General features: G+C 36.2%; 31 protein-coding genes (2 of these 31 running past the window's edge). 30 read left to right on the top strand and 1 reads right to left on the bottom strand.

Annotated elements, in window-relative coordinates; translation table 11 throughout:
* The 23 genes from E1J38_RS01575 to E1J38_RS01465 all read left to right on the top strand — a co-directional run.
* A protein-coding gene (locus E1J38_RS01575) for an L-fucose/L-arabinose isomerase family protein (RefSeq protein ID WP_133354558.1) crosses the window boundary here: on the top strand, positions 1 to 890 show its 3' portion. It extends 520 nt beyond the left edge of the window; only the last 890 of its 1,410 coding nucleotides appear in the window; its start codon lies off the left edge, out of view; the stop codon is at positions 888 to 890.
* A 136-nt stretch (positions 891 to 1,026) separates the two neighbouring features.
* Complete coding sequence (locus tag E1J38_RS01570) at positions 1,027 to 4,395, top strand: glycosyl hydrolase (protein ID WP_133354560.1); 3,369 nt, start codon at positions 1,027 to 1,029, stop codon at positions 4,393 to 4,395.
* 348 nt (positions 4,396 to 4,743) lie between these two features.
* Entirely contained in the window at positions 4,744 to 6,117 is a 1,374-nt protein-coding gene (locus E1J38_RS01565; protein ID WP_255449752.1) for a sulfatase, read from the top strand.
* 248 nt (positions 6,118 to 6,365) lie between these two features.
* Positions 6,366 to 8,267, top strand: a complete 1,902-nt coding sequence (locus E1J38_RS01560; protein WP_133354562.1) for a glycoside hydrolase family protein — start codon at positions 6,366 to 6,368, stop codon at positions 8,265 to 8,267.
* A 396-nt stretch (positions 8,268 to 8,663) separates the two neighbouring features.
* Entirely contained in the window at positions 8,664 to 11,045 is a 2,382-nt protein-coding gene (locus E1J38_RS01555; RefSeq protein WP_133354564.1) for an alpha-L-rhamnosidase-related protein, read from the top strand.
* Positions 11,046 to 11,061: 16 nt separating this feature from the next.
* Positions 11,062 to 13,422 carry an alpha-L-rhamnosidase-related protein gene (locus E1J38_RS01550; RefSeq protein WP_133354566.1) on the top strand — a complete coding sequence of 787 codons (2,361 nt, stop codon included), beginning with the start codon at positions 11,062 to 11,064 and terminating at the stop codon, positions 13,420 to 13,422.
* A gap of 12 nt (positions 13,423 to 13,434) precedes the next feature.
* Positions 13,435 to 14,139 (top strand): 3-keto-disaccharide hydrolase, encoded by a 705-nt coding sequence (locus E1J38_RS01545; RefSeq protein ID WP_133354568.1) that lies wholly within the window; start codon positions 13,435 to 13,437, stop codon positions 14,137 to 14,139.
* Positions 14,140 to 14,206: 67 nt separating this feature from the next.
* Positions 14,207 to 16,135: a heparinase II/III domain-containing protein gene (locus E1J38_RS01540; RefSeq protein WP_133354570.1), complete on the top strand. Its 1,929-nt coding sequence runs from the start codon at positions 14,207 to 14,209 to the stop codon at positions 16,133 to 16,135.
* Positions 16,132 to 17,676, top strand: coding sequence for a sulfatase (locus E1J38_RS01535; protein WP_133354573.1), 1,545 nt, complete (start codon positions 16,132 to 16,134; stop codon positions 17,674 to 17,676). The genes E1J38_RS01540 and E1J38_RS01535 overlap by 4 nt, the downstream gene beginning before the upstream one ends.
* Positions 17,677 to 17,685: 9 nt before the next feature.
* Positions 17,686 to 18,774, top strand: coding sequence for a PKD domain-containing protein (locus E1J38_RS01530; protein WP_133354575.1), 1,089 nt, complete (start codon positions 17,686 to 17,688; stop codon positions 18,772 to 18,774).
* Positions 18,775 to 18,788: 14 nt separating this feature from the next.
* Complete coding sequence (locus tag E1J38_RS01525; RefSeq protein ID WP_133354577.1) at positions 18,789 to 20,576, top strand: amidohydrolase family protein; 1,788 nt, start codon at positions 18,789 to 18,791, stop codon at positions 20,574 to 20,576.
* Between the two features lie 37 nt (positions 20,577 to 20,613).
* Positions 20,614 to 21,777 (top strand): glycoside hydrolase family 88 protein, encoded by a 1,164-nt coding sequence (locus E1J38_RS01520; protein WP_133354579.1) that lies wholly within the window; start codon positions 20,614 to 20,616, stop codon positions 21,775 to 21,777.
* Between the two features lie 63 nt (positions 21,778 to 21,840).
* The gene (locus tag E1J38_RS01515; RefSeq protein ID WP_133354581.1) at positions 21,841 to 24,591 is read left to right on the top strand and encodes an alpha-L-rhamnosidase; all 2,751 of its coding nucleotides are present in this window, start codon (positions 21,841 to 21,843) and stop codon (positions 24,589 to 24,591) included.
* Entirely contained in the window at positions 24,581 to 26,017 is a 1,437-nt protein-coding gene (locus E1J38_RS01510) for a sulfatase (protein WP_133354583.1), read from the top strand. Before E1J38_RS01515 ends, E1J38_RS01510 begins: the two co-directional genes overlap by 11 nt.
* Before the next feature lie 11 nt (positions 26,018 to 26,028).
* Positions 26,029 to 29,304, top strand: coding sequence for a glycosyl hydrolase (locus tag E1J38_RS01505; RefSeq protein ID WP_133354585.1), 3,276 nt, complete (start codon positions 26,029 to 26,031; stop codon positions 29,302 to 29,304).
* Positions 29,305 to 29,350: 46 nt separating this feature from the next.
* Complete coding sequence (locus tag E1J38_RS01500) at positions 29,351 to 32,614, top strand: glycosyl hydrolase (RefSeq protein WP_133354587.1); 3,264 nt, start codon at positions 29,351 to 29,353, stop codon at positions 32,612 to 32,614.
* Positions 32,615 to 32,631: 17 nt separating this feature from the next.
* A complete protein-coding gene (locus E1J38_RS01495) occupies positions 32,632 to 35,568 on the top strand; it encodes a DUF8487 domain-containing protein (protein ID WP_133354589.1) in 2,937 nt (978 codons plus the stop codon).
* Positions 35,569 to 35,887: 319 nt separating this feature from the next.
* The gene (locus E1J38_RS01490; protein ID WP_133354591.1) at positions 35,888 to 37,327 is read left to right on the top strand and encodes an arylsulfatase; all 1,440 of its coding nucleotides are present in this window, start codon (positions 35,888 to 35,890) and stop codon (positions 37,325 to 37,327) included.
* A gap of 33 nt (positions 37,328 to 37,360) precedes the next feature.
* Positions 37,361 to 38,773, top strand: coding sequence for a sulfatase (locus E1J38_RS01485; protein WP_133354593.1), 1,413 nt, complete (start codon positions 37,361 to 37,363; stop codon positions 38,771 to 38,773).
* 259 nt (positions 38,774 to 39,032) lie between these two features.
* Positions 39,033 to 40,085, top strand: a complete 1,053-nt coding sequence (gene rhaT / locus E1J38_RS01480) for an L-rhamnose/proton symporter RhaT (RefSeq protein WP_133354595.1) — start codon at positions 39,033 to 39,035, stop codon at positions 40,083 to 40,085.
* 280 nt (positions 40,086 to 40,365) lie between these two features.
* A complete protein-coding gene (locus tag E1J38_RS01475) occupies positions 40,366 to 41,850 on the top strand; it encodes a sulfatase family protein (RefSeq protein ID WP_133354597.1) in 1,485 nt (494 codons plus the stop codon).
* A gap of 15 nt (positions 41,851 to 41,865) precedes the next feature.
* Positions 41,866 to 43,089, top strand: coding sequence for a mandelate racemase/muconate lactonizing enzyme family protein (locus E1J38_RS01470; protein ID WP_133354599.1), 1,224 nt, complete (start codon positions 41,866 to 41,868; stop codon positions 43,087 to 43,089).
* Between the two features lie 141 nt (positions 43,090 to 43,230).
* A complete protein-coding gene (locus E1J38_RS01465; protein WP_133354601.1) occupies positions 43,231 to 44,907 on the top strand; it encodes a GH39 family glycosyl hydrolase in 1,677 nt (558 codons plus the stop codon).
* On the opposite strand, the gene E1J38_RS01460 is transcribed toward E1J38_RS01465, so the two are convergent.
* On the bottom strand, positions 44,879 to 45,763 hold the full coding sequence (locus E1J38_RS01460; RefSeq protein ID WP_145774259.1) for a hypothetical protein: 885 nt from the start codon (positions 45,761 to 45,763) through the stop codon (positions 44,879 to 44,881). The two genes, E1J38_RS01465 and E1J38_RS01460, sit on opposite strands and share 29 nt — an antisense overlap.
* A gap of 154 nt (positions 45,764 to 45,917) precedes the next feature.
* On the opposite strand from E1J38_RS01460, the gene E1J38_RS01455 reads away from it, so the two are divergent.
* From E1J38_RS01455 to E1J38_RS01425, 7 genes are all read left to right on the top strand, one after another.
* Positions 45,918 to 48,770, top strand: coding sequence for an alpha-L-rhamnosidase (locus tag E1J38_RS01455; RefSeq protein WP_133354605.1), 2,853 nt, complete (start codon positions 45,918 to 45,920; stop codon positions 48,768 to 48,770).
* A 54-nt stretch (positions 48,771 to 48,824) separates the two neighbouring features.
* A complete protein-coding gene (locus tag E1J38_RS01450; protein ID WP_133354607.1) occupies positions 48,825 to 50,336 on the top strand; it encodes a nucleoside hydrolase-like domain-containing protein in 1,512 nt (503 codons plus the stop codon).
* 11 nt (positions 50,337 to 50,347) lie between these two features.
* Positions 50,348 to 51,748, top strand: coding sequence for a BNR repeat-containing protein (locus E1J38_RS01445; RefSeq protein ID WP_133354608.1), 1,401 nt, complete (start codon positions 50,348 to 50,350; stop codon positions 51,746 to 51,748).
* 146 nt (positions 51,749 to 51,894) lie between these two features.
* A complete protein-coding gene (locus E1J38_RS01440) occupies positions 51,895 to 53,277 on the top strand; it encodes a 3-keto-disaccharide hydrolase (RefSeq protein ID WP_133354610.1) in 1,383 nt (460 codons plus the stop codon).
* Between the two features lies 1 nt (position 53,278).
* A complete protein-coding gene (locus E1J38_RS01435) occupies positions 53,279 to 54,616 on the top strand; it encodes a Gfo/Idh/MocA family oxidoreductase (protein WP_133354612.1) in 1,338 nt (445 codons plus the stop codon).
* A gap of 10 nt (positions 54,617 to 54,626) precedes the next feature.
* The gene (locus tag E1J38_RS01430; protein WP_133354614.1) at positions 54,627 to 55,883 is read left to right on the top strand and encodes a Gfo/Idh/MocA family protein; all 1,257 of its coding nucleotides are present in this window, start codon (positions 54,627 to 54,629) and stop codon (positions 55,881 to 55,883) included.
* 24 nt (positions 55,884 to 55,907) lie between these two features.
* Positions 55,908 to 57,671: the 5' portion of a glycoside hydrolase family 43 protein gene (locus E1J38_RS01425; protein WP_133354616.1), read on the top strand. The gene runs 33 nt beyond the window's last position; 1,764 of the gene's 1,797 nt are visible here — the first part of the coding sequence; its start codon is at positions 55,908 to 55,910; its stop codon lies off the right edge, out of view.

The following is a 57,671-nucleotide window of genomic DNA, read 5'->3' as shown; positions in this document are numbered from 1 at the left end:
TGCGTAGTAACAGACTTGGCGTTTTAGGTCATTATTATTGCGGTATGTTGGATGTATATTCAGATTTAACCAAACAAGCCTCGGCATTTGGCACACACATCGAAATTGTTGAAATGTGTGAAGTTAAAAAATACCGTGATGCAGTCACAGAGCAAGAAATAGAATCGAAAATCACTGAATTTAGAAACGCCTTCGACGTAATTGATGCCTGCGAACAACCCGAGTTGGTAAGAGCCGCAAAAACTTCCATAGCTTTAGATAAATTGGTTGAAAACCACAATTTAGGGTCTATGGCGTATTATTATGAAGGCGAAACAGCTAACGAATATGAAAATATTGTGACCTCTGTTATTGCAGGAAATACCTTATTAACGGGTAAAAATATACCAGTAGCAGGCGAGTACGAAGTGAAAAATGCCCAAGCTATGAAGATTATGGATGCTTTTGGTGTTGGTGGGTCGTTCTCTGAGTTTTACGCTATGGATTTCAATGATGATATCGTGATGCTTGGTCATGACGGTCCAGCGCATTTTGCCATTGCAGAAGGTAGAGTGCAGCTAGTGCCGCTACCTGTGTATCATGGTAAACCAGGAAAAGGGTTGTCTATTCAAATGACGGTGCAACATGGTCCAGTTACCTTGCTTTCTGTGGTTGAAGGTAAAGACGATGTGTTTTTATTAGTTGCAGAAGGCGAATCGGTTGAAGGACCAGTGCTTCATATTGGTAATACTAACAGCCGTTATCGTTTTTCTATTGGTGCACGTGCTTTTATGAACGAATGGTCTAAGCAAGGACCATCACATCATTGTGCAATTGGAGTAGGGCATATTGCTAATAAAATTGAGAAATTAGGGAGTTTATTGAACTTAAGAGTAGTTAGGATTTGTTAGAATTTTAAAAATAGTCTCGGTTTTAGGTTAAAAATCATCAAAACTGAGACTTCAACTTTGACATGTTACATATTGAACATAATTAGGCCTGAGCAACAAGTCAACAAACTCATATTTAAACTTGTCTAAAAACATAATGAAAATAAACAATAAAATAATATTCTTTTTATTCTTTACGCTTTTGATGTATGGGTTAAATTCTTGTAAAGAAGAAGTAAAGGCTTATCACTTATCTGAAGAAATTTTTAAAAATCCTACAGATGAATACAAGCCCAAGACTTGGTATTTTATTATGAATCAAAACATGACTAAGGAGGGGTTTACCAAGGACCTTGAAGCAATTGCAGAGGTTGGCATAGGCGGTATCCTTGTTTTTAATGTCACCTATGGGCTACCAAAAGGTGATGTTGAGTTTAACTCTGAAAAACATAGAGAAATACTTGCTCACGCTGCGAAAGAATGTGAACGATTAGGCCTGAGTTTTGGAATTCATAATTCTGATGGATGGACTGCAAGTGGTGGGCCATGGGTTAAACCAGAACAAGCAATGAAAATTGTTGTTCATAGTGAAAAAATTATTGAAGGCGGGAACAACATAAACATACAATTACCAAAACCACCTTCACGCCATGGTTATTACGAGGAAATTGCTGTATTAGCTTATCCAACTATGGCATCTGAGTACGAAGATGCTACCGTTTTACCATCCATAACTGCATCAGACCCCAATTTTAATATCGAAATTGCTACGGATAAACACATTGACAAGTTTAGCAATCTTAACCCTACAAATAGTGAAAAAGCCTGGATACAATATGATTTTAAAAAGCCTTTTACTATTAGAACCTTAGAGTTATTAGCAAATCAATACAAGGTAAATATTCGACTTTTAAAATCAGATGATGGTGAACATTTTACTGCAGTTTATACATCAAAATTAGCAAGAATAGGGAAACACGAAGGACATATACACAGTCGAATAAAACCTATAACTTCAAGATTTTTTAGAATTGAAGTAGATAAGCCATTAGGTATTTATAATATAAATCTCCTCTCAACAGATTGTCCAGATAATATGATTGGTTTAAAATCGTACAGAAGATTACATGGTAACTCAGGTAAGGCAGACCCCTCTATGGTTATTGATAAACAAAAAATGATTAACCTCACTAAAAAAGTAGATAAAAACGGACGTCTTACCACCAATTTACCAAACGGGAAGTGGACTATCTTAAGATTCGGTTTTACCGCTTCGGGAGCAACAAATGTACCAGCATCAAAAAAAGGTACTGGTCTTGAAGTTGATAAACTTAGTAAAGCCGCTTTGAAAGTGCATTACGATGCTTACGTAGGTAAGGTAACGGAACAAGCAAAGGCAGTTGCTCCAAATGCCACACAATATGCAGAAATAGATAGTTATGAGGTAGGACCGCAAAACTGGACAAATAATCTCGATAGTATTTTTAGACAAACTTATGAGTATGATATAATACCCTTTCTCCCAGTATATGCAGGTAAGTTTGTTGAAAGCGGGGTTGACATAGATGCTGTATTTTGGGATATGCGCAAGCTATTAAATGAAACGATGGTAAAAAATTACTACGACTATTTTACGGAACTTTGTCATAAAGATGGCCTCATTTCATACATAGAACCTTATGGCCCAAACGGTTTTACCAATGATATGGATGTAGCAAGAAATGCCGATGTTGCAATGGGCGAATTTTGGGTTGGAAGACCCTGGGATTTTACACAAGCCGCAATTTCAACAGCTCATATTTACGGAAAAAATATAATTGCTTCTGAGTCGTTTACGAGTACAGATTATAATTGGAGTGTTCATCCAGCCCTAATAAAAACAATTGGTGATTATAATTGGTCTAAAGGTTTTAACCAGTTTATTTTCCATCGATTTACACATCAGTCCAATACGCACGTAAAACCGGGAATGTCAATGCATCTTATTGGCACACATATAGACCGTACACAAACCTGGTGGAATAATGCAGGTAAAGCATGGTTCAAATATTTATCACGTGGACAGTATATGTTAAGACAGGGTATCCCAGTTAGAGATTTTCTTGTGTTTACAGGAGAAACCGCACCAATACAAGTAAAATATAACAAAAACTTAGTTCCTAAAGGTTTTAGCTATGATTGCGTAAATGCAGATGTCATTCAAAATCGTTTGTCGGCTGTTGAAGGTAAACTAAAAACACCTGAGGGTATAGAGTATAAGGCATTAGTTTTGCCAAAACAGGAAGTAATGACTTTAGAAACGTTACGTAGTATCACCAAATTAGCCAAACAGGGCGTTATAATTATTGGTAAAAAACCAAGCCAAATTGCGGGCTACCTTAATACTAAAGATGAAGTTTTAGAATTTGAAGCACTGGTTCGCCAGACTTGGCAACTTCCTAACTGCTACGATACATTTCAGTGGGATAATATATTCAGAAAACACAATATTCAAAAAGATGTAATTGTTGAAGGTATACCTGATTTTAAATTCAATCACAGGCGAAAAAATAAAACAGATATATATTTTATATACAACGAGCATAAGAAAAAAGGAAAATTATTTCATAGTAGCTTTCTAGTTGATGGCAAAGTGCCTGAAATTTGGTATCCTTCTACTGGAAAAATTGTTAAAATTGCTGAGTATAAACACGAAAATGGCAGAACCATCGTGCCTATTTATTTAGAGCCTCAGGAATCTGCATTTATGGTATTTAGACAAGCTTCTAACAATAATCCATTAATAGAGTACAATCCAGATAAAAAAGATGCGTATCCATTATTTGTTTACAACAATGGTTTAAAAAATATAAAAGCGATTGTTGATAAAAATCAGACTTTGGAATACACTGAAAAAGGGAAAAAACAAAAAACATTAAAAATAACGGATATTGACCCTCCATTTGTAATTGATGGAACATGGAACCTTTCTTTCAGAAAAGAAGATGGTTATGAAACGCGTTTGAAAATAGATAGTTTATTTGATTGGCGTACCCACCCATTGGAACAAATCAAGCACTATTCAGGAACGGCTATTTATAAAAAAACGTTTACTGTAAATGATGATTTTATAAGTGAAGATAAAACATATACACTCAACTTAGGTCAGGTACATGTCGTAGCAAAGGTAACTCTGAATGGAGCTGATTTAGGAGTCAAATGGATAGAACCTTTTGTCGTCGATATAACAAAGCACTTAAAAGCTGGTAACAATGAATTAATTATAGAACTAACCAATCAATGGGGAAACCGTCTTATTGGTGATGAAAAACTCCCAAACCAAACGGGTTATGAATTAAGAGACAGAAGAATAGATGATACTATGCCAGAATGGTTTAGAAAAAACCTACCGATGCCAGAAGGTCCGAGAACAACATTTGCTGCATATACTTTTTATAAAGCCAATGACACCTTATTTCCTTCGGGTTTATTGGGTCCGGTAAAAATTGAAGTCTTAAAAAATATTGATTTAAATCTGAATAAATAATTAGCCGATATTTTCTAGTTTATAACAATGGAATACAACACCACAATATTGGATAAAAATAAAAGCGGTTTAGTCGCTACAATGAAAGTGAAAAACATAAATATAATTGCAGAAACAGAAACAATATTAAGAGTATAAAATTATCTACCATCATTGTGCCATAGATGTAGGACATATTGCTGATAAGATTGAGAAATTGGGAAACCTGCTCGATTTACGAGTAATTCAGATTTGTTAGTTGCTCCAACATATTATTGAAAATAATTCCCATCTAATAAAAATTATAAAATAATGAGCCTAAAAAATACAATACTAGTTTTTTGTACCATGTTTTGTTTATTCATGACAATGAGTTGTCAAAAAGAGCAACCCGCGAAAAAACCTAATGTATTACTTATTTGTGTGGATGACCTACGTCCAGAATTGAATAGTTTTGGTATGGATTATATTCACTCGCCAAATATTGATGCTTTAGCTGCAGAGGGTGTTGCATTTCAGAACCATTTTGTGAATGCGCCAAGTTGCGGACCATCTCGTTATACTTTATTGACTGGTCAGTATGGGTCTCCTGGTAATAATGCTCTTTTTCTTCGGGCAAAAAAAATCAATGAAGGCACCATAAAAATTGATAAGAGCATGCCTGAATGGTTTAAAACTAATGGTTATACGACTGTTTCCGTGGGTAAAGTATCTCATCATCCCGGAGGTAGAGGTGGTAAGAATTGGAATGATAGTACAAAAATAGAAATGCCCAATGCATGGGATAAGCATCTTATGCCAGTGGCGGAATGGGAACATCCACGTGGTATGATGCATGGACTAGCTAACGGAGAGATTCGTGTAACAAGAGGAGACATGGACGTTTTTCAAACAGTAGAAGGGGATGACAACATTTATCCGGACGGAGCGATTACAGATGAAGCCGTGAAGCAAATAGAAGAACTTACTAGTAATAAAGAAAACCCATTCTTTCTTGCCATCGGAATTATCAAACCACATTTGCCTTTTGGTGCCCCTAAATCTTACTATGACAGGTATGAGGGTGTTAACCTGCCAGTAATAAAGCATCCCCAAAAACCAGAAGGGAAAACCACATGGCACGGATCGAGTGAGTTTATGGGGTATAACCGCTGGGGTAAAAACCCAAATACAGATACTGTTTTTGCTAATGATGTGCGTCGCCATTATGCTGCATGTGTGAGTTATGCTGATGCCCAAGTTGGCAAAGTACTGTCAGAATTGAAGAGGACTGGAGCCGATAAAAATACCATTGTTGTGCTCTGGGGAGACCATGGTTGGCATCTGGGAGAACATGCCATATGGGGAAAACATAGTTTGTTCGAAGAATCGTTGCATGCTCCTCTAATCATTCACTATCCTGAAATGACACATAAAGGTACTAATACCAATGCCGTTGTGGAGACACTCGATATCTTTCCGACCTTATGTGATTTAACAGGAATTGAAATTCCTAAATATACACAAGGTGAATCACTGAAAGAAATTTTGGTAAATCCCAATACCTCTGGTCATGCAGCCATAGCATACACAAGTAAAGCTTCAACCATTAGAACGGCAACACATAGAATGACACTTCATAAGGATGGATTTGTGGAATTATACGATCACACGGCAGCAGATGGGGAAACGACGAATATCGCTGACGAAAATCCGGCATTGGTTGAGGAGCTTAAACAAATTCTAAATACCAAATTGCATTAATTCAAGAATTGAAATATTAACAATATTAAAATCAGCATTATTTAAAATGCACAACGGGTATTATTATCATTATCATTTAGTTCATTTTTTGAAAGAACAAGATAAACTAGTAAAACAAATAAAATTTTGGGTTAAATAGTTATTAATATTTTCTTATGCTCCATGACATTGCAGGATAGTTAAAATGCAAACTTTGGTTAATTTTTCGTCTTAAATCGAAGAAAAGCATCTTCTGTAACTAATTTGTAATGTCAATAACAGCAAAAACAAATCAATTTCTAAAAAATGTAACATTAATTGTATTCGTAATTCTTAGCACTTCAGCTTTTTCACAGGACTATCAAGCTTTGTCAGGCAATGGAGATGCTAAATTACAACTAACAAAAAACAGCAAACAATTGTTAGTAGAGGCCTACATTCCGAAGGGAATCACAGAATTCGAAATTAGAATTGAGTCCGATAGAAACAATCCTGTTTCCAGCGCCCGGGAGATTTACCATAATGATCCAAATCCGGAGGGTACTGCCAAAAATTTTCAAAAGTCCCCTCTGGATACAAGATACCCCGTGGTAGATGTTGAATTGGAACAAGGTATGGATGGCGTTTGTGTTTTTGAGAAAGAACCTACAGGTGACTATATCTTTGGAGGGCCTTATTACAGGGAAAGCTCACCCTTAAAAAAGGAAATAGTATTGCCATCCTATAAACTGGAGCATTGGGAAAACTCATTGATGCTTGACCATACAACACCAAAAATTGAGAAGGTTTATTTACGAAAAACCTTTCCGGTTATTCTAAGGGAATTTACACATTCGTTTCGTCTTTTATCTGAAGATTGGTCAGGTAAGGTGAGTATTGTAATTTACAATGATAACAAGGCGATTGAAATTGCTTCCGCTCTGATAGAAAACTCGCCAATTGTCTCAAAGAAAGCTGTAGAAGTGGAAAAAATGAAGGGCGGGCCCGTATCTCGGGAACGACTCATTGCGGCATTAGATTTAGTAATAGCCGATGGCCTTCGCAGACAAAATAATAATACATCCAGTCCTACTTATGGTAGCCTTTATGCTTTTTATGATATGGAAGCGAAATTGCACCGCACTAGTTACTGGAATTGGGCAAGTACTCAATATGTGAAAATGGTACTGGATGCCATAAATATACCTGAAATTCAAAAATTATACAATACGCAAGATTTGATTGAGTCAGCAGACAAAATAGGACGTAATATTCTAAAATATCAATTAAAAGAAGAAGGCCATCCAGGTGAAGGGTCGTTTTTGGTTATATGGATGCGTAGATTCCATAGCTACTCAAAATGGATTGGTACTTCAGATTCTGGTGTTATGATTCGTTGGGCATTAATGCCTTTATTTCAAGCTACTAGAGATAGTACTTATTTAGAAGCTTCTAAATATTGGTGTCTTCAAAAAGATGAAATGCTTGACAAATTTGAGGTGTTACCACACTTCTATCGTTATGATGACAATCGTTTTAATGAAAAAATTCTGGATGAGACCGGGTGGGACCCAGAAGGGCATGCGGCTCTATATGAGGCAACGGGAGATGAGCGATTTCGAGAGAGTGGTAAAAGATTTATGGATAAGCATATGAAGGTTTTTCAAAGAGAGGATGGTTTATGGCATAGAGCTTATAATTGGACAACCAAAGAGACTATTGAAACCATGAGAATGACACGTGGTTTAGGGTGGGCAATGGAAGGCTTATTAGCAATGAACAGAATGTATCCTGATACAATTTACCTTGAGTATGCTGAAAAAATGGCAAAGCATCTTCAGGAAAACCAGAATGCCGATGGCTCTTGGTCATTTATATTTAATAAAGACCCAAAAGAAGAAAGTATTACAGAAAAAGGCACACCGCTCTGGAGTTTATTGTTTTACCAACTTTATGAAGCTACAGGTAAGAAAGATTATTTAAAAACGGCCCGCAGGGCATTGTTATGGTGTTTAGAGAACCAATATACAGGTCCAGATCCTGAAGCTGTAGGAGGTTTGGTAGGTAGCACCTCTCATTCTATGGTTGGTATTAGAGAGTACTTTCCATCGAGTTGTGCATATACCACTGGGTTTTTTGGTATGGCGATTTTAGAAGAATTAAAAGTTTTAGCTGAAGATGGAAACAAATAATCGTACCCATATGGTATCATATGGCTAGTAAACACCACAATTTAATTTAATATCTGACAAACTTTTAGTTTTTAAACAAATCTAATTTAAAAGAAAATGGTAAACCTTAAGTTTGATAGATGTGCAGCCTTTCTAAAAATCAAGACACATAAAATCTAATTTGAATAAAAAAAACACTACGGCTTACTTCAGCCTTGGTTTTTCATTCTGTTATTCCAATTAAACGAATTGATAGTGTCGATTGGCTTTTAGGTAACTTAGATATTATTGTTGAAAACCAATTAAAATAGTTCATATTTTACATTATTCCATGACATTACAGGACAATTAAAACGTAAACTTTGGTTAATTTTCCCCCTTAAACTTAATAAACATATTTAATACAGATTATTAGTAATGTCAACAAAATTTAAACCAATTCAATTGCTACAAAATGCAATTATTTTTTTATTCGTAATTCTTTGCACTTCAGCTTTTGCCACCAACCCCAATTGGAAAGGAGCCCAATGGATTTGGCAACAAGAAGATGGACCATCGAATGCTTGGGTGAGTTTTAGAAAAACAATTTCACTAGACGAAATTCCAGAAGTAGTGGAAGCGCATATTTCAGTAGATAGTAAGTTTTGGTTGTGGATTAACGGAGAAATGGTGATTTTTGAAGGAGGACTTTCACGAGGGCCAAGTCAAGCAGGAACATGGAATCGTAAAGAAAAAATAACACCCGCCAACTCTTGGTACGAAACCTTAAACATTCAACCCTATTTAAAAAAAGGGAAAAACACCATTGCTATTTTAGTGTGGTTTTGGGGTCGTGAAACCCATAAAGGAACGCATATCGATAGTGGTAAAGGCGGTTTTTTATTCTCCTCAGAAATAGGAAATCAACATTTGGTTTCTGATAGCAGTTGGAAAGTATTACAACATCCAGGTTATGATAATACCATAGCACCAGCTAGTAAATCTTTAGTTCAATATTCTGTAAAATTTAATGCACAAAAAGCCTTAAATGACTGGACAGACAAAGCATGGTACACCCAAAGTTTTAACGATACGAATTGGGCAAACGCTTCAGAAAAAGGAAAACTAGGTGTAGCACCTTGGTATAATGTCGAAAAAAATATAGTACCTCATTTAGTGAATCACGGTTTGCAGAATTATGCCAATCACGAGGAATTGAAATTCCCATTTGTAAGTGATGGTAAAACCATAAAAGCAAGACTTCCTTTTAATAAACAGGTAACCCCGTATTTAGAGATTGAAGCCAAAGCAGGAGATAGTATCTTTATTACTACAGATAACAGTAGAAACAGTATCCATGCTACTTATATTGCTAAAGATGGACTTCAAACGTTTGAAAGTTACTCATGGTTTAATGGGCATGAAGTTCTGTACACCATTCCTGCAGGCGTAAAAGTGAAGGCGTTAAAATACCGATGGATGAGCGTAGGAGAAATGGCTGGTAGTTTTCAAATAGACGACCCATTTTACAACCGTTTGTGGGATATGGGTAACAATACACTTTTTGTTTGTGCTCGAGATAATTTTATGGATTGTCCAGACCGTGAACGTGCTTTATGGATTGGCGATGTAGCAGACCAAACAGGCTATTTATTTTATGCTATGGATAATGCGGGTCGTCAATTACTAAAGAAGGCAATTTTGCAAACCACTGCTTTTAGCGAAAATGATGTTATTGGCGCTTTGGGGCCACTCAGAGTGCGTGAATTGGTTTGCCAAAGTTTACAGTTTATTTCGCAGGTAGTTTGGCCATACTATCTCAATACAGGCGACAAGGAAACACTAGAAAAAGCCTATCCTTATTTATACAAGTATTTGGATTTGTTTCCAATGAAAGAAAATGGCTTGCCTGAATACCGCAAAAGAAAAAGTCCCGATACATGGGATTGGTTAGATTGGGGTGTAGCCAATACTACCGATGCTGAACCTATCCAAATGGCGTTTTATTATTTGGCTTTAGAAAAAGCTAAAAATATGGCAGAAGTATTAGGTAAACAGGAACATGTTAAATGGTATAATGACAGAATGAATACCATGAAACCTGCTTTCGAAAAGGCTTATTGGAAAAACGGATTTTATAGTACTAATGCTGAAAAATTTAAAGACGATAGAGCCAATGCTATCGCTATTGTTTCAGGTATTGCAAACCCAAAATATTACAATCAAATTGTAGATAATGTCTTGTTGCCAAACCGATTTTCTAGTCCGCATTTTGAATGGATGGCAGAGGAAGCGATGTTTATAGCTGGTAGACCAAAAGCCTCTTTACAACGAATGAAAGAGATGTACCAAAGTCAGGTAGATAAAAAATCGATAACCACACTGTATGAAAAATTTGGTAATAAAGGAAGTTACAATCACGCTTGGAACGGTTCTAATACCATTTTATCAAAATATGTAGCAGGTGTAGCACCTACTAAAGTGGGTTGGAGTGAATTTCAAATTATGCCAACTTTGGTGCATTTTAAAAAGATAGAAAAAACAATTCCAACAGTTAAAGGTAATGTTGTTATTGATATGAATAAAACAGATAGCGCTTATCAATTAACCTTAGAATCACCAAATAAAACTGATGCCATTATTGGTATTCCAATATCAGAAAAACAAGTTGCTTCGATTAAAATAAACGGAAAAAAAGTATGGAAAAAAGGAAAAGCAAAAAAGATGATTGCTGGAGTAAGCTATGTTGGTGAAGATGATAAATTTTTGAAATTTAAATTGTCTTCAGGAGAATGGAGTGTAAATGCTGAATATAAATAGATTCTAAGAAAATAGCATGGAACTTAAAAAAAGGATAGTAGTTTTTTTTTGTGTTTTTATAACTTCAATTGCAGCAGTAGCAAATTCAAATAGCTGGGGGAATGCCCAATGGATTTGGCAAGAAGAAGCTGGACCTGCAAATACTTGGGTGGCCTTTAGAAAAGAATTCAACCTAAAAGACATTCCTGAAAACGCATTGGCAAATATTGCTGTAGATACCAAATACTGGCTTTGGGTTAATGGGGAAATGGTCCTGTTTGAAGGCGGTTTAGCTCGAGGAGCTGCACCAGACACCAATTATTATGATGAGGTCAATTTAAAATCATATCTAAAGGAAGGAAAAAACACTATTGCTATTTTGGTTTGGTATTGGGGTAGAACCCGAAAAGTACATGACGATAGTGGTAAAGGCGGTTTATTGTTTTATGCGGATTTAGGACAGCAAGCTCTAGAATCTGATAACACTTGGAAAATGAAAGTACACCCTGCTTACGACCCCAAAAGCGGCGGGGGAGGAGGTAGTGCCAATCGTGTTAATGCTTACAACGTAAAGTTTGATGCCAGAAAAGCTTTGGGAGATTGGTCTGACCAAGCTTGGTACACGAGTAATTATGATGATAAAGATTGGAATAAACCCATCGTAAAGGGTATTGCCAATAATAAACCTTGGGGGACTTTAGTAAAAAGAGCCATTCCACAATGGAATGATAGAGGTTTGGTAAACTACGAATCTCTCACACTAAAATCGAATAAAGAGAAGGTTAATTTACCTTTTAAGAACACAACAGATTCTTTACTAATAATTCGTGCCAAATTACCTTTCAACCAGCAAATAACGCCCTATTTAAAAGTGAATAGTAAAGCTGGTAAAACTATTGTAGCAGATATGGATAATCCCTTCAACATGCTAAAGGGAACTTACATTACTAAAAATGGTGTACAGGAATTCGAAAGTTATTCTTGGATTAATGGTCATTTTGTGGAATATTCAATTCCTGCTGGAGTAGAGGTGTTAGAGCTAAAATACAGATGGACTGGAGTGGGTGAAATGACTGGTCATTTTGAATGCAGTGACCCTTATTTTTCCAGACTTTGGTGGATGGCAAGAAATACACTTTATGTTTGTGCCAGAGATGGTTTTATGGACTGCCCAGATAGAGAACGTGGTTTATGGATTGGTGATGTGGCAGACCAAACAGGGGCTGTTTTTTACTCTCTTGACAATGCAGGACGACTACTCTTAAAAAAAGGAATTGACAATACTATTGCTTATAGAAAAGGAGATACTATTCAAGGATTAGCACCTGGCTTTGGAGCATATCGAGGTAAAAGTAGTGAGCTAACAGGACAAAGTTTACAATTTATAGACCAAGTTGTTTGGCAGTATTACTACAATACAGGTGATAAAAAAACTTTAGAAAATGCATATCCCTCTATTTTAAAGTATTTAAAACTTTGGAATATGCAACCCAATGGTTTACCTGAACATCGAAAGGGATATGCCAATTGGATTGATTGGGGCATAGATCCAGACCAAGTTCCTGTAAATGTTATTTTGTATTACATGGCATTGAACGCCACAAAAAAAATGGCAATTACTTTAGATAGAAAGCAAGATTTGGAATGGTTAAATCTGAGAATTAAGAGCATTAAAGCCAATTTTGAAAAAGAGTATTGGCAAGGAAATCGTTACGGATCCAAAGATAAGTTAATAGAAGAGCGTGTAAGTGCTTTGGCTATTATTAGCGGACTAGCAAAAAAAGAACACTACAATATTTTAGTTGATAGTGTTTTAGTTCCAGTAAAGAAATCTAGTCCGCATATGGAATGGATGGTAGAAGAAGCCATAATGCTTACAGGGCAATATGAGAAGGGGTTAGAACGCATGAAAGTGCGTTATGAGGAACAAGTAAATATGGAATGGTTAACAACACTGTACGAAAAATTTCTACCTAAACTTCGAGGAACGTACAACCATGCTTGGAATGCCCCTAATTATGTGTTGTCTAGATACATTGCAGGTGTTAAACCAACAAGTGTGGCGTGGGAAACCTTTGAAGTAAAACCCAACTTTGCGTACTTAACTACTGTAAAACAAATTGTCCCTTCTGTTAAAGGCGTTATCATTTTAGAGGCTGAAAAAACAGATAAAGTATATCAAGTTAATTTCAACTCGCCTGCAAAAACCAGAGCTACAGTATATCTTCCAAAAGAAGAAAAAGCAATTGCAAAAATTTTGGTAAATGGTAAAGAAATTTGGAAAAAGGGGAAATTAAAAACCAAGTCAAAAAATCTCAAGCTCATCGATGAAGATGAAGATTTTATTTCATTTGAGGTTGAAGAAGGGAAATGGAATTTCGCAACTATTTATAAGTAAAAAAAATAAACCATGCGTATTAAAAAACAATTTATCTTTTTGTGTAGTATAGTTTTACTATCCGTTACAGGTATAGCACAAAATAACCAGAAATCAAAACATCAGTTGCTTAATACAGATAAAGAACCAAAACTGAAAAGTAAAAAATTCAAATCGTTGTTTGATGGAAAAACTTTAAACGGATGGTCACCTAAGCAAGGAACAATGACATTTGAAGTTGTAAACGGTGAAATTGTAGGAACCTGTAGTGCAGGACCAAGTACTTTTTTGTGTACCGATAAAGAATACACCGATTTTATTTTTACTTGTGAAATGAAATGGGAAGTTGACGGCAATTCGGGAGTTCAAATTCGTTCTCGAATTCGAAAAGACCCCAATAGAAATACCGTAATTGGTCCACAAGCCGAAATGGAAGATTTGGCTAAAAAAGGACGTGGCTGGTCTGGAGGTATTTATGGTCAAAATTGTGGTGGTTGGTTTTATCCACTAAAAGCACCTGAACATGCGCCCTTAAAAAATGCTATCAACCGAAGTGGATGGAACAGGCTTACCATAAAAGTAGTAGGCAATGTGTTTAAAACTTGGGTAAATGGAATTCCTGCTGCACATTGGATAGATGAAAAAAATGAATTCCCAAGCGGATTTATTGGTCTGCAAGTTCATGGAGGAAAGCAAGGCATTATTCATTGGAGAAACTTAAAAATCAGAGAACTTTAAGTTGAATCTAGGTTTTTCTACAAAAAATAAAGATATGCTTTTGGTTAAAAATACTAAACCCAAATCGATGAATACATCATTGATTTTGTTGTTTTTAATACTTGTTTCGATTCATTTTTCAACATATGCACAGCGCGATTTTTTAGCAGCATCTTGTACTCCTGAAGAGCTTGATGACATGTTAGTCATGAATCAAAAGTGGGTAGAGTATCCAGACTACAGTAATCGAGAAGCATGGGACACACTCTTGGGAAGTCACAAACTAAGCTTGATTGAAAACGGACAAGTCTATTTAGATTACGAATGGCAAGTAGTTAAAGCAACCGATTACCTAGATTACTCCAGAACGGGCAATCGTCAAACCATGCAAGACCCATATTTTGATAATCAAGATGCGATAAGCGCTTTAATATTAGCTGAATTGGCTGAAGGAAAAGGTCGCTTTTTAGACCAAATTATAGATGGTGTTTTTATGAATTGTGAGATGACCAGTTGGGTGTTATCGGCTCATTTTAAAATTTCGGCTAAAGAAGTTAAAAACCATTTCCCCGATATAAATGAAAACTTAATTGGGTTGTATTCTTCGCAAACGGGAGCTATGTTGTCTTGGGCATATTACTTTTTTAAAAATGAGTTTGATAAGGTCAATCCACTTATTTCAGAACGCATTCAATTTGAAGTAAAAAAGCGTATTCTAGAACCTTATATGAATATGAACTATTGGTGGACAGCACTTCCTCCCTATACCAAAAACAAACCAAAAGTAAACAACTGGAATCCTTGGTGTAATGCCAATGTGCTACAATGTTTTATGTTGATGGAAAACGATAAAGAGAAATTGGCTGAAGCGGTGTATCGTTCCATGCAATCTGTAGACATGTTTATTAATGAAGATAAAGATGGAGCTTGCGACGAAGGCCCTGGCTATTGGGGTGTTGCTTCTGGAAAAATGTACGATTATTTATCCTTGTTAGAAAAACTCACTGCTGGTGAAATTTCCATTTTTGATAAGCCTGAAATAAAAGCCATGGCAGAATATGTATATCGTGCTAATGTTGGTAAAGGTTGGGTAGTTAATTTTTCAGATGCATCAGCAAAAGCAAAAGGAAATCCATATTTTATTTACGCTTTTGGAAAAGCGGTTGCGAGTCAAGATATGATGCATTTTGCAGCTTATTTGAAAGAGGAAAACCCAGAAACGACAATAGCTTATAAAAGAGATATAGATAGAGCGTTACGAAATGCAACCATATCAGAAGCATTAGAAAGTACAACGCCTGTTTTTAAAGTCCCTGAATATTCTTGGTATCCAAAAACAGAATACTGTTTTATGAGTAATAAAGAGGGGCTTTTTGTAGCAGCTAAAGGAGGGTATAACCAAGAAAACCATAATCATAATGATGTTGGGTCATTTATATTTTATGTAAATGCCACCCCAATTTTTATTGATACTGGTGTTGGTCCGTATACTGCCAAAACCTTTGGACCAGACCGCTATACCATTTGGACGATGCAAAGCAATTACCACAACGTACCAGTAATTAACGGAGTAGCACAAAGTCCAGGAGCAATTTTTAAAGCTACAAATACACGTTTTTATAAAACCAAAAAAATATTTTCTACAGACATTTCTAAAGCATATTCAGAAAATGCAGCCGTAAAATCTTGGGTAAGAAGTTATCAATTGAATAAAAACGGATTATTGATAAAAGACAAATTTTCACTATCAGAAATATTAGAAAAAAATCAAATTAACTTTATGACTTGGGGAGAGGTGGATGTGAAAACCCTAGGGAAAATAAAAGTAAAAGCTAATGGAGCGTATGCAGAATTAGTATACGATAAAAAACAATTTACACCCACTTTAGAATTGATTGAATTGCGAGAAGAAAAATTAACTAATGTTTGGGGTAACAAAGTATACAGAATTTCGCTAACGGCAAATTCGTTACAAAAAGAAGGAGCGTATACTTTTCAAATTAAAAAGATAAAATGAAAAAAGTAATCAACATTTTAATATTCAGTTTGGCATTTGTTGTTGCCAAAGCACAAGAAACAGACAACAAAAAAATGAATGTGGTGTTTATTTTGGCCGACGATTTGGGTTGGGCAGATGTAACATTATATGGCAAGACTAAGCTCTATGAAACCCCTAATTTAGAGCGTTTGGCAGCTCGTGGTGTAACGTTTAATCGTGCCTATGCTGCAAGTCCATTGTGCTCACCAACGCGTGCTAGTATTTTAACAGGACAAACACCCGCCAGAACAGGAATTACTTCACCTGCAGCACATCAACCTAAAGTACAGTTAAAAGCTTTAGTGCCTACAAAAGCGGCTCCAGATTCTAAATCAATTGCCTGTACACCAGTAACCAGATTAGATACCATAATACCAACGCTTGGTAGATTATTAAAGGCTGATGGGTACAATACGGCTCATTTTGGTAAATGGCATTTAGGTAAAGAACCTTACACACCTCTTCAACATGGATTCGATGTTGACATACCCCACTGGCCGGGACCAGGACCTGCAGGAAGTTTTGTGGCACCATGGAAATATCCAAATTTTAAGGCGAATTATGAAAATGAGCACATTGAAGATCGAATGGCAGATGAAGCCATCAATTGGTTACGTTCTATAGATTTAAATAAACCATTTTTTATGAACTACTGGCAATTTTCGGTTCACGCCCCTTTTGATGCCAAAGAAAGTTTGATAAAATATTACCAGTCTAAAATCGATTTTACAGACTTACAACATTCGCCAACTTACGCAGCTATGGTACATTCTTTAGACCAAGCCGTTGGACGTTTATTAGATGAAATCGATAGACTAGGTATTAGTGATAGAACCGCTATTGTTTTCTTTAGTGATAATGGAGGAAACATGTATAATGGCATTCGTGAAACAACACCATCTGGAGAAGAATTCATTACAGAACCCACAAGTAATCGTCCATTACGTGGTGGTAAGGCCACCATTTACGAAGGAGGAACAAGGGTACCTTGTATTGTTGCGTGGCCAAAACTAACAACACCCGGAACAACATCAGATGTTATGATTCAATCTACCGATTTTTATCCGACTATTTTGAATCAACTAGGTATTCAATTCCCTAAAAAGCATAAAATTGATGGTGTCAATATAACTAAAGCATTGAAAGGCGAAACTCAAGATAGGGGACCAATCATTACCTATTTTCCGCATCAACCAAAAATACCAAATTGGTTACCGCCATCGGTTTCAGTTCATGAAGGCGATTGGAAACTCATTCGAGTATTTCACAACGGACAGGATTTTGCTCATCAATACTACTTATATAACTTAAAGCAAGATATAGGAGAAGTACATAACCTTGCCGAAAAGTATCCAGAAAGAGTAAAAGACATGGATGCCTTAATTGAAGCGCATTTAAAAGATGCTAATGCTGTTGTGCCAGTTGTAAACCCTGCGTTTGATCCAGAAAAATATCACCCAGAAGGCATAGGGGTTCAAAAAGGAGGCTTGCGTGTAGCAAAGAGAATTGAACATAAATAAGAGATAGATATGCGTTTACTGATTTGTTTTGTATGGATTTTTGTTTTTGGATTAGGTTTTTTGAAAACTTATGCCCAATCCAGTCGTGATACCATTTACCCAATTTTTCAATTTCCGCAACACAAAATGCCTCGAATTGATGGCGATTTTTCTGATTGGAATCTAGTTCCAGATACTTATGCCATTGGGTTAGACCAAATGAAAGAAGCTATCAATGGCAATGGCTTTAATCTTGATGCAAACGATTTAGATATCTCAGTTAAAGTAGGGTGGGTAAAAGACTTGAACCGATTATATTTTTATGTTGAGGTTTTTGATGATTTCTGGGAATTTGAACAACTCGATATTAGACAAGATATTTTCGAATTGGTAGTAGATGCCGATGTGTCGGGTGGTAATTTCATAAAAAAATGGAATGCCAATAAAAAACATATTCCTATTGAAGAATTACATTTTAGAGGTCATGGTGCTCACGCACAAAATTACCACGTTTTTATGCCTGCAGTAAATAAAGATTGGGCCATGGTTTGGGGTAATACGCCTTGGATTAAAGACTTCCCTTATGCCAATGCTGCTTATCAGCATAATTTAAAACAAGGTAAACCTGGTACACTCAAAATGGAATTTTGGATTACACCATTCGATTATGCCGCCATTGAAGGTATCAATCGTTCTGCTGTTTCAACGCTTAAAGAAAATGAAATTATCGCCATGTCTTGGAGTGTTATCGATTATGATAATGATAATAAAGAAAGAAAGGATTTTACAAGTCTTTCGCATAATATTAATATGATTCATGATGGCGATTTTATGAATGCCTTTAGATTAATGCCATTGATTAAGGAATTAGCACCAGAGCTTCAAGCCAATTGGTCTTTTGTTGAGGTAGATAGAGACAGTCGTGTTTTTGCTTTTAAAGATGAAACTGTGGGAGATGTTGAAAAATGGACTTGGGATTTTGGGGATGGAACAACTTCTAATGAACAAAATCCAGTACATCAATATAGCTCTGGAGACCATTGGACCGTTGTGCTCACCGTTGAAAATAAAGGAGGCAAATCCATACGCTCCAAAGTTTGGGATGTGGTTACAAAATAGTTGGAATTACTTTTATGACGATTAATTTAAAAATATACGTTGTTTTTATTTCGCTTTTAGCGTTTACAAAAGCATCCTACGGTCAACATAAAACCGCTCGGATAGATGCACATATTCATTTTTATGATACGAATCGTGACAGTAGCTATGCATTTCTTAATAACAAGAAAAAGGAAAGTAACCACGACTTGTTTCGTCCGCATTTACAAAAAGATTTTTTAGAAGTAGCCAATTCATCAGGGTTTAACTATGCATATCTTGTAGAAGCAAGCAGTAGAAGAGAAGATAATTTTTGGTTGTCTAAAATAGCTAGCGAATCTGATAACATACTCGGGTTTACAGTGAATTTAAATCCTTTAGATGCTAATTTTAAAAGTGATTTAGATGCTTTAAAAAAGAATACCAGGTTTAGAGGCGTTCGTCCAAGATATAAAGGATTGGATTTTTCAAATCCTGAAGTTTTAAAACAATTAAGAGAATTAGATAAACGTAATTTAGTACTCGAAATGAATGGGTTAAAACATGTAGCAACTATCGCTAAAAAATACCCAAACATGCATATTGTAGTCAATCATTTTGGAGGTGGCAAATTAAAAAATGGCGTACTGCAAAATGAAGAAAATTACAAAAAAGCACTTCAAAAAGTGGCGTCTTTTCCAAATGTATTTATGAAGATATCTGCGCTTCATACCCTTTCTGGAAAAAATAACGCTCCTAAAAAACTAAAATATTACAAACCTTTATTGGATGCTAATCTTGAGGCTTTTGGTCCAAATCGATTGTTATTTGGTAGCAATTGGCCATTGTCAAGTTTACGGGGAACCTACAATAATGCAGTTCAAATTTTAGAAAAGTATTGTAAAACTCGAAATGATTTGAGCGAGGAACAATTATTTTTTAATAATGTGAGAAAGGCTTACGGATTGATAAATCCTACCATTCCCACTTTTATGGAACTAGGTAATGATGAACTTCGTTTAAAGTTGGATTTAAGAAGAGGAGGAGCCATAGCTTATATTTCTAAGTCAGATGTGGATAGAAATATTGTAAATGTTCATGATGAAGGTAGATACATTCAGCAATCGTATTATGGAGGCAACATCATCAATAGACAAAACGAAGGACAAAAAAAAGCTTGGTCTCCTTGGTCTTGGAATCCCATTCAGGTTGGCGATTGCTATCGTAACCGAGCAGAAATTCTAGAATACAAGCAAGAAGGAAATACGCTGTATGTAAAATGTATCCCTATGCTTTGGGATATGAAAAACAAAGCAGCAGAAGCCATTATGGAACAATGGACTACATTAGAAGGTAATGTTATTAAGGTTCAAAATAAGTTAACTTGTCACAGAACCGATTCCATTTATGGAGAAGGAAAAACGCACAACCAAGAGTTGCCAGCAGTGTATCCAATATCGGCCTTAAATAATTTGTATTCCTATTTTGGAGACAAGCCATTTACGGGTGAACCTTTAGATAATCCAAAAGTAGTCAACCTACGAAGTGGTTTTTGGGGCAAATACAAAAACAATATGGTTACCGAAAGTTGGATGGCTTTTGTAAATGATGACTTATGGGGAATGGGAGTATATTCTCCAAAATGCGCTAACTTTTTAGCAGGTATGGCTAAAGACCCAGGTTATGAAGCCTATGACAGTGCAACTTCGTATATGGCTCCAATTCACCCTGCAACATTAAACAAAAATACGGTGTATGAGTTTGATTATTACTTAATTGTAGGAGAATTGAATGACATTAGAAACGATATTTACGATTTAAAAAAATCAATAAAAACGGAATAAATAACGAACAAAAGATAAACGATTGAAAACATATAAAATGAAGAAACTAATTATAGTGTTGACAGTTTTAGCAGGATTGAGCTCCTGTAAAAATCAAGATTTTGATGTCGATGCAACCTTAAAAAAAGCTGAAAAACAATTTTCGGTTTTGTTAGATGCGTCTTATGCCGAAAATAAAATACCAAGAAGCCTTGATGAACATGGAGAAATAGATTGGGCAAAACGAAAAATGGATTGGACGCAAGGGTTTTTTCCAGGTGCTTGTTGGAAATTATATGAGCATACACAAGATGCAAAATGGAAGGAAGGCGCAAACCATTTTCAGAATCTATTTGTTGATGCCAAAGACATTAACACAACCCACGATTTGGGCTTTATGTTTTATTGTTCTTTTGGAGAAGGTTATAAATTAACCAAAAACGAAGATTATAAACAGGTGGTTATTGATGCTTCAGAATCCTTAATTTCTCGATATGACTCTATAGTTGGTTGTATTAAAAGTTGGGATTTTGGTAAAGACAGATGGACGTTTCCAGTCATTATTGATAACATGTTGAATTTAGAAATGTTGTTTGAAGCTTCTATTCTAACAGGAGATGATAAGTATAAAAACATAGCAATAAACCATGCCAATACAACACTAAAAAATCATTTTAGAGAGGACTTTAGTACTTGGCATGTGGTAGATTATAATCCAGAAGATGGGTCTGTATTTAAAAAACTAACACACCAAGGGTTACATAATGAAAGCCGTTGGGCAAGAGGGCAATCTTGGGCATTATATGGTTATATCATGTGTTATCGTTACACAAAAGACCCTAAATATTTAGAGCAAGCCAAAAATATTGCTGCATTTGTAAAATCAAATTTACCAGAAGATTTTGTGCCTATTTGGGATTTTGATGTGAAAGACAAAGCTATCATGTACAAAGATGCGTCTGCTGCTGCTGTTTATGCCTCTGCATATTTAGAATTATATGGCTATACAAAAAACACAGTATATAAAGACTTGGCAGAAAGCATTTTAAAGTCCTTAAGTTCTGACCTTTACTTTTCTGCCTATGGCAAAAATGGCGGTTTTATATTAGAGCATAACGTTGGTAATTTTCCTAGGAACAGTGAAATTGATGTACCTATCAATTATGCAGATTACTATTATTTGGAAGGGCTTTTACGTTTAAAACACATTAATGAAGAATAAAATTGAAAGTATTAAAGTATTCAAGAATTATGAAATTTTAAAATATAATAGCACATCAAATCTATGAGAACTAACATCATATGCATAGCACTTTTGCAATGTCTGCTCTTAAGCTGTAATGGAACACTAAAAAATACAGTTCAAGTTCCAGAGCAATTGCGAGTTTCTGAAGGGTTCCAAAATCCTTTAGGTTTTTATGATGCTACACCTTCATTTTCGTGGAAATTATCCCAAAACGTTAAAAAGCAAACAGCATACAAAATTGCTGTAGCTTCAAAACCTGAATTGTTACCAAATCAACCAGATATTTGGAATTCAGGTAAGGTCACCTCAAATCAATCTACTTTTGTAAAATACGAAGGAAAACCTTTAAAATCAAGACAAAACGTATTTTGGCAAGTTCAATATTGGGATGAAAACGACAATCCATCAAATTGGAGTGAAATAGCCCAAATCGAAATGGGCTTATTATTCAATTCTGATTGGAAAGCCAAATGGATAAAAATTCCAGACCCAGAAGAATGGGATACTACACAATATGGCACACGATTATTCAGACCACAATATTTAAGAAACGATTTTAAATTAGATGCTGAAGTAAAAAAAGCACGATTGTATATTACTTCAAAAGGCGTGTTTCAAGCACAAATTAATGGACAAAAAATTGGAAATGATGTATTAACTCCAGGTTGGACCCCCTATCATAAACGCATTGAAACGCTAACCTACGATGTTACTAAAAATTTACAAAAGGATAAAAATACTATAGGGATTATGCTTGCTGAAGGTTGGTATTCAGGGAGATTTGGACCTACAAGAAGATGGGATACTGTAATTGCGCCCCCTCAATTAATTTGCCAGTTAGAAATTGAGGATATAAAAGGCAATGTAAAATCCATCATTACAGATGAAAACTGGAAAGCTACTAGAAAAGGACCAATTAGAACTGCAGGTTTATATGATGGCGAAGTGTATGATGCGAATTTTGAAATGCCAAATTGGAGTCAACCTCAATTTGATGACAGTACTTGGGAAACTGTTGAAACCGAAGATATAAATCCGAAAACTCAACTGTTTCCTAAAAAACACGCTACCTTAAAAAATAAAATGGAGTTACAGCCTGTTGAAATTGTGCAGCAAGAGGATGATAAAGTGTTATTCGATTTTGGACAAAATATGGTAGGCGTAGTTCGTTTAAATCTTCCAGTTAAAAAAGGAGATACTATCAAACTTCGGCATGGTGAAATGTTGGATTCAAAAGGTGCATTATTTACTAAGAACTTAGGTTCTGCAAAATCAATAGATTATTACATCTCAAAAGAAGATAAAGTAGTTACTTGGCAACCCACATTTACCTTTCACGGGTTTCGTTATGTAGAACTAAGTGGATTCAATTCAGCTTTCAAACCAAAAAAAGCTTGGGTAACAGGAGTTGTACAGTATTCCGATTTTGAAATGGAAGGTGAGTTTCAGTCCTCTCATGCTAAACTCAACCAATTGCATAGCAACATTCAATGGGGATTGAGAGGCAATTTTTTTGATGTGCCTTTAGATTGTCCACAACGTAGTGAACGTTTGGGTTGGACAGGAGATGCACAGGTATTTATACCAACTTCACTTTATTTATCAGAGACTCATGCGTTTTGGTCAGCTTGGTTAACAAGTATGAGAGAAGAGCAATTTGCCAATGGAGGTATACCTGTTGTTGTTCCAAATTTTACAGGAAAATTTGCACAAGCAGGGTGGTCTGATGCCTGTGCCATTGTACCTTGGGAATTGTATTTTAGAACAGGTGATAAAGGCGTTTTAGAAGATAATTATACGATGATGAAACGTTGGTGTGATTATCATACTTCTGAAGCTACAAATTACATCAGTCACATGTCTACAGTAGGTGATTGGTTACAACCCTATTCCCAACAAAAAGATGATAGAAGAGGCGATACGCCAAATACATTAATTTCTACGGCCTTTTACGCGCGGTCTGTTAAACTAACAATGAGAGCTGCTGAGATTCTAGGTTTCAAAGAAGATAAAAAGTATTACGAGCAACTTTTAGACTCAATTTCTAGGGCTTTTGAAAACGAATACTTCAATAATGAAGGTCAGATAAAACAACCTTACACACCAACACAAACAGGCTATTTACTAGCTTTAGGGTTTGATATTTTGTCACAAGAAACAGCAGATAAGGCTATACACTATTTGCTAAAAGAAATAGAAGCTACCGATAATCATCTAAGAACAGGATTTATAGGCACGCCTTTATTAGCGCCAGTTTTAGATAAAACAGGTCATACCGATAAATTGTTTGAAATTTTATTCAAAGAAACTTATCCCTCTTGGTTTTATAGCATCAATCAGGGCGCTACCACCATGTGGGAACGTTGGGATGGATATACTCACGATAAAGGTTTTGCCAATAGAGCTTTATCGTTTAATCATTACGCTTATGGCGCCATTGGGCAATGGATGTACGAGCGCATTGCAGGAATTTCACCTTTAGAAGCAGGCTATAAAAAGATTTTATTTGCGCCTATGCCTCACTTAAAATTGAATGAAGCTTCAGGGAGTTATCTATCTCAATTTGGTAAGATTGAGTCGTTGTGGAAGTTTGTAGGTGATAGTTTTATTTACAATATTAGTATACCACCAAATACAAGTGCTAAAATCAAAATCCCAAAGTTTAGTAAAAATTTGCTAGATGTAACACTTAATGGAAAAAGCACAAAGTTCGAGATAGACGGGGATACCTTAATTTGGGATAACATAGATAGTGGTACTTATCAATTAATATATAAAAATGCAAAGTAAAAAGTCAGTATTTATTATTTGTTTTTTAATGGTTGCATTTAGTGTGATGGCTCAAGACCATAAAAAACCAAATGTTATTCTTATATCAATTGACGACTTAAATGACTGGGTAGGATGTTTAGGCGGACATCCGCAAGTAAAAACACCAAATATAGATAAGCTGGCTGCTCAAGGAATGCTTTTTACCAATGCACACTGTCAGTCCCCAGTTTGCAATCCGTCAAGAGCAAGCATGATGACCTCTTTGTACCCAAGTACAAGCGGAATATATTTTTTAAATCCCGACCTTGCAGAGTCGGAGGTAGCTAGAAAGAACCAACTAATGCCACAAAGGTTTCAGGAGGAAGGATATTTTGTAACAGGAGCCGGGAAATTGTTTCATAATGCAGGTGGAATAAATGAAAAATATGTTCCAAATTATGGCGGTAACTTTGGTGGATTTGGTCCTTATCCTAAAGAAAAATTGACTGCGTTTTCGGGACATAAGCTCTGGGATTGGGGTGTTTTTCCTGATAGTGATGAACAAATGCCCGATTATAAAATAGCCAATTGGGCGGTAGAACAACTTCAGCAGCAACACAACAGAGCTTTGTGGTTAGGTATTGGGTTTTTCAGGCCTCATGTGCCTCAGTATGCTCCACAGAAATGGTTTGATATGTATCCCATCGAAACCCTTCAATTACCTGCAACCATTCAAAACGATTTAGATGATATCCCTCAATATGGAATTGATCTTACTCGAAAAAAGCATGTGGCTCCTACCTACCAATGGTCACTTGAAAATAATGAATGGAAACCACTAGTGCAATCGTATTTAGCCTGTGTAAGCTTTATTGATGCTCAAGTAGGTAAGGTGTTGGATGCCATTGAGGCTGGAGGTTATACAAGCAACACCTATATTGTTTTGTATAGCGACCACGGATTTCATTTGGGTGAAAAGGAACGCTACGCCAAACGGAGCATTTGGGAAGATGGAACCAAAATACCTCTTATAATTGCTGGTCCTGAAATTGAACCAGGTAAATGCACAAAACCGGTTGAGCTTATAGATATTTACCCTACTTTACTAGCTCTTACAGGGCTTGATTCTGATGCTCTACATGAAGGGAATTCTTTAGTACCCTTACTTAGAAACCCCTACGCAAATTGGTCACATTATGCCCGAACAAGTTTTGGTCCGGGTAATTATGCTATAGTATCAGAACAGTACCGGTATATAAACTATAATAATGGTACTGAAGAGTTTTACGACCATGCAGATGATCCTAAAGAATGGTATAACCAAATAAACAACCCCATATATAAAGAACAAATAGCTTTACATAAACAGCAGGTACCTAAGAAACATCATGTTGTACTTGGAGAAAATTCAACAGGACACAGAGCATACAATGCTGCCGGGGGAAACAAAACGAAAAAAAAATAGAATTGTTAAATATGAGAAAATACATTTTACTAATTAGTTTGTCTATAATTTTTTGTCTTGTAACTTCAGGTCAAACAGAATCAACCGAACTAGAGCAAAACTTTAAAAACCCACCTGCATCAGTGAAACCGCGTACTTGGATGCATGCTATAGATGGCAATATGACCAAAGAAGGACTCACCAAAGATTTGGAAGCCATGCAACGTGTGGGCATTGGAGGTGTTTTATTATTTAATATCGACCAAAAAATCCCAGATGGAAAAATAAAATACGCCAGTCCCGAACACCACGAAATGCTAAAGCATGCTGCTGCAGAATGTGAACGTTTGGGTTTGAGTTTTGGTGTGCATAACTGTGATGGGTGGTCATCAAGTGGAGGTCCTTGGATTAGCCCTGAGCAAAGTATGAAGATGGTAGTTTGGAATGAGTTACAAGTGAAAGGAGGCGATATTGATGTGCAACTACCGCAGCCTACCAAGCGCAATGATTTGTATAAAGATATTGCCGTATTGGCTTATCCTGCTTTTGCTTCAGAATTGGACGATCTGAAAAATCAGCCCGTCATTAGCTCTTCAAATCCTCAATTGAAGACTGAAATATTAACAGATAATCAATTGGATGGACGTGAGGTGCTTTCAAAGAAAGAGAAAGATTTACCTTGGCTCATGTATGCTTATCCTAAAGCCAAAACCATTCGTTCGGTACTCATCGTATGTAATCAGCGTGACCCCATAGCCACTCTACAAGTGTCTGATAATGGTATTGATTTTACAGATGTACGTGATTTATATACCGTTCGTACGGGAAAACGAGAGTGGACCATCAATGATAGTTTTGAGCCCGTAACAGCTAAATATTTTAAAATTACCTTTAACCAAACCATGTCATTTCAAGAGGCTAAACTCTCTGCTACGCAAAGCATCCATAATGTGATGGGGCGCATCAGTATGGGACGCACTGAAGATGTGAAAATGACACCTATCGGTCAGCCCTCAGCGGATATGATTATCAATCCAGAGCAAGTTCTTGACTTAAGTGAGTACTTACAAGCCGATGGCACATTGAAGACCACTTTGCCCGAGGGCGACTGGACCATTTTACGTTTTGGATACACTTCTACAGGAGCTTACAATAACCCAGCATCAGATTCTGGTCGTGGTTTGGAGTGTGATAAATTTAACCGTCCTGCCTTGAAAAAGCACTATGATGCTTTTGTGAAAAAGGTGGTAGAAAATACCAAAGCTTTGGCCCCTAATGCGATGCAGTACTCAGAGATCGATAGCTACGAAATGGGTGGGCAAAACTGGACCGATGACTATGAGCAACTGTTTAAGGAAAAGTATGGCTATGATATCATTGACTTTTTGCCGCTTTATGCGGGACGCTTTGTGGAGAGTCCTGAAGTGTCTAATGCTGTGCTGTGGGATGTGCGCCAGTTTAACTGTGACTTGATGACCGAAAACTACTTTGGCTATTTTGCTGAGCTGTGTAGGGAAGATGGCATTCAGAGTTACATAGAACCTTACGGATTTGGCCCTGTGAATGATTTGGATGTAGGTGCGAAAGCCGATATTAATATGGGTGAATTTTGGATGGGGCGCGAAATGACCATGGTGCAATCGGCCGTGTCTGCTTCACATATTTATGGTAAAAAGGTGACCTCGGCAGAGTCTTTTACCTCTAACCCGCAGATTAACTGGAAAGGGCACCCTGCATTGGCCAAGACCTCGGGTGATTTAGCGTGGGTCTATGGTATCAACGAGTTTATGTTTCACCGTTTTACCCACCAAGCCAACCCTAATGTGGCACCTGGTATGACGATGGGGCGTTGGGGTTTTCACTTCGACCGTGTGCAGCCGTGGTGGGATAATGCAGGTACTGCGTGGTTTAGCTATATGATGCGCGGACAGTATTTGTTGCGTCAGGGCGTGCCAGTGTCTGATTTCTTGGTGTTTGTAGGCGACGGATCACCTAACTCGGTATATTTGCGCAAGGATTTTGAACCAACCATTCCTGCAGGAACCAATTTCGATTGTAGCAATGCGGATGTGTTGATCAACCGTGTCAGCCTTAAAAATAAAACGATGGTATTGCCCGAAGGCACCACGTACAAGGCTTTGGTGCTTAAAAACAGCAAAGTACTCAGCTTGAAAAGCTTACAGCGTATTTACGAAATAGCCCAGGCGGGTGTACCTGTGATAGGAGAAATGCCTCAGCAAGCGGCGGGCTACTTGCATACAGCTGAGCAAAAAGCCTTGTTTGCACAAACCTTAGCCTCGCTTACCGCTTTACCTAATGTCTATGCTGGTTTTGCTTGGCAGCAAATGATGGAACAAGAAAGTATCAGTTCTGACTTTAGTATTAAAGGGCGCGAAGATATTCCATTTATCCACCGTGCTGATGCCAATTTAGATATTTACTTCTTCTTTAATCCAGATTCGTCAAAACAACGCTTTGAATGTAGTTTTAATGTGAATGGGAAGATTCCAGAATTGTGGAACCCTATGAATGGTGAAGTGGTGAAGACTGCTCAGTTTATTCATGAGGATGGAAAAACAAAAGTATGGATTAATTTGGAAGGAGAAGAGTCGGTATTCGTAATCTTTAGATCTTCATCAAAAGGTGTGTCTGGTGTTACTAATATTGATAAAATAGCAAAAGCGTCATATTCCTTAACAGTGAATAATAAGCTACAGGAAGAAAAGGAAACAGAAAGTATAGCTTTAGCTTTTGAAAATGATTGGACAGTAACCTTTCCGAGTTTAAGATTAGAAGAAAAAAGTTTTAAATTTAGTGAATTGATAGATTGGTCTAAACATGATGTGGAAGGCATAAAATATTATTCAGGAACGGCTATTTATGAAAATGAATTTAAGCTTTCTAATAAACAACTGATTAATAATCAACGTTTTATGTTGTATTTAGGAAAGATAAGCATTGCGGCCAAAGTTGTCATTAATGGAACAGACCTAGGCGTTTTATGGATGCCTCCTTTTGAATTGGATATAACTGAAGTGTTAAAAAAGGGTAAGAATACCATAAGTTTAGAAGTGACCAACCAATGGACCAACCGGCTTATAGGAGATGAACAATATCCTAACGAAACGAACTTTGATCGTAATGCTGAGGTAATGCCTTATTGGTTTTTAAACAATGAGCCAGCGCCTTTAAAACAACGTTCTACGTTTACAATTACAAATTTTTACGGACGAGATAAAACCTTATTACCAGCAGGTTTAATTGGTCCAATTACAATAAAAACAACCAAGAAAATAATCATAAAATAATTTAACTAAACCTGTTCAAATAGTAAATATAAAACTAGCTTTACTCATGAAAAAAAAATCATATTATCAACCAAAATTGTTGTTACTTCTTGTATTTACCCTTCTATGTTCGTGCAATGAATCGAAGAGTCAACAAATTTCAGAACAGAATTACGACATCATAAAATCTGGTTTCGTAAAACCAACAGAAGATAATACCATTTGGTGTTATTGGTATTGGATTAATGATGATATATCAAAAGATGGAATCACCAAAGACTTAGAAGCCATGAAAAAAGCAGGTATTGGTGGCGCTTTAATTGGTAATATAAACCCGGCACATAAAGATGGAAAAGTGCCTATGTTGAGTGAAGATTGGTGGAGTCATATGGTACACGCTGTTGTAGAGGGCAAACGTATTGGTGTAGACATTGGTATTTTCAATTGCCCTGGTTGGAGTCAAAGTGGTGGTCCTTGGGTAGATTATACCAAAGCTATGCGTTATTTAACTTATAGTGAAATAAAGGTTTCAGGAGGTAAAGCGTTAACATTATCATTAAAGAAGCCAAAAGAAAAGTTTCAAGATACGCATACCTTCGCGTTCAAATCTTCAGATGTTGAAAAACGAAGCACACAATTTATTCCCACAAAAATTACTGCTAACTGGAACGACGTTGATGTAAGTGTTTTGTCTGATGGCAACAAGGAAGCAGATACCAGCTTTGAACCAAAAAAGGGAAAAACTTTAGAAATTAGTTTTGACCTTGCAGAAGCGATTACAGCACGTTCTATAACTATCATTCCAAGTAGAGCGTTTAAATGTAATATGAGTTTATTTGCTGTGATTGATGGTAAAGAGAAATTAGTCAAAGAATTTCATTTTGACCGTTTTCGTATTACACCTAATGTAGCTTCGATTGAAACAGGAGATTTTGCTACCATACTTCCAGAAAAGAAAGCGAAGCAGTTTGTACTAAAATGTAGCAACTTTATAACCCAGAGAAATACAGGCTTTGGTTTTGCCGAAATTACTATTTCTGAAGCACCGGTTCTAGATAAATACATAGAGAAACAATTGGGTAAAATGCATTCTACACCAAAACCTGATTGGGATACTTACATTTTTGGAAGACAAGAAGCTCTTAAAGACAAGAGTTTTACCGTTAACCCAAATGAAGTTATCGATTTGAGTGATAAATTGGATGAAAACGGCGTTCTTAATTGGGATGCACCAGAGGGGAATTGGACGATTATGCGCATGGGAATGACCCCAACAGGAACAAAAAATGCACCAGCTGCTCCTCAGGGTGTAGGTTATGAAATCGATAAAATGAATAGTGGTTTGGCACAGTATCATTTCGACAATTTTGTAGGTGAATTTTTAAAACGTATTCCCGAAGAAAGCAAATCTGCTTTTAAATATGTTGTGGCAGATAGCTACGAACAAGGCTCTCAAAACTGGACCGATGGTTATGAAGTAAAGTTCAAGGAAAAATACGGTTACGACCCTGTCCCTTTTTTGCCAGTACTTTCTGGTAGAATTGTAGGAAGTGTGGAATTATCCGAACGCTTTCTATGGGATTTACGTCGTTCTATTGCAGATGATGTGGCCTATGAATATGTAGGAGGCCTTAAAAAAGCAAGTAACAAACACAACTTAAAAACTTGGTTAGAAAATTACGGGCATTGGGGGTTTCCTAGTGAATTTATGATGTATGGAGGACAGTCTGATTTAATTGCTGGCGAGTTTTGGAATGAAGGCACATTAGGTAATATCGAATGTAAAGCATCATCTTCTACAGCACATACTTATGGTAAACCCATTACTTCCGCAGAAGCATTTACTTCATCAAGAAGAGCCTATTTAAGGCATCCAGCCATGTTAAAAAAGCGTGGTGATTGGGCGTTAACTGAGGGTATCAATCATTTTGTACTGCATTTGTACATTCAACAACCAGATGATAACAGAAAACCAGGAATGAATGCTTGGTTTGGTACAGAATTTAACCGTCACAATACTTGGTTTAGTCAAGCAGATACGTATTTTGATTATTTACGCCGTTGTCAGCATTTGTTACAACAAGGCAAATACGTAGCTGATGTTTGTTATTTTATTGGGGAAGATGCGCCTATTATGACTGGAGGTAGAATTCCAGAAATTCCAAAAGGCTATTCGTACGATTATATCAACGCAGAAGTAATTATAGATAGACTTTCTGTTAAGGATGGACGTTTTGTATTGCCAGATGGCATGAGTTATAAAGTCATGGTGTTACCTCCTTTTAAAACCATGCGTCCAGAATTATTGACCAAATTAGAACAATTAGTGGCACAAGGCGGAATAATTTTAGGACCAAAACCAGAAAAATCACCGAGTTTAACAAATTATCCTGCATCTGATAACACAGTAAAAGATTTAGCAAATAAAATGTGGAATGCCAATTATGTTGACGGCAAAATGAAAACCACGTATGGAAAAGGAAAAATTTGGGATGGCTATGAATTATCTGAAGTTTTTGCTGATTTAAATTTAGCTGAGGATGTTGAGGTTGATGCAGATGCACCTATTTTATGGACGCATCGTAATTCAGCAGAAATGGATATTTATTTCATATCAAACCAAAGTGATAAAAAGCTAAACATAGCTCCAGTTTTTAGAACTGATAAAAGTTTAAAACCACAATTGTGGAATGCACTAACTGGAGAAATTAGAGATTTACCAGAATATGAAATAACTCCAAATGGAATTAAAGTGCCATTACAATTTGAAGGGGCTCAAAGTTGGTTTGTCGTTTTTAATAAAGAAGCTAAAACCGATAATGGATCTAATTTTCCTGAATACAAACCGTTAGTAACCTTAGATGAAGACTTTAAAGTCGATTTTAAAAATAAAGAGATTGGACCAAAAGAAACTCTTGTATTTAACAAGCTACAAGATTGGTCAACTTCAGATAATGAACAAATCAAATTTTATTCAGGCACAGCAACATATACCAAAATTTTTACCATTAACGAACTTCCTGAGAACCAAGAAATGTACATCAATTTAGGAGAAGTATCAGTAATGGCTAAAGTAAAATTAAATGGAAAAGCTATTGGAGGTGTTTGGATGGCGCCTTACCGATTAAATATTTCCGAAGCCATTACAAAAGGTGAAAATACTTTAGAAATTGAAGTGGTAAATCTTTGGAGAAATCAATTGATTAGAGATAAATCCCGTGCAGCAGATGAAAAATACACTTGGATAGTTATCGATAAAATCACCCCTGAATCTCCTTTACAAAAATCAGGATTGATTGGACCAGTGGTTATTGAATCCACAAATTATTAATTATAAAAAATTAACTCATGAATACAAAATTAACTGTGTTTGTTTTCTTTTTGATTGCGATAACATTACCCACTTTTAGTCAACAAACAATAGACCTTGCAGGTCAATGGCAGGTAAAATTAGATCCTAAAAACAAAGGTGTTGAAGAGCAGTGGTTCAATGAAAAATCATTTTCCGATGTTATAACACTTCCTGGTTGTATTCAGGAACAAGGTTATGGTGATATTCCTGGTCCTAATACACCTTGGTATGGTAATACGGAATGGGCAGGTACAGGAGGATTGAATGGTTGGGGACCCGATTATCTGAGTAAGTACAAAGAGCAAGGGATATTTAAAATGCAACATTTTTTGAATCCCGATCGTCACTTTATTGGACCTGTTTGGTACAGTCGAAGCATTAAAGTACCTGAGTCTTGGGAAGGTAAACCACTATCGGTTTCCTTTGAACGTGTTCATTGGGTATCACAACTATGGCTAAATGGCAAAGAAGTTGGGGAGGCGACAAGTTTGGCTGCACCTCATCAATATAATTTAGGGCAGTTAACACCCGGTTCTCACAACATAACTATTCGTGTAGATAATTCCGAATATGTGCATATGGGCTATAATGCACATTCTGTTTCTGAGCAAACTGCAGGTACTTGGAATGGTATTGTTGGTGCTATTAAATTAACATCACATCCTAAAGTTTGGATTGAAAAATTTACGGTTTCGCCTAAACCTGTTGATGGCATGCTCAAAGTTAGCCTTCAATTGGGAAAAACTGAAATGGCAAAAGGCAAATGGGAACTCATAGTAGATGCTGTTGGTACAAGTGAAGGCAACAAGCACAACCCTGAACCATTAATACTTAAAGGACGCGTGGATGATATTGATGGTGAGCTGATTCATATTGACTATCCGATGACAGAACAAGCTTTACTGTGGGATGAATATGAGCAAAATCTATACGAAATTGAAGCTAAATTGAAAACAAAAAAATCGAGCGATTCCCGCAAACTTACTTTTGGTTTGCGAGATATTACAGTAGATGGTATGCATTTTAGTGTAAATGGATTCAAAACCTTTATCCGTGGTAATAACGACTGTGCGGTGATGCCAGCAACAGGATATGCCCCTATGGATGTGGAGTCGTGGCGAAAAGTATGGCGCACCTACAAAAACTTTGGACTAAATCTAGCCCGTTTTCATTCTTGGACGCCACCAAAAGCCGCATTTGTTGCTGCCGATGAAATAGGAATTTATATGGCACCAGAAGTAGGCGAGTGGGGAACTGTTAACAAAAAGAGTCAATTTGAATTTATGCGTGCCGAAGCAAAACGAATAATAGATGAATTTGGTCATCATCCCAGTTTTGTTATGATGGGACTTGGCAATGAATATGATGGCAATCACGAATTTTTTACTGATGTTGTTAAGGAATGGAAGGCTTACGATAACTCTAAACTTTATATGGTTAAAGCCAATTCGTGGAGTCCAGAAGAGGCCGATTATCAGGTACAAAGGGGTATATGGCCAGAACGCACCACAAAACTTCGCTATCAATTTGGCTGGCCACCAACGCCAAAACGAACAGAATACAACCTTACACCTCCAAATACTGCTATTGATTGGCGCGAAGCATCTTTAACATTTAAAGTCCCTGTAATGTCTCATGAGATAGGGCAAATATGTACCTATCCAGATATTGATGCAGAATTAAAAAAATATACAGGCTATCTTAAGGCAGATTACCTAGAAATTGCTAAAGATCAACTTAAAGAGCGTGGTATGTACGAGCTACTTCCCCAAATTGTAGAATCTTCTGGACAATGGCAGGTAGAACTTATTAGAGAATCTTTTGAGGCAGCCTATAGAACACCAAATTTAGCCGGATTTCAGTGGTTATCATTAGCTGATTTTACAGGGCAAAGCAGTGCGCCAGTGGGGTTAACAGACCCTTTTTATGACCCTCGTTCCTATGTTAACCTCGAATATATCCGCCAATGGAGTGCTCCAACAGTACTTTTAGCACGCATGCCAAAACGAGTGTTAACACAAAGTGAAACCTTCAAAGCTAGTATAGAAGTGACGCATTTTGGTAAAGAAAAGCTTGTCCTTAATGATTTGATTGCTACACTTCGTTCAGATGATGGTACAATAGTAAAAACATGGAAACTTCCTAAAAAAACGTTTACACAAGAGAGCGCACAGTCAATCGCTTCAATTGAATTGGCTTTGGGAAGTATTGCTGCTCCGGCCAAACTCAACTTGCAATTGGAGTCTAAAGCGAATAAGCTTATCAATGATTGGAATATTTGGGTTTATCCTGATGAGAAAGTTGAAACATTCCCTGTAAATGTTCATGTTGCCAAAGCCTGGAACGAGGAGACGCAAAAACGTCTTGAAGCAGGAGAAACTGTATTGTTATTACCACAAATTGGAGACATGAAAGGTAATTTACCATCCTGTTTTACCAACCATTTCTGGACAGCGATTGGAGATGAAGGAGGGCAATCTTCGGCTTCTGGTATGCTAATAAACCCTAAGCATCCTCTTTTTGCTCAATTCCCTACAGATGACCATGTGAACTGGAACTGGTGGGATATTTTGAACCATGCACAGCCCATGATTTTAGACTCATATGATTCTAAAAACCCTTGGCCAAAGGCTTACCGCTCATTGGTTCAACCTGTAGATTCATGGAAAATCAATCGTAAGCTTGCGCTTGTAGCCGAGGCCAAAGTAGGTAAAGGAAAATTGCTTATTTGTAGTATCGATATTGAAAGTGATTTAGAGAAACGACCAGCCACACAGCAATTCCGTAAGAGTTTAATAGCTTATTTAAAGTCTTCCGATTTTAATCCACAGTGGCAAATAGAGCCTAAATCTATTTCGGAGGTCTTTGAAAAAGAATCTGGTCCTGCTAAAAAAATTGATTATAAGTCTAATGCTTTACCTATAGATAATTAAATGTTTACAGATGCATGAATCATTTAAAAACTTAGATAAGTGTATGTTTCTTGTATCGATTAAACATATTTTAAGTAAATTTAATAGAGCGGTTAGTTAATGATTTAAGTGGTGGTTCATATGGCTAAGCCAAGTGGGAAAGTTGGTTAATTTGAAATGAAATTTTAGTTAAAAATTTAAGAATATACTGAAAAATAGTATTTTCAAAAATGGATTCGACTTAATCGGAAATAGATAAATAGCTCAAATTTTTAATTGTCCATCAAAATCAGATAAAATTTTTTAAAAATTCTAAAATCAGAAAAAAATAAGTACACGAATGAAACAACTAAAGGCGTTTAATATTGTATTATTAACACTTGCATTAGGTATAGTAAGCTGTAAAACAAAACAAGCAGATAAACAACAACAAGCTCAAGAAGTAACTGCAAAACCGAACATCATTTTTATTTTGGCAGACGATTTAGGTTATGGCGATGTGGGTTTTAATGGGCAAGACAAAATAAAAACTCCTAATATTGATAAGCTAGCTGCAAACGGAATGATTTTTACCAATCACTACACAGGGTCTTCAGTTTGTGGGCCTTCACGTGCTGTGTTAATGACTGGCAAACACACAGGGCACAGCACAGTAAGAGGCAACCCAAGATGGACAGCCAGTGGTACTCCAGTAGATATTAATGCAGAAGATGTTACTGTGGCAGAAGAATTGAAACGAGCAGGTTATACCACTGGAATTGTGGGGAAATGGGGCTTAGCAGAAAACTTGGCAGATGGTTTACCCAACAAACAAGGGTTTGATTATTTCTACGGATTCAATCAGCACTCACCAGCTCATCATTATTATCCTGAAAGTATTTTTGAAAACGAGAAGAGAATTACTTTAGATGGTAATAATCCTCAAACTAAAGATGGGCAACACATTCATTATTTAATAACAGAAAAAGCAACTGAATTTATTGATAAAAACCATAAAGAACCATTCTTTTTGTATTTATCCTACACCATGCCTCATTTTGAGTTAACCATACTTGAAAAAGAAAAAGAACAGTACAAGAATTTAGGTTGGCCAAAGCGAAAAATGAAACCAGGGCATTATCGTCATGATGAAGATGGCCATATTACTTATGCAGCAATGGTTTCTACCATGGATAGGGATATTGGAAATCTTGTTAAACAGTTAGAAAATCTTGATGTGGCTGACAATACCTTAATCGTTTTTACGAGTGATAATGGACACGAATATGATGATCTAAAAAATGAGTTTTTTAATAGCAATGGCGATTTTAAAGGGCATAAACGCGATTTGTATGAAGGTGGTATTCATACGCCTTTTGTAGCCTATTGGCCTAATCAAATTAAAGCAGGTTCAACAACCCATCATATTTCTGCGTTTTGGGATTTTTTACCAACGGCATGCGAATTGGCAGGTATAAAACCATCTGATAAAATTGATGGTATTTCATATTTACCTACACTTTTGGGACAAAATGATAAACAACAAAAACATGATTATCTCTATTGGGAATTTAACGAAAGGGAAGGGCCAATACAAGCCGTTAGACAAAACAATTGGAAGGCTGTTAAGTTCGATCAAAAGCCTGTTGAGCTTTACGACTTAAATCAAGACATCAGTGAGCAAAATAATATTGCAGACAAGCATCCAGAAAAAGCCAAGGAGCTACTTAGCTTTATTAATAATTCTAGAACCGAGCATCCGGAATTTCCTTTGGTAAAAAAGACGTTAAAGAAGAAATAATTCAAATTCAATATAAAAATTTAAAAATAAGATATGCGATTACTTATAGCAATTTCAGTAATTATAGTAACGATATTTACTTCTTGTGGTAGCCAGCCACAAAAAAACAAAAGCACTTCACCAGCAACAAAACCTAACATCATAGTTATAAATGTAGATGATATGGGCTGGCGAGATGTTGGTTTTATGGGTAGTGAATATTACGAAACACCAAATATTGATGCACTTTCTGCCAAAGGTATGGTGTTTACAAATGGCTATGCGGCATCAGCCAATTGTGCACCAAGTAGAGCTTGTTTAATGACTGGGCTATGGACGCCTCGTCATGGAATTTATACCGTTAATTCTTCTGAAAGAGGACAATCTAAAGACCGTAAAATAATTCCAACAAAAAATACCAAAACACTAGATGCTAAGTTTACTATAATTCCTGAAATCTTAAAACAAAATGGTTACTCAACCTGTCATGCAGGCAAATGGCATTTAAGTCATAATCCTTTAGAATATGGTTTTGATGTTAATATAGGTGGTGGTCACAATGGTTTGCCTACAAGTTATTATCCTCCCTATAAAAATGTGAAGATTGAAAAAGGTAATAGCCAATATTTAACCGATTTGGTAATGGAAAAAGCTATAAAATTTGTGGATACGATGTCGTCTCCATTCTTTTTGTACTATTCACCTTATGCAGTGCACACACCCATAATGCCTGTGGATAGCTTATTGCCCAAGTACAAAAATAAAAAGCCTTGGAATGGTCAAGGAAATCCAGAATATGCTACCATGGTTGATAATTTGGATAGAAACATAGGCTTGTTAATACGTAAATTAAAAGAAAAAAAAATATTCGATAACACCTTAATTGTTTTTACTTCAGATAATGGTGGCTTGTACGGTATCACAAAACAAAAACCATTAAGAGCAGGAAAAGGCAGTTATTACGAAGGTGGCATTAGAGAGCCATTTTTCTTTGTTTATAACAACAAAATTAAACCCAACACAAAAAGTGAAGTGCCCATTACCAATCTTGATATTTTTCCAACAATTTTAAAATATGCAGGAGTTGAAGACTCCCAACTAGAATTGGATGGTAATAATCTGTCTTCAGTATTAGAAGGCAAAGCAGAAACGTTTGAGCGACCATTATTTTGGCATTTTCCAATTTATTTGCAGGCATACAATAAAAAAGATAATGAAAATAGAGACCCCTTATTTAGAACACGTCCTGGTTCTGTAATTAGAAAAGGCGATTGGAAACTTCATTATTATTTTGAGGATGATGGTATTGAGTTGTATAATCTATCGGAAGATGTGGGTGAACAAAATAATCTGGCATTAATAAATCTAGAGAAAAAAGATGAGTTATTAGGGCTTCTCAGAAACTGGTGGGAACAAACCAATGCGCCCATTCCAACAGCGTTAAATCCTGAATATAAAAGTAAGTAGTTGTGAACTCCCACTTTTAATATCTAAAAAAAACAATGATCCTGTCTATATATGAAATACGATTTAGATAATTATTCAATGATATTTTTACTTGTCTAAAAAAAATAAACTTTTTAGACAAGTTGCTAAATTTAGTAGTAATATGAAATGATAAGATTAGGATTAAACATCTTTCTTAAATTCTCATGATAGTGCAGGATAGTTTAAATGACTTCAAGATTTATTTTTAGCCTTTACTAACAAATATAAATAAAAAGATATGCAAGCAATATTAGGTGTTATATTTCACTCCATAGGTGGAATTGCGTCGGGTAGTTTTTACATGCCCTTCAATAAGGTAAAAGGATGGGCATGGGAAAGCTACTGGATTGTTGGTGGTTTAATGTCATGGCTTATTGTACCACCATTGGCAGCCTATTTAACTGTTCCTGGATTTTTGGATATCATAGCAGCAGGTTCCAGTACTATTGTAGGCTTTACCTTTTTAATGGGGTTACTCTGGGGTGTTGGAGGTTTATCCTACGGACTAGGAGTTCGTTATTTAGGAATGTCTCTAGGTAATTCTGTGGTTCTAGGTTTTTGTGCCGCTTTTGGAGCTATTGTACCTTCTATTTACTATAATTTTAGTCCTGCTGAAGGGAAAGTGTCTTTTACAGACATGTTAGGATCCTCAGGGGGGCAGATAGTTTTATTAGGTGTTTTGGTTTGTCTTTTAGGTATTGGTCTATGTGGAAGAGCAGGTATTTTGAAAGAAAAAGAGCTGTCTGAAGAAGAAAAAAAGAAATCTGTTTCAGAGTTTAATTTAGTAAAAGGATTAGTAGTTGCTATTCTTTCGGGTATTTTAAGTTCCTTTTTCAGCTTTGGTATTGAATCTGGAAAGCCTCTTGCAGATGCAGCGGTGGAAGCAGGTTACGATCATTTGTTTGCTAATAATGTAACTTTTGTTGTTATTTTATGGGGCGGTTTAATAACCAACTTAGTTTGGACAACCATATTGAGTATTAAATATAAATCGTATAAAGATTTTACCAATAAAAAAACACCTATACTAAATAATATACTTTTTTCTGCAATGGCAGGAACCATTTGGTTTTTACAATTCTTTTTCTACGGGATGGGTGAAAGTAAACTAGGTAGTGGTGCTAGTTCATGGATTTTACATATGTCTACCATTATTTTAACAGCAAATTTCTGGGGTATTTACCGTAAAGAATGGAAAGGCGTTGCAAAGAAGACTAAATTAACTATTACAGCAGGAATTGTGGTAATTTTATTATCTGTGGTTTTGGTTGGAATTGGTAATTCTATCTAGATTATATTACATTTTATACCTGAAGCTTCAGGTTAGTTTTAAACATGATATAAAATAAATTAGGAATAGTTTATTTTATATCATGTTTTTGTTTTTAGAAAATTCAAATCAGTTATTATAATTTTCAGGGTAGTCACATCTATAAACAAAGGACTTTCTAACGGCATTTCTATTTGTTTTTTATAAGTAAGTGATATTCTTTAGAATGACATTTCACTAAATTACACAGGCCAGTGCAGGATAATCAACTTCGTGATATTTTATATTTTTCCACAAGTAAATGAATATAAAAGTTGGTTTTAAAATAATGACATATCAAACATCAAAACTCTATCTGCTACTTTTTACAGCTTTGATTATTTTCTCTTGTAAGAATAAAACACCTGTAAAGATTGAAGCCCCAAAACCTAATCTGCTTTTTATTTTTGCAGACCAATACAGACAAGCCTCTTTGGGTTTTTTAAATGAAGATCCTGTTTACACACCAAATATTGATAAACTTGCTAAAGAAGGTGTTTTTTTTAGTGAAGCTGTGGCAAACAACCCATTATGCAGCCCTTACAGAGCTATGCTGATGACAGGGCGTTATTCGCTATCAACAGGTGTTGTAGAAAATTGCAATTCCCAAAGAACAGAGTTCGGTAACTATTTAAAGAAAGATGAAATTTGTATTTCAGATGTTTTAGTAGCCAATGGTTATAGTGCAGGTTATGTAGGGAAGTGGCATTTAGATGGCCCAGTACCTACGCCTCCCGGTGTTAAACGGGTTTGGGATACTTGGTGTCCTCCAGACAGACGCCATGGATTTTCGTTTTGGTATGCTTATGGTACACATAACAGGCATAATGATCCGTATTATTGGACCACTGATGGTGGAGAAGAAGATAAGGTGTACCCAAAACAATGGTCTGCAGAGCATGAGGCTAATGTTGTTATTAATTATTTAGAAAATAATGATAACCAGCGTAAAACGGATGCCTCATTCGTATTGTTTTGGTCTATTAATCCACCACATACACCGTTTAAACAAGTACCAGAGCGTTACAAAAAACGCTACGAAGGTTTAGATTATAAAGAAGTATTGAATCGCCCAAATGTTCAGTTTACAGATAATCACGATTTAAAAAGAGGCGATCATGGTGTAGAAGCAAGATTAAAGGAAGCCAAGGATTATTTTGCTTCGGTGAATGGCGTTGATGACCAAATTGGTCGTATTATCAAAACTTTAAAGGCAAAAGGGTTATACGAAAACACCATTATTGTGTTTTCTGCAGACCATGGCGAAATGTTGGGAAGCCAAGGTCTTATGCATAAAAATGTTTGGTTTCATGAAGCCTATAGAATTCCACTTATAATACATTACCCTAAAAAAGTAAAGCCAAAAACAGAAGATTTGTTGATTTCTGTACCCGATTACATGCCTACGCTGTTAGGGCTTATGGAATTAGAAGATGAAATTCCGGATGTAGTTGAAGGTATTAATTATTCTAATGTCTTTTTTAACAAAGAAGTAAAACGACCAGAAAAGCAATTGTACTTTGGTGGAAAAAGTTTTGCGTCTAAAGGAGATGCTCGAGGTTTTAGAACAAAAGAATATACCTATGCTGTGGTAAAGGGAGAACATAATGAAAAGTTTCATTATCTCTATCATGATGCTGAAGACCCTTATCAAATGACTAATATTTGGGGTAAAAATCCTGAGCTAGACCAAAAAATGGAAACAGAATTAGCAACATTGTTAACCGCTATGAATGATTTTTGGTAAACCCTTAAACTACAAATGAAAACAAACCGTCGAAATTTTATAAAAGGCCTTTCTAGTGTTGGGTTATTCAGTTTATCCTATCCTTTACTATCATCATGTATAAGTGATAAAGACGTATTGACTGCGAGAATCACAAAGATTGAATTTTATCAATACAACATCAATATTCCGCGTTATTTTTCTTTTGGTACGTGGTTAAATCGTCAACATTTATTCATGAAAATAAGTGCAGGTAGTTATTATGGATGGTCCGAAATTCCTGCTTCCAGAAACAATCCTGAGGTCGATTTAAGTCTTTGGGTTAATTATGTAAAACAATTCAAGGGTTTAAGTATTCTGGAAGCCCAAAAGCTTTTAAAATCGCAACAAGTAAAAGGCTCAAAAACGTCTTTTAAGTATTTAGAATTGATGGATATGGGCTTGCTGGATTTGGCGGGTCGTTTGCAAAATAAACCTTCAATTGAATTATTAGGGTTACATCAAAAAGAAGCAGTTCCAGGCTTGTATTGTATTTTACATAAAGATGAAGTTAAAGTCCGTGAAGAGGCTAAAAAAAGTTTGAAGCAAAACCTAGGGCATCACATGAAATTTAAAATGTATGGTGATGTTGAGATAGATTTAAAGTTACTGCGGATTATTCGCGAGGTTTTAGGTGAAGAGGCTGTGGTGATTTCTGATGTTAATAAAGGCTATAAAAAATGGAAATCGCTTGAAGAATTGGCTGAGATTTTGAATACTTTTAGAGAAAATGGACTTAATGCCATTGAAGACCCAGCACCATTAAGTACTGAGCAATGGATTGCACTTCAAAACATGACTGGAGATTTAGATTTAATTCCAGATGCTCCCATGCGTCCAGCTTGGGAAGGTGTAAACAAACTACAGAAAGGCATGGGGCGCATTATAAATTTACATCCTTCAACCATGGGAAGTTTTACACACACGGCTCTGTTAGCAAACAAAGTTAAGGAGATAGGCGCCAAAGTTATGATTGGTGATGATAGTTTAGTGGGGCCAGCCTGTTCTGCGTGGCAACAAATTGCCATTGGAGCAGGAGCGACTTGGGTAGAGGCCATTGAGAAACAAAAAGACTCAGAGGGTTATCTCAAGTGCATCGTCAACTCCGCTACTAAAAAAGAGAACAACGGGTATTATACATTAAACCCAAAACCAGGTTTTGGTTTAGAGTTGGACGAAAAAGGACTAAAAACAATTTGTAGCCGTTATATTGCTGTGTAAAGACGGAAAAGAAATTTTACACTTCCCTTAATGTTGCATCCTTATTAATTTAAATAATCTTTTTAAGGACTTGGTTTTTTTTGTTGCAATTAAACTGTATAAAGAATTAACTGTAAATAATAATTTTGTTGTTTTATAAAAATGAATAAATCTACCCTATTAAAATGCACGTTATTTGCCATTATTACTATGAGTTTAGCGGAAGCTCAGGTGAAGTTGTTTACTGATTTTACAAATGAAAAATCAAGGAAATTGCCTATTCATGATATATGGAGTGTTGCCAATAGAATTAGTCCAACAGAGGGTTCAAATGTTCGTGAAGGATTAAAAATGAACATTGTAAGGATGATTGGTGGTATTAAAAAAGACGTTAGTGGAGTGCCTCAAAAAGATTTAGATTTCGACCCATGTTTGTATGATTCAATCAATAAGGTTTATGTTTACAGGTGGGAACCTCTTATTGAAAGATTAGATAAGCTCATAAATTCGCATACAGAAATTTTTCAAATTGCTTTAGATCAGCCACCATGGGCTTTTCAGCATGGTTATATATTTATTCCAAATGAAGAAAGGGATAGTGTTAACTTTCGCGAACATGAAAAAATGTCAAAATATGGCAACTCGCTTCCTCCTGCTAATAAACAAGCTTACCATGATTTTATAAAGGCATTAATGATTAAATTGGTTGAAACTTATGGAAAAGAGAAAGTTCTGTCATGGCGTTTTAGAGTAGGTTCAGAAATAGAGACTCCAGAACATTGGTATGGTACCAAACAGGATTTTATTGAGCATTTTGCAAATACCGAAAGTGCCGTGAGATCTGTTTTGCCAGAGGCGTTGATAGGTTTACATACCAGAGAGCCTGGGTTTTTAAAAAAAGGGAAAAAGTTAAATTATAAGGGAGAACCTTTTGCTTCTTTTATAGAAGACCTCATAGATTATAATTACGCCAATAACATTAAGTGTGACTTTTGGGGGCTTTCAAACTATATAACAATTGATGACACTGAAGACCGAGATATGAGAAGCAAGTATTCCAAGATTTTTGCACCGCTCATTAATAATCCAAAATGGAACCCAGAGACTACAATAGATCTCATGGAATATAGTACTGTAACAACAATGAATGGAGCTGATGGTAGAGGGGTACTGGTTAATTGTGAAACCTCACATAGAGACATTTTAGAGTTGGCTTACTCCAATATGTTTTACAAGAATAGAGACAAAGGTTTAAGGTTTATTTACAGGTGGTCCAATGGAATTGGAAGTGAAGACCCAGCGGGCATTAAAGAGTTGAAAAATATGTTGGGTTTGATTCGTTATGAAACTAGTGTAATTGGAAACCCAAATACTTCTACCAACGAAATGGATGCTATTTTTGCAAGAAATGCCACGAAAAATGAGTACGATGTTTTAGTTTACAATTACAATAGTAATTCACTTGACTATAGAAATAGCGAACCAATAGTTGTTTCCTTTATTACAGATTTACCAGTAGGAACGAAGCTGTATTACAGAAGTAAGTCCTACGGCAAAGCGAACAACAAACTTCAAAACTTTTTAGTTAATAACTCAAATTATGTGAAAAGTGATTTTGACAATAAAGGAGCTCCGCATCGTACTTTAACGCGTGAAGGATATAAAGCCTATAAACGTTATTATAACCCTAACTCTAGTGTGTTTACAGAATGGAAAAGTGTAATTACTACAGTAAGAAAAGATGGTAAGTCTGGATCTGAAGTTACTGTAAAAACAGAGATCAGGTCTTTTGCTTTCGAGAAATTTGAGTTTACTCCCTACACAATTCTACGTCCTTAAACTCTACATGCGCTGTAACATCGCCAGAATCGCTAGTGCCATAAGCACCATATCTCGTGTAAACTCTTTCGGTAGTATGGTTATGTTCAATATAAGTTTCAGAGTCACCTACTTTTATTTTTGAAAACGCAGTACCATCGGAATCATAGCCTGTTTCGTATGAAAAAGCGTATTCTTGATTGTAATTCAATGTAATAAAATCTTTTACATCTCTTGCGCCGCCAGTGTCTGAGGTATAAGGATTAATGGTAATATGTATTTCAAGTTGCACGTTGTTATTAGCGCCTTTTTTCGCGTAAATTAAAAATTGAGCGCTTCGGTTCGAGCTTCCAGCTTCTAAGCCTTTTAAAATATTACCGCCAGCATGAGACTGGATTATACAGGTGTTACCATCACTTAAATCAATTATTTTGAATGAACCAGAAAGTATGGTTTTTTTGTTATTGCCCTGAGTGATGTTCTTAAAAAATCGTTCTACTCTAGTTCTCGTACCATCATAGCGTATTGCGCCACCAGAAATCTTATAACTGCCCCAAGCATCTGCTACATTTTCGTAGCCTCCAACAGTATTATCGGTTCTACAATCTAATGTGCCTTTATTGTTAGGGTTTGAAACATCTTCGCAAGACTGTGACTGTGAAGCACTTGGTCCCAGATCTGGAAAGTCAGAAGCCTCATCGCAGTTCTGATTATTAGTCGGTGTGGTATCCTTTGGCTCTTCAGTTGTAGGTTCTTCTTGTTGTTGTTCATCTAAAGAAGAAGAATCGTTAGAGCAAGCTAAAATAATAACAAGCAGTATTCCTAGCGCAAAAAAAACAGTTTCTGGCATTCTAGGTTTTATCATAATACTTTTCATTTTTAGATAAAAGTTTGTCAAAAATACGCATTCATTCATAAATATTATCCTGCAATGTGCTGATTTATTTGTAATAATCATGTAGGTGCAGGATAATATAATTCTGCCATTATATTACCTTTCACACTTTAACTTAAAATAAATATTTATTACAATGAGAGTACGACTAATAAGTTTATTGTTTTTATTGATTATATGTTTTTCCTGCCACCAAATGTACGATGAGAATAGTAAGTTGGTATTTGTTGAATTATTGGTGAATTCAAAAGAAAAACCTTCATGTATAGAAAGCAAACAACCAACTTTTTCATGGGTTGTTAATGTTGATGGGTTCAATAAATCACAATCAGCCTACCAACTTTTAGTAGCGACCTCAGAAGAAAAATTAAATGAAAGTGACGCTGATATCTGGAATTCCGGTGAAGTAAAAAGCAACCAATCTACTTTTATTAAGTTTGAAGGAGATAACCTCAAAGCACTTAAAAAGTACTTTTGGAAAGTGAAGATTTGGGACGAAAATGGTACTTCGTCTTCGTGGTCTGATATAAACACCTTTGAAATGGGGTTGATGAACGAGGCTAATTGGGGAGACTCTGAGTGGATTACCTTAAATAATGATACTAGAACTTCAGAATATCGTTTTAGAGATTATAAAACGGGGCGAATGGACAAGCCAGTTCCTGTGGCTGGTTTTCCAGCAAGTTATTTTAGAAAAGAACTGAATCTTGAAAAAGATATTGAGAATGCACAGGTTTATATTTGTGGATTAGGCTACTACGAATTGTATTTGAATGGTGAAAAAGTAGGAGACCATGTGTTAGACCCTGCACCATCAAATTACGATAAACAAGCCTATTATGTAAACTACAATATTACAAAGGATTTAAAATCTGGTAAAAACGCTTTTGGGATTAATCTGGGAAATGGGTTTTACGGGCAAAATATTTCTTGGAAAAACGATCCTGAGTCAGACAGAGATTTGGCTTTTGGGCCACCAACAGTACGTTGTTTAGTGAAAATAAAATTTACTGATGGTTCAGAATCCGATTTTGTTTCAGATGCCTCTTGGAAAGAATCTACAGGCCCTATTGTGTTTAATAATATTTATGGCGGGGATACCTATGACGCTAGATTTGAAATTGGCGATTGGGCAAATGTTGGGTATAACGATTCAGATTGGGGAGATGCGAAAGAAGCTTCACCAAAGGTTAAAAAGATTAGTGCACAACAAATACCGCCAATAAAAAAATTACAGGAATTGGAGCCTCAGAGTGTGTTCAAAGGTGCTGATGGTGAATGGATTGTAGATTTCGGACAAAATATTGCGGGTTGGGTAAAACTTAATGTAAAAGAAAAAGAAGGACAGCTAATTGAAGTTATTACCACAGAAGCTTTATTAACTGATGGCAGTGATATCTTTTTGGGTTCTACTGGTGGAGGAGCTAATGGTATGCCTCAAATTTATGAATACATCTGCAAGGGTGATGGACTAGAATCATGGGAACCTAAATTTAGCTACCATGGTTTTAAGTATGCAAAAATTAAAGGTATTTCAACGAAGCCAGATGCGAATATGATTAAAGCGGTTTTGGTGGCTAATGATATTCAGGAAACAGGGAGTTTTAAGTCGTCTGATGACCTACTTAATAAAATGCACAGTATTAGTAAATGGACCATTGTTGATAACGTTCATGGTATCCCAGAAGATTGTCCGCATCGTGAAAAATGTGGCTGGTTGGGTGATGCCCATGCCTTTTGTGAGTATGCTTTGTATAATTACGACATGTATGATTTCTACAAGAAATATATGGAAGACATTCGTACCCAAATGCGTCCAACCAAAGGGCATAATAATCCAGAAATTAAATTTCAAGTGCCCACTATGATTGCCCCAGGTAAGCGCACTTCAACTTATGCCAAAATTGATTGGGGCGTAGCAACCATGTATCTACCGTGGTACAACTATAAATTTTATGGAGATGATGACATTGTAAAAGATTATTATGAACCAATGAAAGGCTTAACCGATTTTTACCTAAATTTTAAAGGTGAAAATGGTATTATGCAAGATGGTATGGGAGATTGGTGTCCACCACTGTGGGATAGAAGACTCAATCCAAGTGCTATGGAATGTGACCCCATAATTTCAGCAAACGCCTATTTCTATGATGTTTTAGAAATAATGGAACAATTTGCAAATATGAATAATGATGCTGATTATGAATTGAAAATGAAGCAAGAAAAAGAAGCCTTAAAAGTAGCATTTAATAAAGAATTTTTGATTGAAATTCCAGAAACCAATCACAAATGGTATCAAAGTCAAACGGCTACGGTGCAAGCGTTACAGTTTGGTTTGGTTCCAGAAACTGAGGTTGATAATGTGGTAAATGGTTTGGTACATGATATTGTTGAGGTAAAAGGTGGGCATCATGCAACAGGGATTCATGGGAACAGATACATTTATACGGTATTATCTAAGTACGGGAAAGCAGATTTGGCGTATCAAATTTTAACAACACCAGAGTTTCCTAGTCAAAACTATGTCATGAATTCTGGCTTCACCACATGGCCAGAACGCCAGTTTGTTTGGGAAGAGATGGAAGGACCAACCAATTCGTTAAACCACCCCATGCATAGTGGATTTGCAGCCTACTTTTATGAATCACTAGGAGGTATAAAATCTTCAAATAAGCATACAGGATACAAGGAATTTCTTGTAAACCCTGAATTTCCTAGTCAAGTTACTAGTACAGATGTTTCGGTTCCTACACCTTATGGTCTTATCAAGAATGCTTGGGAGGCTAAAGATGGGAATTTGTCTATGAACCTAAAGGTGCCCTTTAATACTCAGGCAAGCGTTTATTTGACTTCAGATGAATTGGAAACGCTGTTAATAAATGATTTGTCTTTTGATGAAGCTAAAGACAAATATAATCTAAAGCTTGATGATAAAACGAGTGTAATTTTAGGTTCAGGAGTGTATAAAATCACATATTCAAAATCTTAAAAATTAATTTTTAATCTTGTTAGGTTCGTGTTTTAATCGCTATTATGGAGACTTATGAAATATTATAAGAAAATAGTTGTCTTCACTTTCTCAATGATTCTGTTTGGGTGTAAAGTTCAGAACAAGGTTGAAAAAAGTGAAAGATCTAGGGTTATCATACTAGCTGATATGGGTAATGAACCAGATGAGGTTCAGCAAATGTTACACATGCTTATGTGTTCCAATACCTTCGATTTAGAAGGTCTTATAGCGGTTTCCAGTCCGTTTAGAGGGTTAAATCATCCAAATCCGGAGTATCAAACCTTGAAGCCTGAATTATTTCACGAGCTTATAGATGCCTATGAAAAGGTATTACCTAATTTAAAGCTTCACGCCAAAGGATGGCATGAGCCCGAGTATTTAAGACGCATTGTGGTAGTTGGGCAACCTGATAACAGGCACATAGGTATTGGTGATGGAAAAAGTACGGAAGGTTCTAATTTGATAATTGAAGCATTAGGTAAGGATGATGATAGGCCCATTCATATCATTTGTAATGGAGGTGCAGGAACCATAGCCCAAGCACTTTTAGACTATAGGTCAACCCATAGCGAAGCCGAATTACAGTCAGCCATAAATAAGCTCTACGTATTTGAAAACGCTGGACAAAGTACACTAGGTGCTTGGACCTGCAGAGAGTTTCCAGAAATTCATTGGATTAGAAGTATTTACCAAACAAAAGCCTATGGAGGACCTTGGGCGCATGACTTAGGGCCTCACCATTGGAAACCTTTTGATTATTCAGCTAAAGGACAAGACGATTGGGCTAATGCGCATGTTAGAACAGGGCACGGGCCACTAGGTGAATTATATCCTGTAAGAGCTTATATTAACGAAAACGCCTATTTCACAGAAGCATTACCCAATTTTATTGAAGGTGGTGGAACCATACCTTGGATGCGTTTTGTGTCCACAGGGCTTACAGACCCAACACAACAAACTTGGGGAGGCTGGAGTGGCAGATATACCCTTGAAAAAGTGGAGAATATTCCGGCCCGATTCGACTTTGTGGCTAAAGAAGAATTACAATTTAAGCCTTGGGCGATGTATACTGATGCTAAAGATGTCTGGACAGACCCTGAAACAGGCAAACAATATGCCGATAAAAATACAGGTATCTTCAGGTGGCGACAAGCTATGTGGAATGATTTCAAGGCGCGAATGGATTGGTGTGAAAAGCCATTTGAAGACGCTAATCATTACCCTAAGGCGGTTATCAATAATGATGAAAGTGATGCAATTTTATTTTTGGAAAGTGAAACAGGTAAAATATTGACTTTTGATGCTTCAAAGTCTTCGGATCCTGATAATGATAACTTGAGATTTAATTGGATTATGTACTCTGAAGCAGGTAATAAGCCATACAACAAAGAGTTTCCAATTGAAAATTCAACAGCTAATAAAATAGTGATTGAAATTCCAGATGATGCTCAAGCTAAGGAGTTACACCTCATACTAGAAGTTTGGGATGATAACAAAATAGTTCCTTTAGTCGATTATAGACGTGTGGTAATTAAGGTTAATTAAGAAACGAATTTATGATGAAGAGATATGTAATTTATGGTTTAGTAGGTGGTTTGTTTTTGTTGTGGAACTCATGCAAGCATCAAGAAAAAAATGAAATAGTTTCTTCCGAAGTAATAGAAGAAAGTATTAAAGAACCCACCATTGTTGAGCAAATAACTGTGGATTCTGTATGGGCAGCTAATGGTGTTGCTTTCGATTTACAAACTTTTGGCAATCAACAGTATGTTGCTTATTTTGATAAAAATAGAATGATGACTGTTGCCTCTAGGCAAATTAATAGTAATCATTGGATAAAAAAGACACTACCTAATCAATTGATTTGGGATTCGCACAACTATGTTAGTTTGGGTATTGATGAGATGGGATATATTCATGTGAGTGGTAATATGCATGTAGATCCTTTAGCTTATTTCAAAAGCGAAAAACCTTGGGATGTAACAACCATGGTAGAATTAAATACCATGGTAGGTGATGATGAAACAAGAGTAACTTATCCTAAGTTTTTTAATGATAAATCAGGAAGACTGTTGTTTTCTTATAGATCTGGAAGTTGTGGCAACGGTAATATTTTAATCAATCATTTTTCACCAAAAAATCAACGCTGGGAGCGCTATTTAAACAAACCATTATTTGAAGGTGTTGAGAAAGATGATGATAGAGCTGCTTATCACAAATGGGTTAAGGACTCAAAAGGGAATTTCCACTTTGTTTGGATGTGGCGCTGGACCCCAGATGTAGAAACTAGTCATAATATAGGTTACGCAAAAACCCCAGATTTAAAAAACTGGGTTAATGGGGTAGGCCAAATTGTGAATTTACCGTTTAAACCCGAGGATGAAGCGGTAATGGTTGATGCCACACCGTCAAAAGGTGGTTTACACAACAGTAGGTATAAATTATTCTTAACCCCTCAAGATGAACCAATAATCGGCTATACTAAATATGATGAACAAGGGTTGACTCAGTTGTATCTAGCAAAATTGGTAGAAGGAAAGTGGATTTCAAAGCAAATATCAAAATGGAATTTCAGATGGAAGTTTATTGATGGTGGAGCCTTCATGACCATTGGAGGAACCTTTGATTTTGTAGGTATTTCCAATGATAACATTTTGGCAATTGATTGGGAAACTGAAAAAGGAGAATCGGGTCGATACATGGTAGATTTAGAAACTTTGGAGCCTACAGGTGGTACAGCTGAAATTCAGCTTAAATACCCTAAAGATTTAGAAAAATCGTTAACCAATAGAGAAGGGATGCTTGTAAGAATAGCTTATGAAAAAAGAAATCCAGCCAATAATAACTCAAGATATGTGCTTAAATGGGAAGCTAAACATGGAGGGTTCAGACAACATGCACCGAAAGTTATTCCTGAAGGGCCAATTAGTGAATTAATACTGCTTAAAATACAGTAAAATTGAGTAGTTTTAGGAGATTTTATGAAACTTAACCAACTACCCCTTATTTGTTCTAATAAATTCTGTCAGATTACTGACTCATTAAGTTGTTACTCAGTGTATCATAATAATAATTAAATAATAAATAAATTAATTTTAACTAAATGAAAAACTATTTTGTGGGCTTACTTATATTAAGCATTGTATCATCATGTAAAAGTGAGAAAAGTGATTTTGTTCCACTTTTTAATGGCAAAAACTTAGAGGGGTGGGAAGTGAAAAATGGCACGGCACCTTTTACTGTGGAAGATGGTGTAATTGTGGGAACTTATGTCACAGAAACGCCTAATACTTTTTTATGTACAAAAGAAAATTATAGTGACTTTATTTTAACTTTTGAAGGTTATTTGGGTGAAGAAACAAATTCTGGAGTCATGTTTAGAGCTCAGAGTACTCCCGAGTATAGAGAAGGAAGAGTACATGGGTATCAAATGGAAATGGATCCTACAAACCGAAAGTGGACTGGAGGTATTTATGATGAAGCCCGTAGAGGGTGGATTTATAATCTAGAAAGAAATGCGGCTGCTAAAGATGCTTTTAAACTCAATGCATGGAATGAATTTCGTATTGAGGCCATTGGTAATAACTTAAAAGTTTGGGTTAATGGCATTCAAACTGCCGATGTAGTAGATGATATGGATGCCTCTGGGTTTATAGGTCTTCAAGTACACTCTATAAAAAACCATAAGGAGCTTGAAGGGCGTCAAGTGAAGTTTAAGAATATTCAAATTTGTACTACTAATTTAGATAAACATATAAAACCAATTGAAAAACCAATTGAACAGAGAAGTTATTTAAAAAACCAATTAACAGAGCGCGAAGTTGCTGAAGGCTGGGAACTTTTGTGGGATGGAAAAACAACGAATGGTTGGCGTGGTGCCAAGTTAACCGAGTTTCCACAAGAAGGGTGGTCTATAGAAAACGGGGAATTAATTGTAGCTGATGCAGGAGGAGCAGAATCTGAAAACGGTGGAGATATCGTTACTATAAAAAAATATAAAGATTTTGAATTGCTAGTAGATTTTAAATATACCAAGGGAGCAAATAGTGGCATAAAATACTTTGTTGATACTGAGCTTAATAAAGGAAAAGGATCTTCAATTGGTTGCGAGTATCAAATATTGGATGATGCATTGCACCCCGATGCTAAACAGGGAACTAATGGAAATAGAACGTTAGCATCATTATATGATTTAATAACAGCTAATGCTAAGAGATTCAATCCAGATTTACCAGCAAAAAAACGTGTTAACAGATATGAGTGGAATCGTGCTCGTATAGTGGTTAAAGGAGCAGACGTTGAGCATTATATCAATGGTATATTGGTTGTAAAGTATAACAGAAGCGGTCAACAATGGAAAGACCAGGTTGCCGCAAGTAAATATAAAGATTGGCCTAATTTTGGTGAAGCAGAGTCGGGTAATATTTTATTACAAGATCATGGAGATCAAGTATTCTATAAAAATATAAAAATTAAAGAATTATAATATGAGCACATCAAGAAGAGATTTTATTAGAACAACGGCGGTTGGCACCGCTGGAATCATGGTAGGAGGGCTTTCAATGTCAGCTCAAAGTTATAGAAAGATCATAGGATCTAATGATAGAATTAATGTTGCTATTGCTGGTTTAGGGCGTAGAGCGGGAGGAATATATACGCCTATTGCGCTAGAAAGAAACAATGTGGAGTTAGTTTATCTGTGTGATGTTATGGAGAGTCAACGTTTAAAGGCGGCAAAGAAATTGTCTACTATGGTGGATTATAAGCCTAAGTTAGAGAATGATATTCGCAAAGTTATAGCTGATAAGGAAGTTGATGCATTTTTTAATGTAACACCAGATCATTGGCATGCGCCTGGGTCTATTATGGCATTAAAAGAGGGAAAGCATGTGTATGTAGAGAAGCCATGTAGTCATAATATGGCGGAGAATGAACTGTTAGTTGCTGCACAAAAAAAGTATAACAAAGTTGTACAGATGGGTAACCAACAACGTTCGGCAGAACATACCATTGAAATTGTCAAAGAAATTCATAAAGGTATCATTGGGGAACCATTCAAAGCTGTAGCATTTTATAACAATAGAAGAGGGGAAGTTCCTTTACAAAAGGCAGCTCCTGTTCCAGAAGGCCTAGATTGGGAATTGTTTCAAGGACCTGCAGTAAGAAGAGACTACACATCAGAAACTTGGAATTATAACTGGCATTGGTATGGATGGAATTACGGTACGGCAGAATTAGGAAATAATGCTACACATGAATTAGATGTAGCGCGTTGGGCACTAGGTGTTGATTATCCAAATTTTGTAGAAGTAGATGGGAGAAAAACAACTTTTAAAAATGATGGTTGGGAAATGTATGATACCATGGAAGCTAAATATTCCTTTGATAATAATACTACTATAGTATGGGATGGCAAAAGCCGTAACGGATATTCTACTTATGGTGCTGGTCGCGGAACTATTATCTACGGTAGTGAAGGAACTGTTTTTGTAGATAGAGGACTCTATCATTTATATGACAGAAAAGGAGAGTTAGTAAAAACCGTGAATAGTAAAAACTCAGAAGGAGGTTTAGCGCTTGGAGGCGGAGGCGGTTTAACTACATTGCATGTAGAAAACTTTTTTAATACAATTAGAGGTAAAGACTCATTACAAGCTCCAATAGATGATGCGTCCATTAGTATGGCATTGGTGCATTATGGTAATGTGGGCTACCGAATTGATAAGAGTTTTAAAGTTGATTCCAAAACAGGTAAAATGTTAGATAAAGACGCTATGAATCTATGGGGTAGAGAGTACGCCAAAGGTTGGGAGCCCAAGTTATAAATTACTATTAATGGCAAGAACGAGAAGAGACTTTATTAAATTAAGCTCATTGTCGGCTACGGCTATTGGGCTTGGGTTGGTGGCTTGTAATTCTAAAGAGCGTTTTATATTAACGGAAGTTCCAGATTCTGAACGTATAAAAGTTGGTCTTATAGGGGTTGGAAACCGTGGCAAGAGTATATTAAAGGCTTTAGAGTTTGTCCCAGAGATTAAAGTAGAGGCTTTATGTGATACTTTGGAGTTTCAAATGGATACTGCTAAGCAATATATAGCTAATCCCGTAGAGACGTTTACTGATTTTGAAGCGCTGTTAGCATTAAAAACAATAGATGCTGTAATCATTGCAACACCGTTACATGAACACTTTAGAGTGGTTATGGCTTCATTTGAAGCAGATAAACATATTTTATGTGAAAAGACTTTAGCTTACAGCATTGATGAATGTAAAGAGATTAAGAAAAGAGGTGATCAAAGCAATAAAGTGTTTCAGGTATCATATCAGTATCAGTTGCATCCCATTTTTAATGCCATAAAGAATATCATTAATGAAGGGTATTGTGGTACCATTACGCGTATTGATTGTTATTGGGACAGACACAGTAATTGGCGAAGAAAATTGCCAGACGAATCCCTTGAACGTCAAATAAATTGGCGTATGTATAAGGAATACTCTGGAGGGTTGGTAGCAGAATTAGGTTCTCATCTATTAAATATGGTTGATAACCTATTGGGTACGCACCCAATAAAAGTAGTAGGGACTGGAGGGATAGATTATTGGAAAGATGGTCGTGAAACGTTTGATAATGTTAATGTTTTATTTGATTATCCTAATGGTGTAAAAGTAGGATTTCATTCTCAATTGAGTAATAGTTATGAAGGGTATCAAATGAAAATCTACGGAGATAAAGCTACCATTATTTGTCATGGCATGAAGAGTGCAGAAATTATCCCAGAGGGAAAAAAGGTTGATGAAAAATGGAAAGATAATGTAGATAGTGTAACAGGTGCCTCAATAAAGATTATTGATAACGATAAAAAGAGAAAAATTTATCCAACAAAAAACGAACACCTTATTTATCCAACAGACAACGATAATTTTAATGTTACCTGGCATTTGTATAAAAATTTTGCAGCGGCCATTAAACAAAAAGAACCTCTCCTGTTAGGACTTAAGGACGGCTACCAAAGTGCCATTTCGGTTCACTTAGCTAATGACGCCATTCGTAACGAAAAAATTGTACGGTGGTTGCCTGATTATAATATCTAGTAATACGTAAATTAAAAAGTCTTAATGAAATTAATATTTAGTAGAGGATTAGGTTTGTTTACTCTTGTTTTTACTGCCTTTTTTGTGTCATGTAACTCTAAATCAGAAAAAAGAGAAGCCATTAAAGCAGAGTTTGTTACCCAAGCTCAAACAGGGAGTTTTGGAGACCAAGGCGATGGTACCTATATCAACCCCATTTTAAATGCCGATTATCCAGATTCAGATGTTGAACAGGTTGGCGATACCTATTACATGATTACCTCAAAGCAGCACATGTCTCCAGGAATGCCTATTTTAGAATCTAAAGATATGGTTAACTGGAGTAATGTTGGTCATGTTTTTGATAGCTTATCGTGGGCGCCAGAATATAATTGGGACAGAATGAATGGCTATTCTTTTGGAACCTGGGCAGGAGATTTGGCCTATCATGAAGGCACTTGGTATTGCTACCAAATAGATTACCAACATGGTTTAATGGTGTCAACAGCTAAAGACATTAAAGGCCCATGGAGCAAACCAATATTCATGTTGCCAAAAGCCAAAGTGCTAGACGACCCAGCAGTATTTTGGGATAAAGAGACTCACAAAGCTTACGTTATTCTAAATACGGCAGGAAAGCAAAAAAGCCCCGATAATAAAATAGAAGGTAATGAAAACCGAATTTATGAAATGAGCTGGGACGGTACCAAAATTCTAGATGAAGGTAAATTAGTGTATACAGGTATGGGAGCCGAAGCTGCTAAAATTTACAAAATTGAGGGTACGTGGTACATTTTTTTGGCACAATGGACTATGGGAGATAAATCCACCAAACCAGGTGTCAAAAATCCAAAAAACGATAGAAAACAAATTGTATTGCGCTCTAAAGAAAGTATTTACGGGCCTTATGAAGTAAAAACGGTTTTAGAAAAAGGAACGGTGTTTAACAATCGAAGTGCTAGCCAAGGGGCATTAATGCAAGCCCCCGACAAATCATGGTGGTATATGCATCAATTGATTCAAAACGATACCATTCCGTTTCAGGGTCGTCCGCAGTGTTTAGAACCTGTAAATTGGGTTGATGGTTGGCCAATTATTGGTATCGATGAAGATAACGATGGTATTGGCGAGCCTGTAAAACAACATAAAAAACCTATTGATGGCTTCCCCATTTCGGCACCAAGTTCAGATGATGATTTTTCATCTTCAAAATTAGGGTTTCAATGGGAATGGAACCACAACCCAAGAAATACATATTGGTCGTTAACAGAGCGTTCTGGTTGGTTGCGTTTAAAGGCTAGTAAAGTGTTGCCAAACAAAAAAGGTTATGGCCCCAATATTAATGAGTGGACCAACAACGATGGCTCCGATTCAGATTTCTGGAGAGCCTGTAACACCTTAAGCCAGCGTATTATGGGAATTACTACAGGAACAGCTGAGGCTAAATTTGATATTTCTGGTATGCAACCACATCAATTGGCAGGTTTTGTTCGTTATGGAGGTGTATTTAATTTGTTGGGTGTAGAAGTAGATGAAAACGGAGAAAAGCATATTTTTTATATGGATACGTTTGGTAAAAAAACATCAGGTCCACAGATTGTTGGCCCCGATTTTTACGTTCGAACTACTAATAATGGTAATCAAGCCAATTACGAATATAGTGTAGATGGTGAATATTACTCAGATTTTGGACCAACCTTCACTATTGCCTTTGGTAAATGGACTGGAGACCGTTTAGGATTCTTCTCTTGGAACGAAAAAGAAGATGCTGGACATATAGATGTTGATTGGTTTACATATGATTATGAT

The organism is Seonamhaeicola sediminis (genome assembly GCF_004358095.2).
In the GTDB taxonomy this organism is placed as follows: domain Bacteria; phylum Bacteroidota; class Bacteroidia; order Flavobacteriales; family Flavobacteriaceae; genus Seonamhaeicola; species Seonamhaeicola sediminis.
The sequence above is the reverse complement of the archived record's forward strand: the minus strand, read 5'-3'. Positions and strand labels throughout refer to the sequence as shown.

Coding starts and splice junctions, on each gene's coding strand:
- E1J38_RS01570 (WP_133354560.1), top strand. CDS start 1,027: ATGAAAATAAACAATAAAATAATATTCTTTTTATTCTTTACGCTTTTG.
- E1J38_RS01565 (WP_255449752.1), top strand. CDS start 4,744: ATGAGTTGTCAAAAAGAGCAACCCGCGAAAAAACCTAATGTATTACTT.
- E1J38_RS01560 (WP_133354562.1), top strand. CDS start 6,366: ATGTCAATAACAGCAAAAACAAATCAATTTCTAAAAAATGTAACATTA.
- E1J38_RS01555 (WP_133354564.1), top strand. CDS start 8,664: ATGTCAACAAAATTTAAACCAATTCAATTGCTACAAAATGCAATTATT.
- E1J38_RS01550 (WP_133354566.1), top strand. CDS start 11,062: ATGGAACTTAAAAAAAGGATAGTAGTTTTTTTTTGTGTTTTTATAACT.
- E1J38_RS01545 (WP_133354568.1), top strand. CDS start 13,435: ATGCGTATTAAAAAACAATTTATCTTTTTGTGTAGTATAGTTTTACTA.
- E1J38_RS01540 (WP_133354570.1), top strand. CDS start 14,207: ATGAATACATCATTGATTTTGTTGTTTTTAATACTTGTTTCGATTCAT.
- E1J38_RS01535 (WP_133354573.1), top strand. CDS start 16,132: ATGAAAAAAGTAATCAACATTTTAATATTCAGTTTGGCATTTGTTGTT.
- E1J38_RS01530 (WP_133354575.1), top strand. CDS start 17,686: ATGCGTTTACTGATTTGTTTTGTATGGATTTTTGTTTTTGGATTAGGT.
- E1J38_RS01525 (WP_133354577.1), top strand. CDS start 18,789: ATGACGATTAATTTAAAAATATACGTTGTTTTTATTTCGCTTTTAGCG.
- E1J38_RS01520 (WP_133354579.1), top strand. CDS start 20,614: ATGAAGAAACTAATTATAGTGTTGACAGTTTTAGCAGGATTGAGCTCC.
- E1J38_RS01515 (WP_133354581.1), top strand. CDS start 21,841: ATGAGAACTAACATCATATGCATAGCACTTTTGCAATGTCTGCTCTTA.
- E1J38_RS01510 (WP_133354583.1), top strand. CDS start 24,581: ATGCAAAGTAAAAAGTCAGTATTTATTATTTGTTTTTTAATGGTTGCA.
- E1J38_RS01505 (WP_133354585.1), top strand. CDS start 26,029: ATGAGAAAATACATTTTACTAATTAGTTTGTCTATAATTTTTTGTCTT.
- E1J38_RS01500 (WP_133354587.1), top strand. CDS start 29,351: ATGAAAAAAAAATCATATTATCAACCAAAATTGTTGTTACTTCTTGTA.
- E1J38_RS01495 (WP_133354589.1), top strand. CDS start 32,632: ATGAATACAAAATTAACTGTGTTTGTTTTCTTTTTGATTGCGATAACA.
- E1J38_RS01490 (WP_133354591.1), top strand. CDS start 35,888: ATGAAACAACTAAAGGCGTTTAATATTGTATTATTAACACTTGCATTA.
- E1J38_RS01485 (WP_133354593.1), top strand. CDS start 37,361: ATGCGATTACTTATAGCAATTTCAGTAATTATAGTAACGATATTTACT.
- rhaT (WP_133354595.1), top strand. CDS start 39,033: ATGCAAGCAATATTAGGTGTTATATTTCACTCCATAGGTGGAATTGCG.
- E1J38_RS01475 (WP_133354597.1), top strand. CDS start 40,366: ATGAATATAAAAGTTGGTTTTAAAATAATGACATATCAAACATCAAAA.
- E1J38_RS01470 (WP_133354599.1), top strand. CDS start 41,866: ATGAAAACAAACCGTCGAAATTTTATAAAAGGCCTTTCTAGTGTTGGG.
- E1J38_RS01465 (WP_133354601.1), top strand. CDS start 43,231: ATGAATAAATCTACCCTATTAAAATGCACGTTATTTGCCATTATTACT.
- E1J38_RS01460 (WP_145774259.1), bottom strand. CDS start 45,763: ATGAAAAGTATTATGATAAAACCTAGAATGCCAGAAACTGTTTTTTTT.
- E1J38_RS01455 (WP_133354605.1), top strand. CDS start 45,918: ATGAGAGTACGACTAATAAGTTTATTGTTTTTATTGATTATATGTTTT.
- E1J38_RS01450 (WP_133354607.1), top strand. CDS start 48,825: ATGAAATATTATAAGAAAATAGTTGTCTTCACTTTCTCAATGATTCTG.
- E1J38_RS01445 (WP_133354608.1), top strand. CDS start 50,348: ATGATGAAGAGATATGTAATTTATGGTTTAGTAGGTGGTTTGTTTTTG.
- E1J38_RS01440 (WP_133354610.1), top strand. CDS start 51,895: ATGAAAAACTATTTTGTGGGCTTACTTATATTAAGCATTGTATCATCA.
- E1J38_RS01435 (WP_133354612.1), top strand. CDS start 53,279: ATGAGCACATCAAGAAGAGATTTTATTAGAACAACGGCGGTTGGCACC.
- E1J38_RS01430 (WP_133354614.1), top strand. CDS start 54,627: ATGGCAAGAACGAGAAGAGACTTTATTAAATTAAGCTCATTGTCGGCT.